This is a genomic window from Suipraeoptans intestinalis, from assembly GCF_034091795.1.
Taxonomy (GTDB): Bacteria; Bacillota; Clostridia; order Lachnospirales; family Lachnospiraceae; genus Suipraeoptans; species Suipraeoptans intestinalis.
This window is the reverse complement of record NZ_JAXFXH010000008.1, coordinates 57,672-115,342: the sequence shown is the minus strand read 5'-3', so window position 1 is coordinate 115,342 and position 57,671 is coordinate 57,672. Positions and strand designations below refer to the sequence as shown.

At 44.5% G+C, this 57,671-nt stretch carries 47 protein-coding genes and 1 other annotated feature (2 of these 48 cut by a window edge); of the genes, 4 read left to right on the top strand and 43 right to left on the bottom strand.

Features of this window, described 5'->3' with window-relative positions; all coding sequences use genetic code 11:
* The 5 genes from SOW26_RS02955 to SOW26_RS02935 all read right to left on the bottom strand — a co-directional run.
* Positions 1 to 1,183, bottom strand: the 5' portion of a protein-coding gene (locus tag SOW26_RS02955; protein WP_320651866.1) for a fructose-1,6-bisphosphatase. Its footprint begins 773 nt before the window's first position; 1,183 of the gene's 1,956 nt are visible here — the first part of the coding sequence; the start codon lies at positions 1,181 to 1,183; its stop codon lies off the left edge, out of view.
* Between the two features lie 41 nt (positions 1,184 to 1,224).
* Positions 1,225 to 1,983: a 4-hydroxy-tetrahydrodipicolinate reductase gene (gene dapB / locus SOW26_RS02950; protein ID WP_154478102.1), complete on the bottom strand. Its 759-nt coding sequence runs from the start codon at positions 1,981 to 1,983 to the stop codon at positions 1,225 to 1,227.
* Positions 1,984 to 1,998: 15 nt separating this feature from the next.
* Entirely contained in the window at positions 1,999 to 2,892 is an 894-nt protein-coding gene (gene dapA / locus SOW26_RS02945) for a 4-hydroxy-tetrahydrodipicolinate synthase (RefSeq protein WP_276960213.1), read from the bottom strand.
* A gap of 148 nt (positions 2,893 to 3,040) precedes the next feature.
* Positions 3,041 to 3,799, bottom strand: a complete 759-nt coding sequence (locus tag SOW26_RS02940; protein WP_276959030.1) for a TIGR03915 family putative DNA repair protein — start codon at positions 3,797 to 3,799, stop codon at positions 3,041 to 3,043.
* Positions 3,800 to 3,862: 63 nt separating this feature from the next.
* Entirely contained in the window at positions 3,863 to 5,443 is a 1,581-nt protein-coding gene (locus tag SOW26_RS02935) for a putative DNA modification/repair radical SAM protein (protein WP_320651865.1), read from the bottom strand.
* 220 nt (positions 5,444 to 5,663) lie between these two features.
* On the opposite strand from SOW26_RS02935, the gene SOW26_RS02930 reads away from it, so the two are divergent.
* Positions 5,664 to 6,881, top strand: a complete 1,218-nt coding sequence (locus SOW26_RS02930) for an iron-containing alcohol dehydrogenase (protein ID WP_320651864.1) — start codon at positions 5,664 to 5,666, stop codon at positions 6,879 to 6,881.
* Between the two features lie 707 nt (positions 6,882 to 7,588).
* A complete protein-coding gene (locus tag SOW26_RS02925) occupies positions 7,589 to 8,788 on the top strand; it encodes an ATP-binding protein (protein WP_320651863.1) in 1,200 nt (399 codons plus the stop codon).
* 355 nt (positions 8,789 to 9,143) lie between these two features.
* Here the strand turns inward: SOW26_RS02925 and rpsI are convergent, their stop codons facing one another.
* The 18 genes from rpsI to SOW26_RS02835 form a co-directional block, all read right to left on the bottom strand.
* Positions 9,144 to 9,536 carry a 30S ribosomal protein S9 gene (gene rpsI / locus SOW26_RS02920; protein WP_276959021.1) on the bottom strand — a complete coding sequence of 131 codons (393 nt, stop codon included), beginning with the start codon at positions 9,534 to 9,536 and terminating at the stop codon, positions 9,144 to 9,146.
* Between the two features lie 27 nt (positions 9,537 to 9,563).
* A complete protein-coding gene (gene rplM / locus SOW26_RS02915) occupies positions 9,564 to 9,992 on the bottom strand; it encodes a 50S ribosomal protein L13 (RefSeq protein ID WP_154478093.1) in 429 nt (142 codons plus the stop codon).
* Between the two features lie 277 nt (positions 9,993 to 10,269).
* Positions 10,270 to 10,731 carry a DUF1307 domain-containing protein gene (locus SOW26_RS02910; RefSeq protein ID WP_173017091.1) on the bottom strand — a complete coding sequence of 154 codons (462 nt, stop codon included), beginning with the start codon at positions 10,729 to 10,731 and terminating at the stop codon, positions 10,270 to 10,272.
* A gap of 137 nt (positions 10,732 to 10,868) precedes the next feature.
* Positions 10,869 to 12,092: a tyrosine--tRNA ligase gene (tyrS, locus tag SOW26_RS02905; protein WP_320651862.1), complete on the bottom strand. Its 1,224-nt coding sequence runs from the start codon at positions 12,090 to 12,092 to the stop codon at positions 10,869 to 10,871.
* A gap of 302 nt (positions 12,093 to 12,394) precedes the next feature.
* Positions 12,395 to 12,624, bottom strand: a binding site (T-box leader).
* Positions 12,599 to 13,513, bottom strand: coding sequence for a prolipoprotein diacylglyceryl transferase (gene lgt / locus SOW26_RS02900; RefSeq protein ID WP_320651861.1), 915 nt, complete (start codon positions 13,511 to 13,513; stop codon positions 12,599 to 12,601). Its footprint overlaps the feature before it by 26 nt.
* A 162-nt stretch (positions 13,514 to 13,675) precedes the next feature.
* Positions 13,676 to 14,776, bottom strand: a complete 1,101-nt coding sequence (ychF, locus tag SOW26_RS02895; RefSeq protein WP_276959906.1) for a redox-regulated ATPase YchF — start codon at positions 14,774 to 14,776, stop codon at positions 13,676 to 13,678.
* 108 nt (positions 14,777 to 14,884) lie between these two features.
* Positions 14,885 to 15,820, bottom strand: coding sequence for a tyrosine-type recombinase/integrase (locus SOW26_RS02890; protein WP_320651860.1), 936 nt, complete (start codon positions 15,818 to 15,820; stop codon positions 14,885 to 14,887).
* Between the two features lie 27 nt (positions 15,821 to 15,847).
* Positions 15,848 to 16,015 (bottom strand): hypothetical protein, encoded by a 168-nt coding sequence (locus SOW26_RS02885; protein ID WP_320651859.1) that lies wholly within the window; start codon positions 16,013 to 16,015, stop codon positions 15,848 to 15,850.
* Between the two features lie 205 nt (positions 16,016 to 16,220).
* A complete protein-coding gene (locus tag SOW26_RS02880; protein ID WP_320651858.1) occupies positions 16,221 to 16,562 on the bottom strand; it encodes a hypothetical protein in 342 nt (113 codons plus the stop codon).
* A gap of 195 nt (positions 16,563 to 16,757) precedes the next feature.
* A complete protein-coding gene (locus SOW26_RS02875) occupies positions 16,758 to 18,167 on the bottom strand; it encodes a hypothetical protein (RefSeq protein WP_320651857.1) in 1,410 nt (469 codons plus the stop codon).
* Positions 18,168 to 18,180: 13 nt separating this feature from the next.
* Positions 18,181 to 19,005 (bottom strand): MYG1 family protein, encoded by an 825-nt coding sequence (locus SOW26_RS02870; RefSeq protein ID WP_320651856.1) that lies wholly within the window; start codon positions 19,003 to 19,005, stop codon positions 18,181 to 18,183.
* A gap of 3 nt (positions 19,006 to 19,008) precedes the next feature.
* On the bottom strand, positions 19,009 to 22,722 hold the full coding sequence (locus SOW26_RS02865) for a DUF2357 domain-containing protein (RefSeq protein WP_320651855.1): 3,714 nt from the start codon (positions 22,720 to 22,722) through the stop codon (positions 19,009 to 19,011).
* Positions 22,723 to 22,728: 6 nt separating this feature from the next.
* Positions 22,729 to 25,293, bottom strand: coding sequence for a hypothetical protein (locus SOW26_RS02860; RefSeq protein ID WP_320651854.1), 2,565 nt, complete (start codon positions 25,291 to 25,293; stop codon positions 22,729 to 22,731).
* A gap of 61 nt (positions 25,294 to 25,354) precedes the next feature.
* Positions 25,355 to 27,583 carry a hypothetical protein gene (locus tag SOW26_RS02855; protein WP_320651853.1) on the bottom strand — a complete coding sequence of 743 codons (2,229 nt, stop codon included), beginning with the start codon at positions 27,581 to 27,583 and terminating at the stop codon, positions 25,355 to 25,357.
* Entirely contained in the window at positions 27,564 to 30,926 is a 3,363-nt protein-coding gene (locus SOW26_RS02850) for an AAA domain-containing protein (protein ID WP_320651852.1), read from the bottom strand. The genes SOW26_RS02855 and SOW26_RS02850 overlap by 20 nt, the downstream gene beginning before the upstream one ends.
* A 19-nt stretch (positions 30,927 to 30,945) precedes the next feature.
* The gene (locus SOW26_RS02845; protein ID WP_320651851.1) at positions 30,946 to 32,499 is read right to left on the bottom strand and encodes a serine/threonine-protein kinase; all 1,554 of its coding nucleotides are present in this window, start codon (positions 32,497 to 32,499) and stop codon (positions 30,946 to 30,948) included.
* A gap of 12 nt (positions 32,500 to 32,511) precedes the next feature.
* The gene (locus SOW26_RS02840; protein WP_320651850.1) at positions 32,512 to 33,222 is read right to left on the bottom strand and encodes a protein phosphatase 2C domain-containing protein; all 711 of its coding nucleotides are present in this window, start codon (positions 33,220 to 33,222) and stop codon (positions 32,512 to 32,514) included.
* Between the two features lie 3 nt (positions 33,223 to 33,225).
* Entirely contained in the window at positions 33,226 to 33,912 is a 687-nt protein-coding gene (locus tag SOW26_RS02835) for a vWA domain-containing protein (RefSeq protein ID WP_320651849.1), read from the bottom strand.
* 234 nt (positions 33,913 to 34,146) lie between these two features.
* Between SOW26_RS02835 and SOW26_RS02830 the strand changes: the two genes are divergently transcribed.
* Together SOW26_RS02830 and SOW26_RS02825 are read left to right on the top strand one after the other, a co-directional pair.
* Positions 34,147 to 35,637 carry a WYL domain-containing protein gene (locus tag SOW26_RS02830; RefSeq protein ID WP_320651848.1) on the top strand — a complete coding sequence of 497 codons (1,491 nt, stop codon included), beginning with the start codon at positions 34,147 to 34,149 and terminating at the stop codon, positions 35,635 to 35,637.
* Complete coding sequence (locus SOW26_RS02825) at positions 35,624 to 36,634, top strand: WYL domain-containing protein (RefSeq protein ID WP_320651847.1); 1,011 nt, start codon at positions 35,624 to 35,626, stop codon at positions 36,632 to 36,634. The genes SOW26_RS02830 and SOW26_RS02825 overlap by 14 nt, the downstream gene beginning before the upstream one ends.
* On the opposite strand, the gene SOW26_RS02820 is transcribed toward SOW26_RS02825, so the two are convergent.
* From SOW26_RS02820 to SOW26_RS02720, 20 genes are all read right to left on the bottom strand, one after another.
* The gene (locus tag SOW26_RS02820; RefSeq protein WP_320651846.1) at positions 36,635 to 36,910 is read right to left on the bottom strand and encodes a hypothetical protein; all 276 of its coding nucleotides are present in this window, start codon (positions 36,908 to 36,910) and stop codon (positions 36,635 to 36,637) included.
* A 1,232-nt stretch (positions 36,911 to 38,142) separates the two neighbouring features.
* Complete coding sequence (locus tag SOW26_RS02810) at positions 38,143 to 39,306, bottom strand: iron-containing alcohol dehydrogenase (protein ID WP_320651845.1); 1,164 nt, start codon at positions 39,304 to 39,306, stop codon at positions 38,143 to 38,145.
* A gap of 87 nt (positions 39,307 to 39,393) precedes the next feature.
* Positions 39,394 to 39,783 (bottom strand): MerR family transcriptional regulator, encoded by a 390-nt coding sequence (locus SOW26_RS02805; protein WP_276959401.1) that lies wholly within the window; start codon positions 39,781 to 39,783, stop codon positions 39,394 to 39,396.
* Between the two features lie 301 nt (positions 39,784 to 40,084).
* Positions 40,085 to 40,774, bottom strand: coding sequence for a thiamine diphosphokinase (locus tag SOW26_RS02800; RefSeq protein WP_276959399.1), 690 nt, complete (start codon positions 40,772 to 40,774; stop codon positions 40,085 to 40,087).
* 148 nt (positions 40,775 to 40,922) lie between these two features.
* Complete coding sequence (gene rpe, locus SOW26_RS02795) at positions 40,923 to 41,585, bottom strand: ribulose-phosphate 3-epimerase (protein WP_320651844.1); 663 nt, start codon at positions 41,583 to 41,585, stop codon at positions 40,923 to 40,925.
* Positions 41,586 to 41,587: 2 nt separating this feature from the next.
* A complete protein-coding gene (gene rsgA / locus SOW26_RS02790; RefSeq protein WP_276959395.1) occupies positions 41,588 to 42,466 on the bottom strand; it encodes a ribosome small subunit-dependent GTPase A in 879 nt (292 codons plus the stop codon).
* 31 nt (positions 42,467 to 42,497) lie between these two features.
* A complete protein-coding gene (pknB, locus tag SOW26_RS02785) occupies positions 42,498 to 44,519 on the bottom strand; it encodes a Stk1 family PASTA domain-containing Ser/Thr kinase (protein WP_154478071.1) in 2,022 nt (673 codons plus the stop codon).
* Entirely contained in the window at positions 44,513 to 45,256 is a 744-nt protein-coding gene (locus tag SOW26_RS02780) for a Stp1/IreP family PP2C-type Ser/Thr phosphatase (RefSeq protein ID WP_154478069.1), read from the bottom strand. The genes pknB and SOW26_RS02780 overlap by 7 nt, the downstream gene beginning before the upstream one ends.
* A gap of 10 nt (positions 45,257 to 45,266) precedes the next feature.
* Positions 45,267 to 46,307, bottom strand: a complete 1,041-nt coding sequence (gene rlmN / locus SOW26_RS02775) for a dual-specificity RNA methyltransferase RlmN (RefSeq protein WP_276959390.1) — start codon at positions 46,305 to 46,307, stop codon at positions 45,267 to 45,269.
* 213 nt (positions 46,308 to 46,520) lie between these two features.
* Entirely contained in the window at positions 46,521 to 47,819 is a 1,299-nt protein-coding gene (gene rsmB, locus SOW26_RS02770; protein ID WP_276959388.1) for a 16S rRNA (cytosine(967)-C(5))-methyltransferase RsmB, read from the bottom strand.
* Positions 47,820 to 47,871: 52 nt separating this feature from the next.
* Positions 47,872 to 48,573: a zinc metallopeptidase gene (locus SOW26_RS02765; protein ID WP_154478063.1), complete on the bottom strand. Its 702-nt coding sequence runs from the start codon at positions 48,571 to 48,573 to the stop codon at positions 47,872 to 47,874.
* A gap of 156 nt (positions 48,574 to 48,729) precedes the next feature.
* The gene (locus SOW26_RS02760) at positions 48,730 to 49,533 is read right to left on the bottom strand and encodes an ABC transporter permease (RefSeq protein ID WP_276959386.1); all 804 of its coding nucleotides are present in this window, start codon (positions 49,531 to 49,533) and stop codon (positions 48,730 to 48,732) included.
* Positions 49,533 to 50,537 (bottom strand): ABC transporter substrate-binding protein, encoded by a 1,005-nt coding sequence (locus tag SOW26_RS02755; protein ID WP_276959384.1) that lies wholly within the window; start codon positions 50,535 to 50,537, stop codon positions 49,533 to 49,535. The genes SOW26_RS02760 and SOW26_RS02755 overlap by 1 nt, the downstream gene beginning before the upstream one ends.
* Positions 50,534 to 51,580 (bottom strand): radical SAM family protein, encoded by a 1,047-nt coding sequence (locus SOW26_RS02750; protein WP_276959382.1) that lies wholly within the window; start codon positions 51,578 to 51,580, stop codon positions 50,534 to 50,536. Before SOW26_RS02750 ends, SOW26_RS02755 begins: the two co-directional genes overlap by 4 nt.
* A gap of 23 nt (positions 51,581 to 51,603) precedes the next feature.
* The gene (fmt, locus tag SOW26_RS02745) at positions 51,604 to 52,578 is read right to left on the bottom strand and encodes a methionyl-tRNA formyltransferase (RefSeq protein ID WP_276959380.1); all 975 of its coding nucleotides are present in this window, start codon (positions 52,576 to 52,578) and stop codon (positions 51,604 to 51,606) included.
* Positions 52,579 to 53,067 (bottom strand): peptide deformylase, encoded by a 489-nt coding sequence (gene def / locus SOW26_RS02740; RefSeq protein WP_154478053.1) that lies wholly within the window; start codon positions 53,065 to 53,067, stop codon positions 52,579 to 52,581.
* 25 nt (positions 53,068 to 53,092) lie between these two features.
* Positions 53,093 to 55,135: a replication restart helicase PriA gene (gene priA, locus SOW26_RS02735; protein WP_320651843.1), complete on the bottom strand. Its 2,043-nt coding sequence runs from the start codon at positions 55,133 to 55,135 to the stop codon at positions 53,093 to 53,095.
* Positions 55,125 to 56,621 (bottom strand): UDP-N-acetylmuramoyl-L-alanyl-D-glutamate--2,6-diaminopimelate ligase, encoded by a 1,497-nt coding sequence (locus SOW26_RS02730; protein WP_320651842.1) that lies wholly within the window; start codon positions 56,619 to 56,621, stop codon positions 55,125 to 55,127. Before SOW26_RS02730 ends, priA begins: the two co-directional genes overlap by 11 nt.
* 29 nt (positions 56,622 to 56,650) lie before the next feature.
* The gene (gene cuyB, locus SOW26_RS02725) at positions 56,651 to 57,352 is read right to left on the bottom strand and encodes a cysteate racemase (RefSeq protein ID WP_276958657.1); all 702 of its coding nucleotides are present in this window, start codon (positions 57,350 to 57,352) and stop codon (positions 56,651 to 56,653) included.
* Between the two features lie 10 nt (positions 57,353 to 57,362).
* Positions 57,363 to 57,671, bottom strand: the 3' end of a protein-coding gene (locus SOW26_RS02720) for a carboxylate--amine ligase (protein ID WP_276958658.1). The gene runs 903 nt beyond the window's last position; 309 of the gene's 1,212 nt are visible here — the last part of the coding sequence; the start codon falls outside the window, past its right edge; it ends in the stop codon at positions 57,363 to 57,365.

Below are 57,671 nucleotides of genomic sequence, written 5' to 3'. Positions count from 1 at the left end.
AACGCATATGCTCCTGTAGCTTTTCACAGTTTAAAAACGCCTTTTCCAAGCGTTCCATAATATCTTCTTCCTCTTTTGTCAGAGCGTAAGGCTGTCTGGGATCTATGGTAGGAAAGTGACTGTCCAAAAGGCTGTACACCTGCCCATCCAGGCAGATGGTTCCCTGTTCATAGTCAATACAATGCAGCAGCTTCCTCTTCTCCATGCCAAATTCCGGGTGGTTTTGAATAATCTCTCCTTCCACCTTAAACTGTATGATGGAAATCGCCTTATGCATCTTAAGGTCCATCAGCATTTCCTGCGGATTTTCACTGGAACTCCCTTTCAGCTGGAAGCAGTCACAGGGATCCTCTCCATAGGTGTGTAGTGCGAAAGTAGCAAGCGGAAGAAGATTGATCCCATAACCTTCTTCCAGAATGTCCAGATTTCCATATCTGGCACAGATGCGGATCACGTTGGCGATGCACCCTCTCTGCCCTGCCGCCGCTCCCATCCACAGCACATCATGATTGCCCCACTGAATGTCTACTGAATGATGCCGGATCAGCTTGTCCACGATCACATGGGGCCCCGGGCCTCTGTCATAGATATCCCCTACAATGTGCAGGTGGTCCACTGTCAGCCTCTGGATCAGCTCACACAGTGCAATGATAAACGGCTCTGCTCTGTTGATCCTGATAATGGTATCTACAATGGCATTGTAATAGGATTCCTTATCTCCCATTTCTGCCTTTTCCGTCATCAGTTCTTCGATCACATAGGCAAAGTCTGACGGCAGCGCCTTTCTGACCTTGGAGCGCGTATATTTCCCCGCCGCACACTTGCACACCTCGATCAACTGATAGAGGGTCTTCTTGTACCATCCCTCCATGTCGTCTTCCTCTTTTCGTATCCTGTCCATCTTTTCTTTCGGATAATAAATAAGAGTAGCAAAAGATTGTTTTTCCTTGCTACTCATCCTATTTCCGAAGACATCATCAATTTTTCGGCGCACTGCACCTGAGCCATTCTTCAACACGTGTGAGAATGCCTCGTATTCTCCATGAATATCGGTAAGAAAGTGCTCTGTCCCCTTTGGCAGGTTCAGAATCGCCTGGAGATTGATCATCTCCGTTGATGCCTTGGCGATGGTTGGATACAACTGAGAAAGTCTTTCTAAATACCTGAGTTCTAACTCTTTCATAACATCCTCCCATATGAATGATTTATGTATACGTTCTGCACTCAGAACTGTATCACATCCGACATATCATACCGTCCCGCCGGCTTTCCGGCAAGAAACTTGGCGGCCTCTACTGCTCCTTTTCCAAACACCGATTTGGAGTAGGCTGTATGAGAAAAGGTCAATACCTCATCACATCCCGCAAAGATCGCATCATGTTCCCCTACAATGGTGCCTCCGCGAACTGCCACGATCCCGATCTCTCCCTCTCCTCTTTCCTTTCTCACAGTGCTTCTGTCATACACATACGTATATTCTCCGGAAAGAGAGGCCTTCATCGAATCTGCCAGAGCGAGCGCCGTTCCGCTGGGCGCATCCAGTTTCTTTTTGTGATGCTTTTCCACGATCTCCATGTCAAATCCCGCCGGTGCCAGAACAGACGCCGCTTCCTTCAAAAGCTTTTGCAGCAGATTGATTCCCAAAGACATGTTTGCTGATCTGAGAACCGCAATCTCTTTTGCAGCCTGCTCCGCCCGCTCCAGCTGCTCCTGTGACAGTCCGGTCGTACAAAGGACTACCGGAAGTTTTCGTTCTCTACAGACTTCCAGCAACCCGTCAACAGCCTGCGCGTTGGAAAAATCGATCACCACGTCTCCTTCTATGTCACACTCTGCCATAGAAGCAAACACCGGAAAATCCGAAAGCATTTCCCCGGTTCTGTCCACTCCTGCTACCACCTGCATCATCGGTTCTTCCCGCACAAGAGCTTCCACAACACATCCCATTTTTCCATTGCTTCCGTGCAATATGACTTTGATCATATCTTCCTCCTATTTCTATTTCTGTATCTGTATTCCGAATTCCCGCATCGCTTTCGCCAGCTTCTCAGTCTGCTCCGGTGGCAGTTCGGTCAATGGCATACGAAGCGGCCCGCACTCCCAGCCCATAAGATTCATGGCTTTCTTTACCGGTATGGGGTTGACCTGACAGAACAGCTGATCGATCAGCGGCAGCGCCTTCAGTTGAAGGGCCGCGCTTTCCTTCACTTTTCCCTGAAAAAACAGTTCACAGATATCATGTGTCTCCTGCGGCGCCACATTCGCCAAAACGGAGATAACTCCTTTTCCACCCAGAGACAGAAGCGGAACGATCTGATCGTCATTGCCGGAATACAGGTCAATCTTCCCGTCTGTCAAAGACATGATCTTTGCCACCTGGGAAATATTGCCGGAAGCTTCCTTCACTCCCACAATGTTGTCCACATCCCTTACCAGATTGGCAATGGTAGTCGCTTCAATGTTGATCCCGGTTCTCCCGGCAACATTATAGAGGATAACAGGCGCTTTGGCTTCCCTGGCAACAGCGGTAAAATGCGCTTCCATCCCCTTCTGGGTCGCCTTGTTGTAATAGGGGCTGATTAGAAGCAGTCCGTCCACTCCATACTCCACGGCTTCTCTGGACATGTCGATCGCCGTTCTGGTGGCATTGGAACCTGTGCCGGCGATCACCGGGATCCTGCCCCGGACTCTCTCTACGGCAAACTTTACCACCTGCATATGCTCTTCTTCACTCAACGTGGGGGATTCTCCTGTTGTGCCGCAGATGATGATGCTGTCTGTCCCATTTTCGCAATGAAAATCGATCAGCTGATCCAGCTTTTCGTAATGAATGGTTTCATCCTCAAAAAACGGTGTTACGATCGCCACTCCGGACCCTTCAAAAATAGCCATATTCTTCCTCCTTCTCCTGTTGCCGTCTGCCAAATTTCTTAGGGAAATTCTAACACTATTCCCAGGTACTGTCAAACCTGACAAATGCATGTTATCGCACTTCGCACCTCTTACAAGGATCGCTGTCTACTATCAGTTATTCTGTCAGCTATTTACGAAATTCTGTTGCATGCTTCCGCATCCAAAGCGGTATGTGATTTCTCTGACACGCCTTATTTTCTCTTTGGGCGATAGTGATCGCTCCAAAAAACGTCTTCCAAAGCTCCTGATACACATCTTTTTGCTGTTCCGTTTTTTGCAGGGACACCCATTCCTCTTCCGACAGCGTCCGCAGGTAGTAACTTTGATTCCTGGGATGCACCAGGGCAAGTCGTCTGCGATCGTCTATGATCATCCAGTCTTCTGACGGCATCCGGTCTTTAAAATGACTTCCTAGAAGGGGGAGCACGTGATTTTTAGGTTCCAGGTGGCTGACCAGAACCCGGCCAATAGCGTCAAACCGGGTAAATTCCCGCCAGTAATGCGCTTCATTTCCTACTCTGCGCCGTACTTCCATCAGCTTCATCACACAAGGCTCTGTCAGCATAGAAGTGACCTTTTCTCCCACACCAAACCCCAACTGCAGAAACAAATAGATATCATCCAACACATCCTCTTCTGAAAGTGTTGCGTAATATACTGTAATATAAGCATTGTAAGATATTTTTCTCCGAATGGAGCGCGCCACCTTTTCCGCCTTCTTTCTGTCCGGCTCCACGTGTACATATTCATCAAATAAAGTCGTCTGACGGATCGGCTCTCGTTTCAACGCAACTTTTTCCTTTCCGTTTTGAAGACTCCACTCCCATGCATGGTAGATACCGGTCATCATTCCTTCAAACCCATTTTCACAGGTAAATATTTTCATATTTCCTCTCACTTCCTTCTCCTGCCGGCCAGACTTTTCCGGATTCTGTGGTTCTGATTTTTCTTATCTTAGATGGAAGTCATCAAACAAGGACAGTTGTTTTTCGGAGCCGGTGTAGGACAACTGCCAGTTTTCCTTTTCGTTCAGGCAGATCATCTGGTTCCGGATGAAGGACTCTTCCAGGGAGATTTTGTACATCATCCTGCCCTGGCAGGTAAGAAAATAGTGTGCCCGCTTCAAAACCACCCCCATTTTCTTCAGATCCTGGAAAGACAATTTCCCGTATCTTCTGCCCTGTATGATCCGTCTTGCAGACTTGGGCCCGATCCCCGGAATCCGAAGCAGGAGATGTAAGGGCGCCGTCTGCACCTCCACCGGAAACTCTCCCAGATTTCGGATCGCCCAGTCACATTTGGGGTCTATCTGCGGATGAAAATCCGGATGCTGCGGAGATAACAGTTCCTGCGCCTGAAACCCATAAAACCGCAGTAGCCAGTCAGCCTGATAGAGTCTGTGCTCCCGCAACAGCGGCGGCGGTGTACCCAGCGCCGGAAGCGCGGTATCCTCATTGACCGGAATATAGGCAGAATAAAATACCCGCTTCAGATCATAGGACTGGTACAGCCTCTGTGTTGTCAAAAGCAGATGATAGTCGCTTTCTCCCGACGCCCCTATGATCATCTGTGTGCTTTGTCCGGCAGGCGCAAATGTCCTGCTGCGTCCGGCACCTCCTTTTATCTTCGGAAGCAGCTTTTCACTTTCTTTCAACAAGTTCTCTGTCTTTTGCTTTTCTTCCCCCGCTGTCTTTCCTCTTTTGTTCTCCCATGTTTCCTGTCCTTTTACCCTTAGGCCGCTTTGGTTCTTATCCTTTTCTTCCTTCCCGTAATCTCCCGGTAAAGCCCCTATTCTTTGTCTCTCTTTTCCCTCGATCGTCACTTGCTCTCTCTGTCGGAAAATATTTTCCGGAAGCTGCGTATTCAGCCTGCTCCTCTCCAAAGAAGGATTTTGTCCCGCTTCCAGGCGATATGCCGCAATGGTATGGCTCAGCTTTGCCATCGGCCGCAAAATGGTCTGAAAACTTTTGTGAGGTGCCAGCTGATGTAAGCTCTCGGCAGTGGGCAGCTCCAGATTGACACTGACACGGTCTGCCAGACATCCCGCCTGTGCCAGCAGTTCATCTGAAGCTCCCGGAATCGCTTTCACGTGGACATACCCGTTAAAGCGATACTCTGTTCGGAGAAGGCGGAGAGCCTCGCACATCTGCTCCATGGTATGGTCGGGACTTTTCATAACTCCCGAACTTAAAAATAAGCCCTCTATGTAATTGCGCCGGTAAAATTCTATGGTCAGATCGCAGATCTCCCGCGGGGTGAATGCAGCACGGGGAACATCATTGGAGCAGCGGTTGACACAGTACTTGCAGTCAAACACACAGTGGTTTGTCAGCAAAATCTTTAACAGAGAAATACAGCGTCCATCTGCCGAAAAACTGTGGCAGATACCGCATGCCTCCGCATTTCCCAGGCTCCCTTCCTTTCCTTTGCGCTTTACACCGCTGGATGTGCAGGCCACATCATACTTTGCCGCATCCGCTAAAATATGCAATTTTTCCTGAATGGTGGATCCTCTCTCTATCTCTAACATGATTTTATTGTACAAACATTTGTTCGATTTGTAAAGTGTTGGCCCCATCTTTTTTCACAAAATCATATTTTTTTACAGCTTCTGTTTTCCCAGACTTGGTTTTTCAAAAGCTGCTGTTTTTTCTTTGAAATTGTCATTGATAAATCATTGACAATTTCTTGCAAAAGGCGTACACTGTCTGTAATTGATAATTTTTTAACTATTAAGAGGAGGGTTTACTATGACCAGATTTACCTTACCAAGAGATGTATACCATGGAAAAGACGCTTTGGAAGTGCTAAAGACCTTTGACGGAACCAAGGCAATGGTCTGTGTTGGCGGTGGCTCTATGAAAAAATTCGGCTTTCTTGACAAAGTATCCGATTATTTGAAAGAGGCGGGCATGGAAGTTCAGATTTTTGATGGGATTGAGCCGGATCCCTCTGTCGAAACGGTTATGAAAGGCGCCGCTGCCATGCTGGCGTTCCAGCCGGACTGGATCGTTGCTATCGGCGGAGGTTCTCCTATCGACGCGGCAAAGGCTATGTGGATCAAGTACGAATATCCGGACATCACCTTCGAGGATATGTGCAAGGTGTTCGGCATTCCAAAGCTCCGTAAAAAAGCGAGCTTCTGTGCTATTTCCTCCACTTCCGGCACCGCTACGGAAGTAACCGCCTTTTCTATCATCACAGATTATGAAAAAGGCATCAAGTATCCGATTGCAGACTACGAGATTACGCCGGATGTGGCCATCGTAGATCCGGAGCTGGCGCATACTATGCCGAAAAAGCTGATCGCACACACAGGTATGGACGCTATGACTCACGCTATTGAAGCCTATGTTTCCACAGCCAACTCGGATTACACGGATCCTCTTGCTCTTCATGCGATCTCCATGATCAAGGAGCATCTGATTCCGTCCTACAATGGTGATCTGGAAAGCCGCAACCGTATGCATAATGCACAGTGCCTGGCTGGGATGGCTTTCACCAATGCACTGCTTGGTATCGTGCATTCCATGGCTCATAAAACAGGAGCTGCCTTTGATGATTTTCATGCTCACATCATCCATGGCGCCGCCAATGCCATGTATCTCCCCAAAGTAATCGCATACAATGCAAAGGATCCTTCAGCTGCAAAGCGTTATGCCGCCATCGCAGACCATATCCACCTTGGCGGAGATTCTGTAGAAGAAAAAATACGGCTTTTGATCGACTTTCTCCGCAGCATGAATAAAGAGTTAAATATTCCGCTTTGTATCAAACAGTACGGAGCCGATTCCTATCCTTGTGAGGAAGGCTTTGTCCCGGAAAAGGTATTTTTGGAGAGACTGCCGGAAATCGCAGTCAATGCCATTGCAGATGCCTGCACCGGCTCCAATCCTCGTCAGCCTTCTCCGGAAGAAATGGAAAAGCTTCTGAAGTGCTGTTACTATGACACGGAAGTAGATTTTTAAGAAGACAACAAAACGTTTCATCGTTTAAACCTCCCAGAGGGAGTGCCGCAGGGTCCCTGCCTTGTCAGGATAGGGAGCGGTACTCCCTCTCGTTTTGTCTGCAATAACGCCGTCATAAAATCGCTACCAGTTTGCATAAGCTGGCAGCGATTTTATTTTTTTACAAAAAGATTGCATCAGCAAAGCATTTCATCTTTCCTTCAGTAACTTTCCCTCTATGCCACAGGTATTGATATACAATTTTTCGTACGAAGACGAAGCACAATACCTTTATACAATAAAATTCAGAACACAAGCAATTAGTGCTAACAGAGATCCAATAATGGTTATACTCTGTTTACTGTCAAGTAATCGTTGGCAAATCTCTCATTCAGATTAACTAATACTCACTGAAACCCACTGAAGTGAGCTCTGAGCGTCAGGACGCACTATATTTTCTGGTTGCTCTCGTCTTTTGCGGGTAGTTTCCACCCGTCCGTTCTGTATCAAAAACCTGCCATTGAAAGCAGCTTTCTTCGAGCTCCCCTTGTTTCCGTATCAAGTCCAACTACATGTCCTGTAACAAGATGGATGTATCCTGTTTTTGCACATCTAAATGTCCCAATACAAAAAAGTTTTGATATGCAATAAGTTTTTACGGATTGATAGTAAAAACCTTTGATATTTCTGGATTTTTTCTATATACTAAGGATAAGGAGGCGAGTGATATGATTATCCGATCAAACTATATGAATATGCTGAAAACCTATCGGGATGTTCCGCTTGTGAAGATATTAGCGGGAATCCGGCGCTGCGGCAAATCCACAATTTTAGATATGCTGCGGGAGGATCTGCTGGAAAGTGGGATTGCCGCAGACCATATTATCAGTATGCGATATACGTCGGAGGATTTTAATGATGGCATGACCGACAAAGATATGTATGACGGTATAAAGGGGCAAATGACCGGCGAAGGGCGTTACTACCTTTTGCTAGATGAGGTACAAGAAATCGACGATTGGGAAAAAGCGGTCAATAGTCTGTTGGAGAATGCAAACACCGATATTTATGTGACCGGCTCCAATTCCAAGCTGATGTCCAGCGAAATATCAACCTACTTGACGGGGCGATACATTTCCATTCCGGTATATACGTTATCTTTTACTGAGTATTTGGAATTCAAAAAATCAGATTCCCGTTCTCCAAAGGAATTGTTAAACGAATATCTTCGGTTGGGCGGTTTTCCCATTGTGGCACTGAGCAACTTTGACGAACGCTCTGTCTATCAGATCGTGGAGGGTATTTATAACTCTGTTATTACGAACGATATTACAAAACGGCACAACATTACGAATTTTGATTTATTTAACCGTGTTGTAAAGTATATCGTGGAAAATGTGGGCAAAACCTTTTCAGCCAATGCCATTGCGAAGTTTCTCAAGAGCGAGGGGCGTTCCCTGTCGGTGGAGGCGGTTTATAACTATCTGACCTGGCTGGAAAAAGCGTTTGTGATCTATCGTTGCCAACGGTATGATTTGCAGGGAAAATCTGTACTGAAAACCCAGGAAAAATTCTATCTGGCAGATGCGTCCTTAAAATACTGCATCATGGGATTTAATCCAAAGTCCATCGCGGCTATGCTAGAGAACATCGTATATTTTGAGCTGCGGCGTCGAGGTTATGAAGTCTATATTGGAAAGAACGAAACGAAGGAAATTGATTTTGTGGCGGTGCAGCGAGATGAACGCATCTATGTACAGGTATGCCGCAGGCTGCCGGAGGAATCTGACCGGGAAATCGCTAATCTCCTTGAAATCAAAGATCACTACCCTAAATATGTTGTGACATTGGACGAATTGGCCACAGGGAATGTCAACGGGGTAAAAATCGTACACTTGGCGGATTTTTTGCTTAGTGCTGAATGTTGAAACAATACGAGGCAGTGTTTTTTAGGATGACAAAAAATGCAAGCAAAAAAGGAAACAGACGCTGATGTTCTTATGGATGAAAAAACTGGACAGGATGCTGGACAAGAGGGAAGAAAGAACCTTAACTGTCCATAATATTTGGCAGTTATTAAAAGAAATGTTTTCTGTATAACAGGTGGCTTATTTTTGTCTGTGACGCAACCAAAAATCGACCCTCATAAATTTCCCACTTGTTGACACCGATTTTAATTGCAAATAGCAACAGATGATGACACATGACAGCAGAACTTTTGGGCAAGAAAAAACCCTGGAAACTGTTGATTTTCCAGGGTTTTTTAAGTCTTCCAAGTCTCGATTAACGCTTGCTGAACTGTGGAGCACGTCTCGCTGCCTTGAGACCGTATTTCTTACGTTCTTTCATTCTCGGATCACGTGTCAGATAGCCTGCTTTTTTCAGTACAGGTCTGTAATCTCCGTCTGCCTGAAGCAAAGCTCTTGCGATACCGTGACGGATCGCACCTGCCTGTCCTGTGTATCCGCCGCCCTTTACATTGACGATCACATCAAACTTGCCTTCTGTCTCTGTTGCTGTCAACGGCTGACGAACTACAACCTTCAATGTTTCTAATCCAAGATATTCATCAATGCTTCTCTTGTTAATTGTAATATTTCCAGTTCCCGGTACTAAATATACTCTTGCAACTGATTTTTTTCTTCTTCCTGTTCCGTAAAATCTTGCGTTAGCCACTGTAATATCCTCCCTTCAACCTTTTCCTTAAAATTTCAACTCTTCTGGTTTCTGCGCCTGCTGTGCATGCTCTGCTCCCGCATATACATGAAGCTTCTTTATCATCGCTCTTCCCAAAGGTCCTTTTGGAAGCATACCCTTCACTGCCAATTCAATTACCTTTTCCGGCTTCTTTGCCATCATCTCTGCCAATGTAGTCTCTTTCATTCCTCCCACATAGTCTGAGTGATGATAGTAGATCTTCTGGTTCAGTTTCTTTCCTGTTACCTGGATCTTTTCAGCATTTACTACGATCACGTAATCACCTGTGTCTACGTGCGGGGTAAATTCCGGTTTGTTTTTTCCTCTAAGCACTTTTGCTACTTCCGATGCCAAGCGTCCTAATGTATGTCCCGTAGCGTCCACTACATACCATTTTCTTTCAATCTTATCTGGATTTGCCATATAAGTTTTCATTGGTGTACCTCCTGTGAATCATTCATGTTTTCTAATCCATACTTATTGAAATCAGCAAGACTCCGGGGCTTTGGCTTCGTGCTGTTTCCTATTTCGTCATACCGATTCAGTATATTATAGGATTTGTTCATTGTCAAGATTTTTGCAGATTTTCTTTATACATTTTCCGTAGATTTCTTTGCATATCCCCTCACTTTACAGAGATTTTTTCTGCCTCGTCTCTCCGGTACACGCAAAAAGGGAGCCCTGCTCAAAAGCCTGACTCCCTGATGTCCTCTTATTTTTCAACTTTCCATCCGGCCGCTTCCAGCGCCTTTTTCGTTTCTTTTACAGACAATTTCTCTGCTTTGCTGTCTGTCACTGGCAGAAGCCCCGCCTTGATAACTGCCTGCAACGTGTCCTTATCTGTCGGAATCACGATCTTCTCTACGATCTCGCCGTCCTTCTGCTCCAGAGAATATTCAATTCCCTTAATCTCTGCATAGCTGCTCTTTGCCTGTTCGGAAGCTGTCAGTACCATCTGGATCTGTTCTTCCGTCAGGTTTGCTGTTGAAATCACAGAATCCTGTGTGATCCTTGTTACCGTATCCCCTTTTGCATCCAGAGTCATGGTTGTTTTCAGGGCTTCCTGTTCCATGGTCAGAACGGCTACTCCCTTTTCTTCTTTTACTTTTGCTCCACACGCAGCCAGGCCCAATGCAAGGCAAACCACTGCTACAATACTTACGATTTTTTTCATATTTTTCCTCCTACCTGTTTGGGTATCCCCCCAACTTTCTATATCTTTTATATCATACAGGAAATCTAATGATTCTTCAAGAAAAAATTTACTTTCGTACCTTCCGCCCATATCTTGCGATTTTCTTTGCGAAATCGTTATGCCAAAACGATTCTTCGGAAGTTCTTCTTGCCTCTTTTCAGGACAAATCCTTCTCCCTTCAGTTCTTCCGCCGAAAAGGTCCGGTAGATATCTTCCACCTTTTCTCCGTCAACAGATACTCCACCTTGCTGCACAGCTCTTCTGGCTTCTGACTTTGACGGTACCAGTCCGCTTTTTACAAGGATTGTCAGAATATCTACTTTCCCCTCTGACAGATCTTCTGCTGTAAGTTCTGTTTTGGGCATGTCGGCGGCCGCCCCCTGGCTAAACAGGGCTTTTGCTGCCTCCTGTGCTTTTTTTGCCTCTTCTTCCCCATGCACCAGCTTTGTCAGTTCAAAGGCAAGGATTTCTTTTGCCTCGTTCAGTCTTGCTCCTTCCCAGGTCTCCATCTGACGGATCTCTTCCAGAGGAAGGAAGGTCAGCATCCGGATACATTTCAATACATCTGCATCCGCCACATTCCTCCAGTACTGATAAAACTCAAAGGGAGAAGTCTTATTGGGATCCAGCCATACGGCGCCGCTCTGGGTCTTGCCCATTTTCTTTCCTTCTGAATTCAGTAAAAGCGTGATGGTCATAGCTGCCGCATTCTTTCCCAGCTTCCGGCGGATCAGTTCCGTTCCCCCCAGCATATTGCTCCACTGGTCGTCTCCTCCAAATTGGAGATTACATCCGTAATCACAAAACAGTCTGTAAAAATCATAGCTCTGCATGATCATGTAGTTAAACTCCAGGAAGCTTAAACCTTTTTCCATTCTCTGCTTGTAACATTCTGCCGTCAGCATCCGGTTAACAGAAAAATGAGGACCCACCTCTCTCAGCATTTCCACATAATTCAGATCCAAAAGCCAGTCGGCATTGTTGACCATGAGTGCTTTTCCCTCTGAAAAATCAATGAATTTACTCATCTGCTCTTTAAAACAGTTGCAGTTGTGTTCGATGATCTCCGGCGTCATCATGCTTCTCATATCGGTACGTCCCGACGGATCTCCGATATAGCCGGTTCCGCCTCCGATCAGGGCAATCGGCTTATTCCCTGCCTCTTGCAGCCGTTTCATCAAGCAAAGCGCCATAAAATGCCCTACGTGAAGGCTGTCTGCCGTCGGGTCAAACCCAATATAAAAAGTAGCTTTCCCTGCATTGACCAGCTCTCTGATTTCTTCTTCATCCGTTACCTGTGCGATCAATCCTCGTTCCTGTAATTCTTCATAAATACCCATGTTTTTCCTCCTCTATCTTTTTCCCTTTTTGTTTCTTCGTTTTCCTGTTTCTCTTTTTCGGCTCTTCCTGCGTTCTCCCTGGGCATAAATTTTTTCAGGCTTTCTGCCCTTCCATCTGTTCTGTCGCCAAACCAACTTCCGACAGTTTCTTTTTTCACCAAAAATCCCACCTCGCAGAACGCTCCCCTTGCGGCAGGTCGCTTTTGTGCATGTCTTCATGCCGGCGCAGCGGGCTCCTGCCGGAGCATCTTTTATTTCACAGGACGCAACTTTCTGTGAAATAAAAAACGCCCCTATCCGAAGATAAGGACGAGAAACTCCCGTGGTACCACCTTTATTCACCGGCAAAGCCGGCCTCATGGACGCATAACATCAGTCCCACATGATAACGCATGTCTGCGCTGCAGCCTACTGTACTTCGGTGCAGGGCTCCAAGATGTATTCACAAAACCGTCTTTCCTGCGCCTCTCACCGGCCGGCAGCTCTCTGTTGGGGTGTCAGCTTTGCTACTTGTTCTCTTCTTCGCCTGTGCCTTTTACTGTTTTAGAAATGGTAGCTGATTTGTTCCCTTTTGTCAAGCGATTTCGTTTGATACAGATCCATCCCGCAGCCAGAAGGATCATGATGATTGCCAGCACCTGAGACACTGCAATGTCTGTACCCGGCCATCTCAGCTGATCCGTCCGCAGTCCCTCGATCCAGGCCCTTCCGGCGCCGTATCCCATCAGATAGAAAAGGAAGACTTCCCCGTCAAATCTTTTTTTTCTGTCATACCAGAGCAAACACAAAAGAAGCAGCAGACACCAGCAGGATTCATAAAAAAATGTGGGGTGCACCTGAATAAAGGAAATCCCGTCCGCCTCCGTAAGGTGTCGGCGCATCATCTCTGTCACATCACCGCTCCTTACCGCTGCAAGGGGAAGCCGCATGGCAAACAGGTTGTCCGTGTATTCTCCAAATGCTTCTCTGTTAAAAAAATTTCCCCAGCGCCCGATCATCTGCCCTGCGGCAAGTCCCGGAGCCACCAGATCCAAAAGAATGAAAGGGGACAATTTTTTGATCCGGCTATATACAAAAATAGTCAGAACCGCTCCTAGGATCCCCCCATAGATGGCCAGCCCCCCCTGGCGGATATTCAGGATGCTCAAAAGATCTCCCTTATAGTCCTCCCAGGAAAACGCCACATAATATATCCTCGCTCCCACAATGGAACAGATCACTCCGTAGATAGCCAGATCGTAGATCATCTCCGGATCCTGCCCGGATCGCTTTGCTTCTCTTACGGCAATCAGGATTCCTGCAAAAATCCCGATCCCGATCAGGATTCCGTAATAAGCGATCTCAAATCCTTTGATGGAAATGTGGCTGCCCACCGATTTCAGCAAAATCCCCAGATTGGGAAATGCAATACTGTTTTCCATATATTCCAACCTCTGTCTTTCTTCTTTCTATACCGTAACTACAGACGGGATCTCCGGTCCCTTCCTCTGCCTCGTCTGCAGATAGGATGGAAGCTTCAGCGCCTTCCTCTGTCGGGGTTACGATACAGACCGGACACTTCGGGTTTCCCTCTGCCGGCTTTTCTACACATTAAAGCGGAACAGCATAATGTCTCCGTCTTTCACAACGTACTCTTTCCCCTCCAGGCGGACCAGCCCTTTCTCCTTGGCTGCCGCATAGGTTCCCGATGCCATCAGATCTTCGTAAGAAACCACCTCTGCACGGATGAATCCTCTCTCAAAATCCGAATGGATCTTTCCGGCCGCCTGAGGAGCCTTCATCCCCTTCGTGATCGTCCATGCCCGTACTTCCGGCTCTCCTGCCGTCAGGTAGCTGATCAATCCCAAAAGGCGGTAGCTTGCCTGGATCAGCTTTTCCAGCCCGGAAGCCTCCAGTCCCAGATCCTCCAGGAACATCTTTTTCTCTTCTTCGTCCAGCTCGGCAATCTCCTGCTCGATCTGTGCGCATACTACAAACACCTCGCTGTGCTCTGTCTTTGCATATTCCCGCACTGCCTGGACTTTCTCGTTGCCATTTCCATCATCCGCCAGTTCTTCCTCGGAGACGTTGGCTGCGTAGATCACCGGCTTTCCTGTCAACAGGTTATAGCTGGAAAACCAGGCTTCTTCCTCCTCATCCTCAAAACCGGAAAACGTCTTGGCCATCTGGTTTTCCTCCAGATGTGCTTTTATCTTCTCCAAAAGTGCCAACTCTTTGGCTGCCCCCTTGTCGTTTCTTGCCGACTTGGCAGTCTTTGCGATCCTTCGCTCCAGAATCTCCAGATCCGAAAAAAGTAGCTCTAGATTAATGGTCTCAATATCCCGGAGCGGCTGAACGCTTCCGTCTACATGGACAATATTGTCATCCTCAAAACAGCGGACCACATGTACGATGGCGTCCACCTCCCGGATGTTTGCCAGAAACTGGTTCCCCAGTCCTTCTCCTTTGGACGCTCCCTTCACCAGCCCTGCAATATCCACAAATTCAATTGCGGCAGGAACAATCTTTTTGGTGTGATACATCTCCCCCAAGACCTCCAGACGTTCATCCGGAACGGTTACTACCCCTACATTCGGGTCTATGGTACAAAAAGGATAGTTGGCAGATTCCGCACCCGCCTTCGTCAGAGAATTAAACAACGTGCTTTTTCCCACATTTGGCAGTCCTACGATTCCTAATTTCATAATATATTCATCTCCTTCATTTTTCCTTTATTTTACTGGCTTTCCGCGATTCGTGTTTTTAACCGAGTACCACATCGAGTACCACGGAGATGAATTTCGCATCAAGTTTTATACCACTTTTAACGCGTCAGCCACTAAGTCAATTTCTCTATGTTTTTCATCCTCTGTAATATGAACATACAGATTCATGGTAATACCAATGTTGGAATGACCTAAAATCTTCTGCAGAGTCTTGGGCTTCATTCCACCTTCAATGCATCTTGTCGCAAAAGTATGTCTGAGTACATGCATCGAAAATCTCGGAATACCTACACGGTCACAATACTTAAAAAGTCCTGTATCATAAGTACTGTTCTTGACCGGCGTTCCCTTTCTGCAAAGAAAGACAATATCTTTCCATTCCATCGGTACGAGCTTTAAGCTCTTATTCTTTGATCTCTGGTTTTCAAGAATACGAATTGCTTCGTCTGTAAGAGGAATTGTACGGTAGCCGGATTTGCTCTTAGGTGGACCAACTCTCCACTCACCTACCTTGTAGCGATATTCCATCGTCCTTTCGATCTTCATAGTACGATTTTCGAAGTCGATGTCGCTCCACTTAAGTCCTATAAGCTCACCTGTACGAAGTCCGGTCTGCAACACGAAGCGGTACTGATTCTCATAGCTGTAGCCAACCACAGCTTCTAAGAACTTTTTCCGAACGTCTATCGTAAGAGCTTCTTTTTTATCTGAAGGCTTTCCCATATCGCTCTTTAACGACTTCTTGCATGGATTCGCAATAAGTACATCATTCTCTCTGGCGAACTCAAACATGTTATAAAGAGCAATCCGCGTCTGATATATGTTAGTCGTCTTATAGCCCTCATCAGCCATATCCGAAAAAATCTTCTGACAATGAATAGGCTTTACATCCGTTAAGAGTTTATTGCCTATAACACCCTTGATATTACGCTCATACCGTTCCGAATAGTTTCTGACCGTATTAGGTCTCACTGTCTGCTTTTTTATCCCTATCCAATAATCGAACCAGGCATCAACGAGCATATCCGTTGCCTGGTCGAGGTCACTGTGTTAGTCTATGTATGTAGCATCAGCAAGCCACTGTTTTACCTCTTGAAGTTTCTTGGATCTTTTCGTTCTGCGCTTCCCAAATTTATCAACAAATCTAGCGAAGTAAGTCCCGTTAGGTTGCTGAACGATTCCTGCTCCGATCTCCTTTCCTTTGAGATCTTTTCCCATTTAAGGCTCCTTTCTAAGCTATAAGAGCCCCAAATTAGCACGTTATATTATACACCAACCAGGGCTCAAATACAATGTTATTTCATTTTTTTGATAGCCGAGGAAAATGTCAAGTGTTAATGCTCACTTTCTCCATTTATTCTTTATGATGATTTTTAGAGCGGCCGGAGGAGAATACTTCTTCTCCAGCCGCTTGGGGATTCCTTCATGCGAACTTATCAACAACATCATAGAGATTACTCTTCAGCTTGGATGAAACAGGGTACTTGCTTACCTTAGCCTTAATGCTTTCCTTTGATTCTCCCCTGCAATACAGTTCACGGATAACCCCCTTAGCAATTGCATCAAATCCGTATTCAGCAATACCGTCGGCGATCAAACCAAGAACACACAAGGTCATTACGCCTCCAACAATTCCCCCCGGTCCCAGTGCTGCGAGTGCTGCCGTAAGAGCAGCTGCTCCAGCTAATCCAGTAAGTTCAATTGCTACTAAAAATACCAGTCCCGGTACACCTAAACCTGCTACCTTCTTAATAATCTGATCCATCGCGAATCCTCCTTGATTATGATTAGTGATTTAAACTATGGTTTCTGATACCAGCTCCGGCTCCTTTCAATCCGTACTGTTATTGTTGATGATGTAAATATACCCCTATCTGCTCTGACGCTTTTCTAAAAAACCTACAAAAAAAGAAGACTGGCATTTTTAATTTGCCAGCCTTCTAATTCTGTATTTCCTTCTTCAAAGCATCAGATTGTCTATCAGAGAAGCCATATTCATTCCCGCACGATTATCGCTGCTTGTTTTTGCCATTGTGGCAGAATACCTGTGATCTCCAAAGTAAGTCCATTTGTAATGTTTTCCGTCATCTGTAATGACAAATCCCAAGCTTTCCAAAATACTACGAAGAGATCCTCCCAAAGATTTGTATCCTTTTAAAGCAGTCTTAATCTGTTCTCGCCGCTTTGCCGGAATATGTTCATATGTATTATTCTCAAGTAAGTCCGTTACAATATGTTCTCTTCGTGTATCTTTTTTTACATTTCGAAGATAATCCTCAAGTATTTCAAGTATTATCTCTCTAATCTCACCTTCATAAAAATTTACTTCCTCCCCCATGAAAATCAAAGGTTGTTGATCTTTAGAGGCTAGTCGCATCCTTAAAGCCTGATTTTCAACGGTCAATCTTTGTATTTCTTTATTTAAGTCTTGGTTTGCAGCCTCAGTTCTGCTTAACTGCTCTTCAAAAACTTCATATAGTTCTGCATTTTCTTCTTCGAGTATCTTACGACCAGATAATAATGTCCCGTTCTGAAAATGCAGTTTTTCATTCTGAATACCTTCCCAAGTGTCAATATCTATACGCATAACTTGATTCGAGTATTCATAAACCGAATTGATAATCCTAGTCATTATCTGTTCAGGATTCTCATTACTTGCCCCGGACAAATTAATCACTCTTCTCTTCATATTCTTGTTGGGATATAGAATAATAGCTGTACCTTTACTTCCGTCGCAATCCAGTTGTTTTGAATATGTGCCCAAAACAGCATCGTCACCTTCAAATATCACATGAGCAACCCCCTGAAGCTTAAAGGCAAGATCAGACACATCAACAGGTAACTCACCATCTTCTTTTTTAGAAATAAGCACTATCGGAAGAGCACAGACAGCTTCTCCATTTACTATACCATCAATACAATATTTATATTCATCCAACACACAAGCATCTTTTCCCACAGGAACATCGGCATCTATACCAGAATACTCCCAATAAATTATCTGTTTCACAAAAAACGGAGGATAATAAGTGGGATAAAAATCGGTCGTAAACTCCGTAGTCTCCAATGCCACTCTCACAGTAATATACTTTTGAACATAGTTTAAGATAAAATCGGTTTTCCAAAGACCATACTCATCTTCCTTTTGCAATCTGGAAGCAACCACACCTTTATGAGCCAATTCATCAATAACTAATATTTTACCAGTCTCTTCCCACTGAACTGAATAAGACTCTCCATCCCACTCAATATTGTCAAATTTGTCATACTTGCTCCCCTGATTCCATTTAATGACAAACTCAACAAATGTTTTTTTATCAAAGCTTTCCTTCACAGGAAACTGCGTAGAGTATGTAATCATCTCATCCACCCCCGACTCATTATTATTTGTTCCATCCTATTGATTTTTGGCATGCATCAATTGCGGCTTTCTCACTCTTTGCCCCTAACAGATATCCATGTATATGGCAGAAGGTCAAATCCCCGACTCCGGCAACCGTCGATAATTCTTCCTTTTTCCCTCTCCACTCTATAGGAAAAGGTCTCTTACACTCCTGCGAATCTATGGAGCAAGGAACGGCTTGTGCATTATATCCGCCTCTCGGGGAAGGATATACCGCATATAATGCTTCTGACGGAATCAATAATGCCTTCCACGGCATACCTTTAGGCAAAACAACAATCCCGTTCTGTTGATGTTTTAAACACCTAAGTACAGTTTCTTCTGCATGTTCTGTGCTATGCATACTCTTGATCTCATTTTCAAGAATAAACTGGGCAAAATCAACTGCTTTGAAAAAGCAAGCATCAGCATCCTCTTCTTCATCCCATTTAGGATTAGCCTGTGTAATTGCTCTGCACAGCATATTCGTCCCACCATTATTATCCTGTTGATCCAATGGTTGAACAAAAGTCTCATCAAAAATCCGAGCTTCTTTTTCACTTACAAGCGTACTTCCATACTGTTTCCACAGAAGCCCAAACGAAGCATATTGAATGCCATTTTCCCTGTATTGCCTTCTATCCCCGTGATGATCATATTCACCCTCTCCTAGATCAAAGACTAACCCAGTATACCCTTGGGGAACAGCAGATCTTCTTACAATTTTAATCTTAGGATTCATTATCCTCAACAACGCTGCCGAAAAGACATCATCAGTATGAAATCTTCCATTATGCGTCATTGCTTCATCTGGTACCATTTTCATTCATCAATCATCCTCATCAACTCCTACAACCTCAATAGAGGCCGCTCTCTTATCACCATTTAAATATAGATCAAGCGCATATGACAAATCGCTCATTTTCGAAAGTGCCTCTGGCTTATTAAGCTTGAACCTTATCGTCGGACTTATCGGCCGTTCTCTGCTCATATAGTCATCCAGCTCACGTATTTCACGTGCAAGCTTTTTCGAATCGTCGCTACCAACAGATAATAGAGTAAAACCATCCGTTCTTCCAGGATCTCTGAGACGTAGGAAGCTAAGTAACGCAACCATATATGATATATACATTTTCACGGCTTTTCTGTCCGGCATGTATGCATCACCTTTTTTCTCACATCTTGTCAGCATTCTTCTTATACCGGAAATAATGTAGTTCATCATCTCATACATGAATGATTGATCAACATCATAAAAGTCATATATCAATTCCGAATCAAAGCAGCACATCCTTCCAAGTTCTCTCACTAAAGAATACATCCTAACACTGTAGGTGTCCTGGTCTTTCGAATCTCGAATCTCATCAATTATCACTCCGATAGCAGCGTGATTATTTCCATTTCGTAGCAACATATCAATCATTGCTTTCATACGTGATTTGTCATCGAAGTCAAAATAGCGTTTCACAAAACTATCCTGAATAACTTTTGGAGTATAACTGCCAATCGAAAACATTACCTGAAGACAGTCTCCCATAAAGTAACTCATCTGAGAACCAGCGTTATCTTCGAAAAAGCTGTCCGGAATATCCTGGTGTTTGAAAATGCCCGATATCTGGCCGATATATTTATACAGCGAGGTACCGACAAACCATTCCATAAAATCCTTGGCTTCAGGCAAGTCGCTTAGAACAATGTTTCTAAGCTTGAATATATTTCTATTCAGGAATTGATCTGTCTGTTTAATCGGGTATGACTTGTCATTGTGGCCATAATAATTCACCATATGTTTCTCGATGCTGAATTGTATCTTACTAAAGCTGTCTCTCGCCTCATCTATAGCCATAAGAACAATATTATCTTCAAGTCTATTCGTCGCAGGCGGCCATATATTCAGAACATCTGCTTTTCTGTCAGTATTAGCCCATTCAACAATTATCTCTTTAAATGCTGTCTCTCTGCTATTATCTGGCCTCAGTGTCAGTTCATAACTGTTATCAAACCCATATCGATATTTTACAAAAAGTCTTACAACGACATCGTGATCCAGCGGAAAGCTCTTATCTGATATATATGCATCGATCATAGTTGATCTTCGGCTAATATCTTGTTTGACCAACGGAAAACTGAACTCTTTTTCGTTTGCCTTAAGCACAAGCTTCTCCTCTACCACATGTTCGTTGTCATCACCCATAACATCAAACGAAACATCATCACCTATCAGCTCCAGTTCGGCATAATCTCCATCCTTTATAACCTCCAAACTAAGATGAGGTAAATACTCCGTCCATGTAGGAAGATGTCTATTAAGTCTTTCCTTATATGCCAATGCCCCTTTTAATATCAAATCACTTGAGCTCTGGTATAAGTATAGATTTTCCTGTTCATCTTCATCAAAAACCGAATAAAGATCATTCTCTCTTTCCAACTGATAAAGCAGATTTATCAATATATCAGACAGAAACAATACATGATTTGGTTTTCTATCAAATCTCTGGTGCATTATTCTCCAGAACTTTCTTATTCCAACCAACCACGAATCCATGCATTCGCTTATCAAATCCTTATCATAAGTAATCTGATAGACAGAAGTACGACCCGAAATTTCCACAAACTGATTGGCATAGCTATCTTTAAGCATAAGAGCTTTAATACTTCCTGAACGTATCAAATTATCCTTAACATCTTCAGGCACATCAAATCCATATTTATCAGCATAAGAAGTTACATATTGTCTGCAAAAAGCATCTTCTGTGATATCATCTCCTTCTTCTACTTGTGGAAATGGCGGAAAGTGATTGCAAACTTGAGCCTTTAGAACCTTCTCTGAATGTATTGTTAACATTCCAGCAGTGGCGGTATCTCCCACCAGATCTATATATGCAAAAACGCTATCGTCTTCAAACTTATAATCCGGGCTCTCAAGCCAATATGTTAACGCTGCCACACTGCGCCATATAGGAAAGGTTCTGCTAAACCAGGACCTAACACATTGCTTAAGGTTTTTCTGCAATATTTCTTCCAGCGAATCAGGAACCAGATAAAAGAAATAATCATCTCGATCAAGAATTATCCTGTTATGTATCTCATTCAGTGCAGCTTTAAGCCCTTCGTTATTCTGTTCATTAACGGCATCACTAACAATAACAATATCATCGGAATTATAATGAACAGCACTATTACCTCCAGGATAGAAAGTCTTTACACCTTGTTCATTCGTATAGGCTACTGCATATCTTGATCCCCATACTGGTATTGTTGGATTCTCATCATCTTCAATTCCGAGTTGATCACCACCTGCAATAATATCGTATGCAGCAGAGCCCATAATATGTTCTATTGAAACATCTCTCTTTTCAGTTTCGATCTGAGCAAACGAGAATATTCTACTTGTTAAGAAACTATTGATTTCTCTAATTCCGGATAAGTCAGCATAAAGTGTGATTTGAACTTTGTTTCCGTCGTCTATAGTCCAGTTAAGCGGAGTTCCCCGCCTCCCCTCATAGTTTTCTGCTTTTCCAATTTCCTTTGCAGTAAGCTTAATATGCATTTCAGACTCGCAATTCTCTGTACCATCCAAAGGAGCATCATATACATCCAGAGATATGCTTTTCTCACAGTAGGATACATCAACGACATAAGGAATGCGCCACTGATAACCAACAATATACGAGGTGTGTAAATTTTTAATACCTTCAAAATTATTCCGGCTTTCAACAACACACACATCTTTATATGAAAGAAGCTCTGCATTTATAGACAAAAAAACTGCCTTAACATATAATTCCAATGCTTTCTTCCAATTATTTTCCAAATGCGTGTCGTATTTGGCCATATTAAGATAGGCCCTCCAAATAATTGAATAATTCTTATCTGACAAGAGCACATTATTTGCCTGACTATGGTTCTGTGGTTCAACATCTGAAATCGGAGAATTCCTTAATAGCTTTTTTATCCGTTGTAACTGATGAATCTGCTCATTTTCAAAAGAATCATATCCATTAGCTTTTATCCCAAAGTTAATCCTATCCGAAACTCTTCTCATCATCTGTCGGAAGAGCATCATCGCAACTTGGTTTTCACGAATATCATAGCTATATTCATTAACCTGAGTAAGCATTTTATTCTTACCGGCAAGTTTTTCTTTTATTGTTTTTCCGGGCTGTCTTCCAAGCCAGTTCATTGTTTTAGATCCTGTATTTTTTACCCTATATGGCATAAGCATCGTGTCTACTTTTACAATGTTATGTCTCGGATCCTCCACTACGCTTTGCAACTGATCACCGCAAAATGTAACCATTTGCATTAAATCATCGTAAGGAAGTGGTCTTGTTGATTCAGAATCTAAAACAGGCTCTACTCCAGCCATAGCATCTGTCCAAAACTCCGGAAGGTAAGCATTATTAACCGGATCTCTTAGACTTGCACAATTGCAGATGCTTTCAGCTGTTTGGAGCATAATCCACCAAGCCCCTTCTTTCGAAGGAGCTTCGTTGGCGGCAAGTTGTTCTATTTGTCTTATATCACCAAGCTCTGGTGCCATAAGTTATCACTCCTTTATCTCAAGATACTTAGCGCTGCTCCAGATAAATGTCTCATATGCATTTGTTTTAGCATGGTTGAAATCTGCCAAAAGTCCCAGAGCAAGTCCATCCTTGCCATTTGAACCAAATAAAACTGTCTCGATTTTATCAATGCACTGAATCTTTGTTTCTCCATCAGTTTCAATACCGCGAAGTTTAGGCATAACCTTGTGAACGAGTGCTTCTTCAAATGCTTTTTGCATTGCAATATCACATACAGCCCCATCAAAGTCCTCAGCTCGCACAGCCATAATAACCTTTGGATGATTCGCCATATAGTTTTCTACAGATTGCCATACACGATGTCCAAGTGCTCTTCCTGCAAACTCCATTGCTTCGTTTATAGCCTCAAGCCCCTTCTTATATTTGTCGATTCTCTCAAAAAATTGCGTTTCCTCTATAACATTATTGCTAAGCCATTCTTGCCACTTAGATTTTTTAAGCATTGCTGCAGCTTCTACGCTATTTGCCTTTGCTCTTCTGATAAACTCTTTTGGCCTCGGAAAGCTGAGCAAATTACCACGATCTAACACCTTGTCAGAAAGAGCCTTGGTCGTTTCATCCTCATTCATTGTGCCAACCCACAGAATATTATCGTTTAACTCAAGAGGATACTTAGGCATTCCTGCACCGAGATCAATTTCAACATCAATCTCATCATTACTGTTCCTTCTTCTCTCCAGCTTGCTCAACATATCACTAAAATACAATTCAACATGAGCAAGGTTCATTTCATCTAACAAAACAATAAACATAGAGTCAGAAAGATTGGATTCTTTACCGACTTGATTAGCAGCACTACTAAACTGTACCATCGCCCTAATCAAAGTAGTGGCATTAAATCTATTGTCGACGGAATTGAAGTATCCAAAAAGTGACTGCGGGCTATCCCAATCAGGCTGAACAGCCATCGACATGAAGTATATTCCGCCGAATCTACAATAATATTCAGGCAAGAGGGATTTACCGGTACCGCTGACTCCAGCAAGTACGGTAATCGGAGACCAATCTGCAGTCTTCAGAGCTGTATGGAACGAATACAGCAGCCTTTTATTGAATTTAATTCCTGCTTCTTCGCAGTTAGAGCAAATTTTATCAAGCCATTCTGTCTCAGTAATACCAATTACCGCCGGCTCTCTTCTTGTAAAATACGGTGTCTCAATTGATTCCAAACGTCCTGCCAATTCCTTGGGTTGCTCATATAAGCTTCTGAATCTATTAACTTCCTGTTCATACTTCTCAATAGAAGCCTGAAGGGCCTCACGTCTCTTTTCAGCAATTAAACACTTTTCTCTTTCGGTCTCCAGCTGGCTGGTCGTAAGCATCCACTGTGCTTGCTGTCTTTCAAGGTCCTTGTGATCCTCTAACAGCCTTATATACTTTGTGTCCAGCTCATCGTACTTCTCCGCTTTTATCTTATATTCAGCGTGGAGTACTTCATCTGGTCTAGAGCTCAACTCCTTATTAAGCCGGTCTATTTCCTGCTTATAAAACGCTATTTTATCAAGAAGCTCTGCCATAGTCATGCCATCAGCTTCTCTCTCCTGATCCTGGTATTCTCCTAGTTTTCTTTCACATTCTTCAAGGCGCTTTTTCAGATGATCTTTATCCTTCTTCACTTGATTGAGTTCAATTTGCAATGCTCCAGCCTTTTTTTCAACTCCAATCTGAATCTGCGTCGGAATATCATCCTGCTCTGCTTTTAATTCCTCTTCTCCGAACTGCAAGTTCATTTCTCTTGTGGTAAGCTGCTCTTCTCTGGAATCCTGTTCATTTTTCTGTTTATCAAGGGCTTCCGCTCTCTTTTTTAAGGCTTCCAATTCATCTGAGATACTCTTGTGCTGAGAATCTACTACTGCTTTAGCTGTCGCCACTATTTGGTCTGCTTCAGCCTGCGCTGCCGCCCTGCGTTCTTTTTCTATTCTTTCAATTTCGGAATCAAGCGTTTCCAGCTTCTTTTTACGTAAATCTTCTATAAACTGTTCTAGTTCATCTTCCTTATCTATTTTTTTCTTCTCTAAAGCCAGAATTTCCGCATCAAGCTCCTCTTTGCGCTTTCTCAGAGCCTCCAAAGCTTTTCTGTTCTGGATTGCAAATTCATTTTCTGCATTCGTCTCACGTTCAATGATCGATCTTTCACGCTTCATAAGATCCATATCTTTCTTATCAGCGTCTTTCTCGCGCTTGCTTACAGAGCTCTCTCTGGTCTGTACAGAACTTTCCCTGCTATCTAAATCTTCCTGCAAATTATTTTGCTCACCATCACGCCTATCAAGTTCGGCCTCGATTGCGCCGAAAGTATCCTGAATCTCCTTTATTGCCTTCTCACGCTCGGAAAACTCAGCTTCTTTAGTTGCTACATCCAGTTTTTCAATGAATAGCTTAGCTTCTTCTTCCGACATCCTTGCAAGGAGTTCTTTCCACTGTTCTTCTGCACTTTTTACTTTCGCCGCTTTTACTTTTTCCATCAGCTTGTCAACGTTCTCCTTTTTGGCGTTTACTGTGGGGTTGTTCCTTCTACCTTTTCCCATCTATCTCTCCTCCTTGTAGAAATATGATATCATTCAAAATGAATACGCCATATCTAAAAACCTACAAAATTCCCTTCTCAAACATTACATCCAGCAAACTGTTAATTGCAGAATCTATATGTTTTTTCGTATAATCAAGCTTTCTGTCCTTAAAATCCATTTTTCCACTATGTCCGCGATTATTATGAATCTCATCCATCAACTTAATAAACTCCGGGCAGAGGGATGCAAGTCTTTGAAGCATGCTATCGGCAATTTTACATTCAGAATAATACCATGCATAAAAAAGCGTCAGCAAAGTCCCTTTAGAGTAATCTCTGAATGTAGTAAGAACTCTATCTTTATAATAGTATGGTGTATCATCAACCACATATCCATAGCTTCTCATTTCAGTGAGTAGCTCTTCTCGCATTTCCTGCTTTGATGAATCTCTAACTTCTGCCATCGCATCCAATGAACATCTTGTGGACAAAATATGTCTAAACATAGCTTCAAAGACCTCTGAAGCGCGGCTTGGATAGTTATCTCCCTTTATAATAATCTCTAATTGCAGATTCCTGAGCTGGTTCGCAATATTGGTATTCTTTAGATAATGATTCTCATAAATGCTTTCACATGAAATCTCTGCATCCCTCATAACTTTAACCAATTTTTCTTTATCCTTGGAATCCATTTCGTCCGTATCATCACCGCTATCGTCAAATGCCAAGCCTTCCAATAGCAAGTATGCAATATACATATTCTTTTTTCTGTAGGATGACACCAATTCAAAATCATGATAAATCTCATTTGGATGAGCGCTATCATTCCTAAGATCTCTCAAAGCTGAAAGATAATTAATAAGCCCTGGTATCGCATTTGAAAGCTTGTAAAACGGATGCCCCGGAAAATGTTCTGCAATAATCAGATTATGCGCAAACAATGCATTCAATTGATGCTGACTGGCGTTAATCGCATCCTTTATTGCTCTTGTTTTGATTTTAAAGAATCTCTCAAATGTTTTACCATCGTCATCTAAAAAGCCAAGTTTTTTAGCCAACGTGCTTAATACAATTGAATTCTGCACAACATGATTTGTTAATTCAGCATCCGTAAAATAATCATATTCTCTGGCCGTATATATAAGTATACTTGCGAGTAACTCATAGTTATGTACTATGTAATCATCCAAGTTCTTTTTTATGATTTCCCGATTACTTCCCTTGTTTGCCTCAATAAGTTCTTTAACAAGCAGATAAGAAGACTCTACTATCAGCAAAGAATCCCTTACCGCAGGATATTCATCGATTTTCGTAGACAATACCGCTTTAATTTTTTTCTCAGATTCAGAATGTCCTTTCCGAACTGCCTCGATATCAGCATCAGTCATTCCAAAAACATCATTCTTTAATCCAAGTATCTCATTCTTTATTGTGGCATTATTAGAAACTCGCGATAGTTTATCAATGCACTCCAACAAGCTCGATGATGTTCCCTCGCCAAATGGATAGCACACTTGAAGCTTGCTTCGATTTATTACATCATCTGCGGCCATAAACATATACGTTACAACATAGACATCTCTCTGAGTACCAAGCATTTTCACACTTTGTATTTCCCATGGCAAATCAAGAGAATCTGATTTTTTAGCTTTTTCTTCCGCTTCTGCCATAGAAGTAATATCTTCGGTTTCCTCATCCATAAATCCAAGGTTACGTGTCCGACGATTATGCTTCTTGCATATAGCCAACACTTCGTATGGATTAGGCGTAATTGTTGCAGAAGTATCTGCATCAAGAATCAATCCTTTTTGCCAATCCCGCTTTGATACAGTTCCTAAGTCAAAACTAATTACTTCATTGTTTCTTTTCCCAGTCTCTACTTCATTATGTTTATCATCCGGAACAAAAGCATCCATAAATGTCTTGGTGACATAATTATAATAAACATACCCTGTCTTTATGTCATATGAACTAGAACCGCCTTTAACTAACGCTGAGCCTTTTTCTGTCAGTCTCCGACGTTCGTCAATCAAATTGTATCTCTTTAATTCATCTATTATAAATCCCACCAATTCAGTATTTAAGCATAAAACAGAAGCTATATGATCATCATCTTTGCTCCCGCTTACCAATAATTTCAAAATAGTCATTTGAAACAGGTTAAGTGCCTCTTCTTTCGGATACGGAACTGATACTTTATACTCGCACATAGGCACCAGAATCCAACGCCTCTTTACCATCTTATAGTTCTTCGGATGCTGCGGATTCTGATATATGATACTTGTTCTATTATTGAATGACCTTTCCATACTCATCCTCCATACACAATTTATAGTATTCTACAAGCGGTGCTACAGCCTTTACCGCCTGAGCACCTTTCAGCATCTGACTATCGCCAACACAAATCAAAACTTTCTTCTGACGGCTCATTGCTACACAAAGACGATTCTCGTACATAAGAAATCCATATTTTTTCTGTAATAAACTTGATGTATTCGGGGTATCTATGCTTACATCTATTTCAGCATCATTAGAACGAACCATTGATAGATAAACAACATCAAATTCCATACCCTGGAAAGCATCCACCGTCCCCACTTTTACAATCTCTGTAACGTCCCTGTTATTTTTCTTATATTCCGGATTCAAGACATAATGATCCGAATCATCTTTAACTAGAATCTGAATAGCCGGATCCGCAAGTGCTTTATTAATCTCATTAACCTGCTCACGATAAAATGTGATTATGCCATAGGTAAATTCTCTACCTCCATCCGAATTTAGCATCTTCTTGATATGCCTTGCTATAGTTTCGGCCTCTTTGCGCCTATATTTACTCTTTGCTTTCTCCCCCTTATTCTCTCCATCATAGGGCAAGTCAAACCATACACACGCCTTATTCTCTATTCCAGGAAGATTGTGTGAAAAGAACGCCGGGTCTTCAAGTCCATTACCTACATGTTCACTTTCGTTATACTTTCTATAGAAATTGTCATCAATATAAGTTCCCAGTGTAGGATGCATTCTGAACTGTTTATCAAGCGTAATGGTTCTCTTTATTCCATCTTGAGCTTCAAGCATTTTAAGTTTTGTAAAGAGCTGAGCAAACATACTCTCTCTGATCTTCTTTTCAATATCAGCTTTTAAGTCACCTTCCATGCTGTCTTCAAGTTTTCCAACTATCTGATCATCAATAATGTGAGGGAGCTGCCTGTGGTCACCCACAAGAATGATTCTATCTTTAGCTATGGACAACGGAATAAAAAGATCCAACGGGTTGCTTCTTGCCGCTTCATCAACAAGAACATTATCGTAAACAATTTCTCCGTCCTTCAGATCGCTGATTTCTTTTCTCATTACTTGTTGGTTTGTTGCTCCGTTTACAGCAGAATAATTAAGGATTGCTTGCTTAACAGCCAGTGGATCTTCTTCCATGCTCTGAATATATTGCATGATTACCAGATCTTCTCCGTCTTTTCCTCCTTCAATCTGTGCTATGAGAAAATCAGATATTCTTCCCAAAAGTCGAATGATATCATCTTTCTTATTAGGCGTAGTAAATATATCTTGCTTAGGTAAAACCTTAACCAAGAGATGTTTCCTAATTGATTTAAGCTTTTCAAAATCATATGAAGAGCCAGATTGCATTTTTTGCAGAGTATCTAACTCCTCAGTAAACTCTGTACTTTTTTGCTTCTGAAGATGATAAATTGCCTTCTGAATTTCTAACCTTCCATTATCCTCAAAGGCAACTTCGGACATAGGAATTCTCCTCACTGCCCTAACAAGAGCGTTTGTCGAATGTCCTATAGTACCACCTGTCATAAGCTGGAGACTAGAGATAATCTCTGATAGTTCATCCAAAAGTTCAGATGACAAATGAATATCGACCAAATCCCGTGCCTTTTCAAGCAATTCCAATGTTTGTTCGACGGAATTTCCTGAGTACAAATAGTCCACATATATCTTATTGAACTCAACTAAATATTTCTTTCCCTCAAGATTGCTATGGCGTGAGTACAATTCAGATAGACGATCATTTATCCAGCCCTGGATCGTAGCATTAACGTCCACAATATCGTCTTCAGCTTCATTGTATTTATGACCGAATTTTATTGCAGGAAGACCCAATATTTCTATTCGATCGATTGCATTCTGAACAGCATCGTGCTGAAACGCAGTAACTAAATTACGCCCAAATATACCCCCTGTAGGATCAGTAATCTCATTCAATCTTTTAAGTATGGCAGTAATAACTGTAGTCTTTCCCGTTCCGGGCGGTCCCTGTATAAGCGCAATATCCGGCGTATTGAGAGCCATCGCTATAGCCATTTCCTGCTTTTGTGTCGGCGGCTGATACTTGCCTTTTTTTGTGAAAATTTCTTTTTTAACAGTATCACTTAATGCAGGGTATTTTCGTTTGGTATTCAGCGAAGAACTAACAGACTTTCCTTCTAAAACAGCAGACAAATGAGGCATCGGACATTGTCTGCTTTCTATCTGGGTTCTTGCATGTTCACGTCTGTCTAAACGCTTCTTGTCTCCCATGATTGAGACAAACAAATAGCCCTGCTGATCTACTGTGATTTTCCTAGCTTCTTGATCGTCAATGGTAAGTATTATGTATCCGTACTCTGGAATAATCGGATCAGTCAGTCTAACATTGGCAATATAATTCTTATGTTTAGATAGATATTCATCAAATTCCTGATCATCTCGAGTCACTTCAAAAGGATTTAAAATACTGGCTACAAGAATATCCCCTTTTTCAAATTTTCTAGCAAATGCTTCGAGCCTTTCAGGATTATCAGTTTTAATATCGAATCTATAATCTCTTCCTATCTGCTCAAAAGAGGAGTACCTTAACGCTCCTAGTTCACGAGCCTCATGCATAATGGTCTGGCGTTCAATTTCACCATATGTATCCCATATTTTGATATAAGTATCATCTGACAGACTTTCCATCACTGCCTTTGTTTCCAAGGCAACTTTTTCTTTATCTGTCGTGTATTTCAGTTGTCCTTTTGCCAGAAAGAAACAGTAATCATCTGCGGGTATTTTCTTAAGAATCTTTTCGGCAACATAGTATTCATTGCCAAGTTCTTCTATCTTTGCAACCTGAATATAATAACCTCTACCGGCGATCAAAAACTGTCTAAATCTTTGATTTTCATCTGCACGAATATGAATACCTACTACTGCATAGGTATATCCACCAGCCATATACAGAGTTCCTTCTTCCACATCAGGCTTGGGATTGTTTACATTTCTAAGATCAACGCTTTTCCTCAGGGAAGAAAAGAAGTCTTCTGAAACACTTATGGCATAACTCAAACTCTTCTCTTCTGAATACTGCTTAAAAGATACCTGAAGTAGTTTCTTTGCGTGATTATTAACGGCAGCAAGATATACGCGACCTCTGCCAAGGATACCCTCTATGATGCTCGTGTAATGAGCATTGATTGGCTTAACTCTTACCGTCTTTGCCCCATTATCATTGAGTGTAGATATTGCATACTCGCTACCTACATTTATGAGCTTTACAGGTTCTCCATCCTTAAAATGGATCCTCTTCTCACCGCTAAGATTATCTATCACTTCAAACTCAACAATATCTTCTTTTGTACTATGTCTAAGATCAAAATGATCCATTTGCCATCACCCCTCAAGCTTATAGCAACACGAATTGTATCGTTCTCTGCCTTAAATGCATAATATCATCCGTCGTGAATTCCTCGTCGCAAAGGTAATCCTCCATATCGCCCCTAAGAACAGACATAGAAAGAATAATATTATTGATATCATTTACTCTTTTACTGCTATTAGGCTGAATCTCACCATAATCTGAATTTGGAGAGCCTATTCTGACTACTCTGTTCATTAGATTTCTGATGGTATATTCACCTTTTTCTATTTCTATCTCTATCGCCACTTCATTTTTCTCAGAAAACGATGTATCACTAGTATGATAATTGTATAAATAATAAGAACCATCCATATCATCTATAATCTTCAATCCAACAACATCTTTTCTCTTTAACAGATCCATAGAAATGGGTTCTACTTCATATCCGCCTTCTTCATTGAACTGTTCAATTTCCTCATTTACAACGTTTACTATACTATCTACATTGAAATGATCCGTGATTACAGCCGCGATTACTTTTGCACGCTCTTTTTCACGACCAGATTTGCAAAACGGACACTTGCAATTCTTAAGATCATCAAGCTGCATCAAGAATGTACTCGCGCAATACTTACATTTGGCAGTGAGATCTACTGCCTGCCGAAGTGTAACAAACCAATCTCTCATTTTAGGTCTGCTTAGCGGATTATGACGACCTTCTTCGTTAAAATTAGCCGCAAAAAGGCGTTGGATATTTTTTGTAAATGCATACTTAGGTCCAATTCCAGTCTTACAACGATTAGAATCGTCATTTTCATCATAAATCCACGCCACTTCACCCTTTGCAGCCAAATCAGCATAATCCACATCGTCATCATCCCAACCGCCACCATTGCCCTCTGTGAGCAACTCTCCATTAAACGGTGAGTTCATGGTCAAAATCTCATGTGCAAGAATAGCAAAAGAATATTCATCAGCCTGAAGAGAATTCATCTCGCCTTTCATTATTTCAGGTGCACCATATCCCGGAGTTTGTATTTGGCGATTAACATCAAACTTGTATCTCATGTTATCTGCATCAATGAGCCACACCTCGCTTGATTCAAGAGTGCCTGAAGCAAAAACATTTTCAGGAGAAAGATCTGCATATACCGCCGAATATGCATACAATTTTGTGAATATTTCAGCTGTATTCATCAGCAGCTTATATCTATGACGCATACCCCCTGTATTGAAGAAAAAATGTCCCGGACTGACCGCTCCATCAAAAGGACGTATCCAATACTTAATAGACTTCATATCCCTAAGTAATCTCATCGTGTAACCGCAATATGGTTTTTGCAACAAACTGACAGGTCTGGCGATATGAATATCATCCGGAAGGTTGAGTATTCTAACTTCATCCAGCTCCTCTTTAAACTTCTCATATTCTTTTTCGCCGACAATAGGTTCTCCTGTACTGGGATTAACCTTCATCTTCACAATTATATTAGGATCCTTTGTCTGCCATGTAATACCCTGACCGCCTCGCCCTATCTCAGACTCCAGGAAATGCTTATAACCGTTCTCATCTACTACGAATTGGAGATTCTCTTCCATAATTCACACCGCCTATCTTTTCTCATAACTGACTATTGTCCTGTCATCCCCAGAATTTATCGGGTTCCATTCACTCAAGAGTTTGTATACCATATTATTTCGTTCAACGATATTTGTCTTCTCAAACATCCTCTTCCAAATCAGTCCGACAAAATCCTTTCGTCTATCTTCAATCAACGTTTCAGATACGCCGTCTGTCATCAAGCATATTTTAACTGATTGATTAGACAGCACAAATGACTTGAGCGTCCATTCCTCAAACGAACGCAAGTTACCCATTCCCGTTGTAAGATTTGCAAAATCATCATCCTTATCTTTAAGTACACTGATTCCATCGCCTATGTCGTAAAAAATACTTCCATCTCCCAATTGTCCGAGAAAAACCTGTCCCTTTACACTTACAAAGGCAAAAAGGCATGTCGCTCCGCATTCATTCTTTGAGTAGGGATAAATGTCCATCCCCCAGATAGAATGTAAGACCGGTATAAGTAACCGAATATCATCACAACCGTATTCCCACCATAGTTGGAAAGCTTTTGAAACACTTCTACAGACCGACCTGGATCCCACATCTGCATGCGCATGTGATCCCATCCCATCGGATACCACCATCAGTGTTCCGAATTTGTATTTTTTTACAAGATACGAATCCTGATTAGGGTGCCTGTTGCTTTTATGCAAGGCTCCCATAACCGAAGCGTACCCAACAATCTCATCTCTCATAGACTATCTCAGATTATCAAAATTAATATTCAAAATATCAGCAGTAAACAGATCCTGAGCCACCTCATTAGGATTCTTGCTCTGGCTTCGCTGAATCGTGCAAGATGAGATGAAACGGAAAAACTTGTGAATATCTGCAGCATCTTCCACATAGCACACTTCCTTCTCAGGATGATCCAAAAACTTCTTAAGCATTCCCGTGTCTGCATCAGCGCCGATGGCCAGACTCCAACGATCACACTTAGAGCTGCGACCAGTAGAGGTAAACCTGTTAAGCTTATCCTCCCAATGATCGTCATTTGGTGCTCCATCAGAAACGAGTACCACTACCGGGCGATAGGCGTTTTTGGGGATCTTGGTCTTATCCTCTATCATATCGTATGCAACATCAAGTGCGCGCCCCATATAGGTCATACCTCCAGCAACCATATCTTCATACTGGATATCTCTCACAGGAGTAAGTTCCGTATGAACCTTTACTTCCGACCCGAAAGTGACAATAGATACGCAGATATCGGCCTGCACAATCTGTTCCTTCTGAAAGCTGTCCAGCATTTCTCTCACAGAGCTATTGAGCTCGTCCATCTTGGCGTCGTAAGACATAGATCCACTTACATCAAGAAGAAGAATGACCGGAAGCATTCTGGCCTGCGGCATCACAAAACCTTCAAATTCGTTATTATCCATCATTTCACCCTCCAAATATATCATTATTTTTTGGCAACTTCGTACAAATGTGCACTTGACATTTTATCATTTTCTTGATAAAATGTCAATTTTTGATAGATTTTTCATCCATCTTGTTGTATACTGAAATCCATATCGTTTTATCACCTCCTTGGACGGATTTCAGCTGTTGAATGTATCCTACCATAGTAAGATCAGACGGTATGATGAAAAACCTACAAAAAAGGAGTGATCCTTATGGCAAAGACAAAAAACACCCATGTTTTTCAAAGCGACATTAAGCATTATGATAAGATTCGAGACATACTGAGATACCTTTATATGTTTGGAAGTTCCTCAAAAGAAGAACTTGTGAAAAAAAAGCTCTCGAAAAGTATAAGCTCCTTTTATGACACAAAGCAGCGCATTGAAAACTATATAGATGGCGAATATCTTCAAGAACACAAATCCAATGAAAAGGGATCCGGAAAAAAATATCGGTTCATGTACGATCCTTTTGTATGTCCGGTAAACTATCTTGCCGAAACATACCAGAATTGTTCATATGTCATAGATGATTTCATATTCTACTTTTGCCTTATGCAGTCTTTTACTGATCCTGAGTTTCATCAGTTACCTTATGAATACGCACCTGATGATTACTCTGATATTGACGATTGCATGTCGTTCGATCAAGAATTCACAATCACAGAGCTGATTACCACTCTACAAATAGTTTTTGACACTAACCAGGAACTATTAGAATACCTGAACGATATCTCTGGAAATGCTGAACATAGCGAGCTTCTTTTTACTTTGCCAAAGGTCAGGGCACGGATTTCTGAATTAAAAGATATCGGTATTCTTGTAAATGCTAAAGAAGACAAATATCGTCTAGCAGATGATATTTTCAAAAATTTGGACGCAAACGAGCTTACAGACCTCAAGCTTATGAGCCAATTCTTTTATAATTGCTCATTTCTAACAATCCCCGGATATTACCTATCATCCACTATAAATGAGTATGCTCAGGCCAATTTTGTTTCTGAAATTGACAGTTTCTATAACAAACAAGATAATCCTGTTTTTTTCTATAAAAATACACGCTTACAAAATGTGATTGATGATGATGTGGCATGGAGCATTCTATCTGCAATCCATAGTACAGATGCTATAAAATACAAATACAGAACAAAAAGCGGCACATTAAAAGATTGCACCGCACTCCCCATGAAACTTGTCATAGATTATCAGTATGGCCGGCAGTATTTTTTCTGCTATGATTATGACTTCAAAGGCTTTATTATGCAGCGATTATCCTCTGTATCAGAAGTCACTGTCGCAAAGAACATGAAACCAAGTCAACGTTTTGAATTTATTGAAGGTTATACAAAGGATACAGATATTCATAAAGTATATTTGGATACATATTCTCAACGCATCGAAAAAGTATGGAACATAGCAATGGGCGAATCCTTAACGGACGTACTCATCCATTTTCACTTTGCTCCCGAATCATACTCCAAGCAATTAAGTCGGCTAAAAGCAACCCGTCATCATGGAATCATTGTGGAACTTGGAGATGGAAACATTGATTATACCGTGTCCGTTCAAAATGAATTAGAACTGGTTCCTTGGATTCGAAGCTATGGCGCATCAGCAATTGTTGACAAAACCAGCAATCCATATCTCGCAGAACGCTTAAAAAATGATTGGAAGGAGGCGCTTACGCAATATGGAGCTTTTTAACAAATATAAAAACAAAAACTTTGCTTTTATGACCAACTATATAAACAGTTGTGTAAATGACGATTCCCTTTCTTTGACAGAGGATGAACTTCGAAAGCAATTATCTGGCGCTTCTCAGAGCTCATTTGAAGAATTTTTGTTATCGTTGATAAATTCATACGATGTAGACGAATTATATAACGCCAGTTTACTCTATAGTGAAAACGGAACCATGCACCCATTGCGGGAGATTCCTATCCCTATACGCGCATCTATAGCCGAGAAAGCCTGGTTATACTATGTTCTTCAAAACAGTAAAGCAGATCTGTTCTTGGAAAATGAAACAAAAGAAAAACTCATAACAGCACTTGAATCCGATATTGATTCAGCCCGCTTTCCTATCAGATCAGAGTACATCGACATCCGCATGTTCTCTCCAGACATTCATTTGGATTTATCTGATAATTTTTTTAAATGCTTTAAAACCATAGTCACGGCCATAAAAAATCAAAAATCACTTTATGTCACGAATAATAGTTTTACTGGGAGGGTTTACGAAAATCAGCTTGTTTTTCCGTACAAGCTTGAGTATTCACCCCAGTTTGATTCGTTTTCTTTGTCATGCTACCCGATTGACATCAAACGCCCTATTAAGATGAATCTCATAAACATCTCTAATGTGGTATTAGGCGAAAAGATTAATGATTATGATACTTTTCTCAAACAGTTTGAAAAAGAATTGTCAGAGACAAAAGAAAAAAAGCCGATAACAATCGAAATCAAAAATCAAGCTGATGCCTATGATCGGTGTACATACCTCTTTTCATCTTTTGATACATATTGCTATGACAAAGGAGATGATACGCTAATAATGAACATATACTATTATCGTTTTCAAAGAGAAGAAATCATCCGCAATATCCTTTTTTTAGGACATTATGTAAAAATAGTATCCCCAAAAGATATTACGGATGAAGTGGTCGCATCCATCAAGAATGCTTATGAGCAATATCTGTAATCACGCTGTCACCAAATCATAATAATCTACAAAGTACGGCATCATGAAGTTTAAATACTTTGACAAATTCATGAATGCCGTATTGTTCTTTCTCCCAAAAAGAACAGAATTGATAGGTGCTCCTGACTTGCACATCTCGTAGCAAGTCGTCGAGTATTCTCTCGTAAAGAGGTACAGTTCCTCGCCTGTCGATGTCCGAAGATAGTAATCCAACTTGTTGTTTGCCTTCCTTGCCATAATAGTGTTGCTGTTCTTTACCGAATACTTCTTTGCCATGCTTGTTACCTCCGTCATGAGTTGATTAAACAATTTGTAGTTCATGATTGCAGTTTATCCTATAAACAGAATGTATGATTTCGAAAAACCTACAAAATAAAAAAAGCCCGCAGCCATCCGACAATCCGTCAGACAACCACGGGCTCATAATTACATATATTATGCTCTTTCAACATATCTTATTAAGATACACCCCCTGTCTTTAATCGGGACATCAATTTGCAAGAAAAGATACATAAACAAAAAAAGATACAGCACCGGATATTTGACTATCCGATGCTGTTAATCTATCTGCTAACCTGGGTCTCAATATAGCTTGTTACAAATGAAATAATGTTGATATTTTTTCTTGGTCTCCCCAAATTCGAGTACCATACCGAGTACCACGGGAGTACCATTTTTCTATAAATTATAATAATCTATAACAAGTTACATACGAGATCAAATTTCCACAAACCCAGTATTCATGCGGTTTTATAGAGATTTATGACTCTTTATGGAGATACATGAAATAGGAGTTCATATAACGATTCCTAATTTCATTTTTGTATTTACCTGTCCGGAAACCCTTGATTTATCTAGGGTTTCGCCTTTCTTCAAATTTCGTTTACGCCTTTTTTACACCCTTTTTGTAACTGATGGCGTAATCTGCTGAAATTGGCGTACTGCATTTTCCAGTGATTCATGGGTAAGCATATGCATATCTGTCGGACCTTTTCGTCTTTTAGAAAAAGTCCAATACGACAACGTATTATAACATAGCGACTCTGTTTTTACAATCTATCTGGAGTGTTCCGGTTCATACAAAAATAGCACCTGCCATATTTCAGGCAGATGCCACTGATTTTAAAATTCCAAATTATCGGCATTTCGGAGAAACTACTTCATCCCCATGATCACATATCCATCCTACTATTTCTCCAAGGCTTTTCTGTTCCGGCAACAATAATTATCTTTTTGAATGAATCCAAAATATGCCTCAAAGAATTATTCCTGCCAAACATTTTTTGTGTAAGAGCGACTATGGGGCTGTTGTTCCTTTACTTTAATGTCCTGTCATCCCTAAAGGCATTCCCCACCTTTGAACCGATTCCAAAGTAAGCATTTCCAAAGGGATCAAAACTGATCGGCCTCACTTTTGTAATGTCTACGGCGCCATCAGTAGCTACGCTCTCATCCGCAGAAACATTTATAATCTCCCCAATAAGAATACCATCCTCAAAGCTTTTTATTTACAAGGAAGCTCTGAAAATATCTGCAATATCTTTCTCAAGAAGCGGAACCCACGCATTTTCAAGGCCTTCGTTTTCTGCTACATGATGAGCCATCTCATCTATACGGCTTTCATCAATTCCTACTTCCCTTAAATGCATAGGAATATTGATAGATGCAAAGAACTGATATGTTGCGTCAATCGCCTGCTCTGCAATAGCAAACTTGTCCTGATTTGAATCGATTCCAAATACGTTAACACCGTATTTTACAAAGCGTCCTACCGTCTTTTCACTTAGGATATGCTGCATCCATCTCGGTGTGATGATTGCAAGTCCCTCCCCATGCGTGATGTCATAGTAAGCTGAAAGAGCATGCTCCATTCCATGGCAGGGCCATCCTGACTGACTGTTGCCAAGAGAATAGATTCTGTTGCATCCATATGTGCAGCAAAGCATCATCTCTGCTCTCGCAGTATAATCCTCAGGATTTTCCAGACACTTCTTCGTATTTGCCATAAGGCTTTTTAAAGCGGCTTCCATAAATCCATCATTAAGAAATGTCGAATCCTCACAGAAGTACTGCTCCATGATATGATTCATGGCATCAGCACAGCCTGCAGCCGTCTGCTTCTTTGATACTGTAAATGTATATGTAGGGTCAAGGAAAGAAACTGCCGGATAAAGAAGCGGATCTATATATCCAATCTTGTCGTTGGTTTCGGTTCTTGAAATGACTCCGCCCGGGTCATATTCACTTCCTGTGGCTGCAAGTGTAATAATATCAACGATCGGAAGCGCCGCCTGAGCCTTTGCCTTATAGGAAATCAAATCCCACGGATCGCCATCATACTTTGCTCCGGCCGCTATAGCCTTGGAGCAGTCCAGCACACTTCCTCCGCCAACGGAAAGGATGACATCCACGTCATTTTCCTTGCAAAGCTTAACCCCCTCAAGTACACTTGGGTCATACTTAGGATTCGGCTGAATCCCTGAAAGCTCAACCATCTCAAAATCCTTGAGAAGTTCCTTTACCTTATCATAAAGTCCCAGCTTCTTGATGCTTCCACCACCATAAGTAAAAAGAATCTTTTTCCCATACTGGCTCATAACTTCAGGAAGTTTTTCTACAACTCCCTGCCCAAAAATCAATCTGGTTGGCGTACAATAATCAAAATTTTGCATGTGTGTTCCTCCTTCAACTCTAATATGATTTGCTCTGTTTATGATGTTTCAAACTCTGGTTGCCATGCTGCAAATTGAATCAGTTGCTCATTGAATTTCCTCGGCGTCCCAAATAAGAATACCTGTTTTCACTGCTTCTTCATACCGGGATATCTTATAATTGATCCTGTCCATCGTAGCCTGATATTTATCCAGCTGTTTCTGCACTTCTATCCGAACTTCCATCAAAAGATCGCGTCTTGCTGTAATGGTTGAATCCCCTTCTTGAAAAAGCTTCACATACTCAATCAGCATTTCTACCGGAACCCCGGCGCTCCTCATGCAGACAGCATTCTCAATCCATTTTATGTCCTGCTCAGAATAATCACGAATGCCGCCTTTTGTACGATTTACCGCCGGGATGACACCAACTCGCTCGTAGTAGCGTAGTGTATCCGGAGTAAGATCAAATTTCTCACTCACTTCCTTAATGGTCATGACATTCCTCCTTCCAATCGACTTGTTTCTGGTACTTCCTGTCTGTACTATACTCCTTTGAGTTAACTCCAAGTCAATAATTTTCCCGAAAAAAATCCAAAAAATTTTACAACACAAAAACGACCAGCAAAAACTGTCTTTCGACAGGATCTGCCGCTCGTTTGTTTGAAAGCTTTATCACATATATAAATAGGGAATAAGTTATTTCTTTCTCCGAGCTCATGGCTTCTATCCACTGTTTACTAAGAGAATGCTCCATAAGGTGCATCCGAAAGATTGCTTTCCCTTTATTTTGCGATTTTTATTGCGCGCCCCTTTCGTTCCCGTCCTTCTTTCCATCTCTGGTCTGCATCAGTACCGCCGTACCTCCGTAGCTTCGGATCGCAACCGTATCCTCTTCAAAGGTATTGCTGACGCACAGGCTGTTATAGGCGGAAAGCCTGTGCCCGGTCAACGGGTATTTCGCCCCTTTCACATCTACCGTCACCGGCTCTTCCCCCAGCGGGAACAGGGAAAAATAGGGGCCGTAGGCTTCCTGCCTTTTCAGGCAGACCTCTCCCTTTCCCAGCAGGGAAATGTGATTCTGACTGTCCAGGATCACGCCCTTGACTCCCGCCTGCAGCAGGATTGCAAGGCTTTGTACATTTCCCCAGAAATGATCCAGTCTTCCTCCCGTCGCTCCCAGAATATATACCGTATCACATTTCAGCTCTATACAGAGGCGGATCGCGATCTCTGTGTCGGTGGCATCCTTGACCGGATGGAAACGGCGAAGGATCACTCCCTCGGCATGCTGATAATAGTCGGCGATCTCTCTGTCCATGCTGTCAAGATCTCCCACTACATAGTCGGGCATCACCTGTCTGTGAAACAAAAACTCTGCCCCCCGGTCTATCCCTACCAGAACTTTCTCTCTCTCTTTTTCCAGCCACTCTTTTGCAAACTGCTCTTCCAGGATACCTCCGCTTACCAACACTGCCGTTTTCCCCATATGTCCTGCTTCCTCTCTCCTGCTGCCTTGTCCCTGCTCTTGCTTTCCTGCCTGCACTCCCATCGGCATGCCTGCAGTTCTTTTTTTGTTTCGCACTTCTTTCGAGATCCTCCATAGCTCCGTCCGCTGATACCGGTGCGTTTGGGCTTTACGAATATTCCCGCAGGATCTCCATAAATCTGCGGGTGTTTTCTCCTGCGTCTCCCCGGAACACAGCAGAGCCTGCCACGATGATATTGGCTCCCGCATCCAATACTTCTTTGACGTTGTGCAGATAAATCCCTCCGTCTACCTGAATGTCTATCTCTCTGCCCGTCTTGCTGATCTCTGCCCGTAATTCGCGGATCTTATCCAGCGATACCGGGATAAAGGACTGTCCTCCAAATCCCGGGTGAACGCTCATGATCAGCACCATGTCTACCATTTCCAGATAAGGAAGCAGCTTGGAAACCTCCGTATCCGGACAGATGGAAAGTCCTACCTTCATAGTCAGCTCCCGGATCTTTTGCAGGGTTTCTTCTACCTCTTTACAGGCCTCCAGATGTACTGTCACCTGATCGGCTCCTGCCTTTTGAAAAGCCTCCACATAACGGATCGGCTCCTCTACCATCAGATGGGCATCCATAAACTGATCGGTGCCGTTGCGAATAGATGCCAAAACAGGCATTCCAAAAGAAATGCTGGGTACAAACATGCCGTCCATAACATCAAAATGCAAATATTCTGCACCATTTTCTTCCGTGCGTGCAATTTCCTTTCCCAGCTCCTTAAAATCGGCTGCCAAAATAGACGGCGCAAGTATATACTTCATTGCTAATACCTCCTCTTTCCTCTCAATTCTTCGTAGATTTCCTGATAACTTTTATATCGGACAGGAGAAATCGCTCCTTCCTCCACTTTTTCCTTCACCTTACAGCCGGGCTCGTGAATATGGTCACATCCATGAAACCGGCAGGCTTCTTCCCAGCGCGCAAATTCGGGAAAATATGCCTTCAATTCCTCCTTCTCAAAATCCAATACGGAAAGAGAACTGAATCCCGGCGTATCCATCAGATAGGAATCCTGTCCCAGCAAAAACAGCTGGGAATGTCTGGTGGTGTGCTTTCCTCTTTCGATCTTTCGGCTGATCTCCCCTGTCTCCATATCCGCTTCCGGGACCAGACGATTAACAAGGGATGACTTTCCTACGCCGGAAGGCCCTGCCAGCACCGTAGTCTTTCCCCGCAGTGCCTTTTTCAGTATTTCTATGTTGGTTTCTTCCTTTGCACTGGTAAAAATAAGAGGATACCCGGCCGCTCCATAAATATCCTCCAGCGCCTTTACATCCTCCTCTGTCACAATATCCTCTTTATTAAAACAAAGAATGACAGGGATCTTTTCCCGCTCCATCCTGACCAAAAAGCGATCCAGGAGGTTAAAGTGCGGTTTGGGTCTGGCTGCCGCAAATACCACCAGCGCCTGATCCACATTGGCTGCTGCCGGTCGAATCAGTTGGTTTTTCCTGGGAAGGATCTCCGTCATGCTTCCCACCTTCCTGTCTTCATCCAGAACACAGATCTCTACGTTGTCTCCCACCAGCGGTTTCTTACCGTCCCGGCGAAATCCGCCCTTTGCCTTACACTCATAAACACCGGATCCTACTACATCCACGTAGTAGAATCCGGCAATTCCTTTTACAATCTTTCCCTGCATAATTTCCTCATCGAAATTTCCAAGAACCTTTTTAATTTGAATTTTGCGTTCCGGAAGAAGCAGGTCCCTTGCTTACCTCCAGATTGATGCTGGTACCTTCATCCACCACCGCACCCTCTCCCGGTGAACAGCTGATCACATATCCGGCCGGATAGTCGCTATTGGAATAAGTCACCGTGCCGGTCTTCAATCCATTCGCACTCAACAGCTGCTTCGCATTTTCCAGGGATGTGTTTGTGATGGGCGGGATCGTTACCTGCTCTGCCGGTTCCTCCCCATCGCTGACCACCAGATCTACACTGGTTCCGGACGCTACCTTTTTCCCGCTCTTCACAGACTGGGAGATCACCATCCCCTTCGCTACCTTGCTGCTGTATTCATAGGTGATGGTTCCTACCGTCAGACCTGCGTTAAACAGTGTCTCCTGCGCTGTCGCCACCTGTGTTCCTTCTACATTGGGGACAGACTTCTTCTCGCCTCCCTTACTGATCTTCAGCACGATCGTCGTATCCTTGGTGGCTTTGGATCCCACTGCCGGAGTCGTTTCGATCACTTCTCCCTCTGCAGCCGAATCACTGTATACATACTCGGAGGATACCTTCTGGAATCCGGCATTTTGCAGAGCCTTCTGTGCTTCTTCCTCGCTCATGCCGCTGACATCCGGAACAGTGATCTCTTCTCCTACCAGTCCGGAGCTGACCGTCACCTCTATGGTCGTATTCCTTTTCACCTGTTTGCCGGCTTCCGTCTTTTGTTTGGAAACCACGCCGGCCTCATACTTGGTGGATTCCTTGCGTTCCACCACCTTAATCCCAAGACCCTTTTTATTCAGAGCGGTCTTGGCGTCTTCTTCCGTCATCCCTACGACATTGGGTACTTTTACCTTGCTTTCCGTTTCCGAGCTGTCAATGGCAGGAAACGACTTGAAGATCCCTGCCGCCTTTCCAATGACGAAAATAAGGATCAAAGCGATCAGGATCGCCGCCACTATGGTCATGACCTTGATCACCTTGTTCATGCGGGGATTGACTTCATCTGCCGATCGCTCCTTTTTTCTGGCATATTCCTTGTCGTAATCCTCGTCATCGTAGTCTTCTATAATGCCGGTGTCATAGTCTTCCTCGTCGTCTTCATCCCCATCGATGTAGGATTTTTTGATGTCATCCAGCTCTTCGTCGCTGATCATGATCGTCTGCGCCGATTCTAGCGGCGGAATGTACACAAAGTTCCCCTCCGGATCTACCAGCGAATGCTTCAGATCCTGGATCAGTTCTTCTGTGCTCTTATATCTTCGTTCTGCATTCTTCTGGGTACATTTCAAAATGATCCGTTCCAGGCTGTAAGGAACTCCGGAAACCAGATCACTTGGCACCGGTATCTCATCCTGGATATGCTGCATTGCCACGGAAACCGTGGAATCCCCGTCAAACGGCAGGCTGCCTGTTACCATTTCAAACAGCGTGATCCCGATGGAGTAAATGTCACTTTTCTGGTCACTGTATCCTCCCCTGACCTGCTCCGGGGAACTGTAATGTACGGATCCCATCGCATTAAAAGTAACGGTATTGGATGTAATGGCTTTTGCAATGCCAAAATCGGTCACCTTTACCTTCCCGTCTCTGGAAATGATGATATTGTGCGGCTTGATATCTCTATGGATGATCCCTGCGGCATGTGCCGCCTTGATGCCGGAGCAGACCTGGATGGCGATACTTACCGCCTCCCGATGAGAAAGCCGCCCCTTCTTTTCCACATATTCCTTTAAGGTAATGCCCTCTACCAGCTCCATTACCATATAGTACAGACCTCTGTCTTCTCCCGCATCGTATACATTGACAATATTGGGATCCAAAAGTCCTGCCGCCGCCTGTGCTTCCGACCGGAACTTCTGGACAAAGCTGTCGTCTGCCCTGTATGCCTTTTTCAGGACCTTAATGGCCACATAGCGGTTCAGCATGATGTCCCTGCCTTTATAGACATCTGCCATCCCGCCGGCGCCGATCTTACTTAGCACCTCATATCTCTTCCCTAGAAATATTCCATCTTTTACCATATACTCACCTCATCTGCAAGCGGCTGTGCCAAAATCACCCCTATATTATCACGACCTCCGTTGCTGTTGGCCTTTTCCACCAGCATCTGCACCGCTTCCACTATATCCCTTGCTCCCTTTACGATATCAAACATATCCTCGTCCTCTACCATATTGCTGAGGCCGTCGGTACACATCAAAATGATATCTCCCTTTTTTAGACGGTACTCATAAATATCCGCCTCCACAGACGCCTTGACTCCCATGGCTCTGGTAATGATATTTTTGTCCGGATGGTTCTTCGCCTCCTCCGCTTTGATCCCTCCCAGACGGACCATCTCCTCCACCAGAGAGTGATCCTTGGACAGCTGACGGATCTTGTCATTGATCAGGTAAAGACGGCTGTCTCCCACATTTGCAAAATACAGGGTGTTCCCCACCACGGTGGAAACCACCAGCGTCGTTCCCATCCCTTCCAACTTTACGTCCTTGGACGCTTCTTTGATCAATTTCTCGTTGGCAACGCTGACGATATTGCGCAGGATCTCTTCCGGCTTGTCCAGAGGTGTATGCTCCAGCTCTTCCTTCAGCACACCCACGGTATATTTGGAAGCAAAATCCCCTGCCTTGTGTCCTCCCATCCCGTCTGCCACCACTAAAAGGTTGGGAAAGGGTCCCACAGGTTCATCCGTCACATAGACGTAGTCCTGATTCATTTCACGCTTTCTTCCTACATCTGTCATCGCATAAATCTTCATGTATATCTCCTTATTCAGACGTTATGTGCCGCCTCCGCAACTGACCGCAGGCTCCATCTATGTCTGAGCCTCTTTCTTTTCTTATAGTAACATTAATTCCGTTTTTTTCAAGTTTATTTTTGAACTGCATAGCTTTTTCCCGTCCCGGTTTTTTGAATTCCCGTTCACGGATGGGATTTACCGGAATCACATTCACATGGCAGTTTCTGCCCTTTAAAAGTTCTGTCAGTTCCCGGATATCCTCTTCTGTATCGTTGACGTCTGCCACCAGGCTGTACTCAAAGCTGACCCTCCTGCCGGTTTCTTTCAAATACACGTCGCAGGCTTCCATGACCTGATCCAGCGGATAGGAAGACGCCACCGGCATCAGTCTTTTTCTTTTTTCCTGGCTGGATCCGTGAAGAGAAAGCGCCAGGGTGATCTGAAACTTTTCTTTTGCCAGCCGCAGGATCCCCGGAACGATCCCGCAGGTGGAAGCCGTGATATTTCTCTGGCTGATGTTCAATCCATGCCCGTCGCTGATCATCCGCAGAAAGGCTACAAAATTTTCGTAGTTGTCCAAGGGCTCTCCCGTTCCCATGACCACCACATGAGAGACTCTCTCCTTTGTCCTGCGCTGGATTTCGTAGACCTGCCCCAGCATTTCTCCGACGGAAAGGTTCCGTCTTAATCCTCCGATCCCCGATGCACAAAACCGACAGCCCATCCGGCAGCCTGCCTGGGAGGAGATACAGACAGAGTTGCCGTAGGCATGGCGCATCAGAACGCTTTCGATCATATTTCCGTCTTCCAGGGAAAACAGATATTTTTCTGTTTTGTCCACCTGGGACACCTGTCTTTCTTCCAGATGCAGCGTGTGGAGACTGGTCTGCTCTTTCAGCTTTTCCCGCAGGCTTTTGGGCAGATTGGTCATCTCATCAAAGTCTTCGGCCAGCTTCTGATGGATCCACTGGTAAACCTGCTCGCCCCGAAACCTTTTTTCTCCCATCTCCTCCATCATCTCTGTTAGCTCCTGTCTGGTACAGGATCTGATCTCTCGTTTTTCCGCCATCGTCTCTTTCCAACTTCCGTTTCATTTTCTCTTTCTGCTCCCAGAAAGTCCTTTTTTCTATCTGTTACTCTTTCCAGACTTCAGGGAGCTGCCGCCTGTCTGTTTTTTAGTCCCGGAAAGAATTTTCGGTATTCCCGGCTTTCTTGTCCCAATTCCTGTTCGCAGGCGTTCTTTCCGCATATTCCTGCTCCTTCCGGCGCTTCTTTGCTTCGTCTAAGCTTCTCTACGCTTTCGGAAAACCGCAAGGTAGAACCCGTCTCCTTTGTGGATGCCCGGCAGTCTTTGTTCCTGTTTTCTCAGCTCAAACTCCGGAAAACGCTCTAAAAACCACTGCGTATTTTCTTCATTTTCTTCCCGGTTGATGGTGCAGGTGCTGTACACAAGCTTTCCTCCTGGCTTTACATACTGCCGTACCACCTCCAGGATCTCCTTTTGCAGAGCGCACAGACTCTTTGTCATATCTCTCGTCATCTTGTATTTCAGATCCGGCTTTCTGCCCAGTACCCCCAGTCCGGAACAGGGCAGGTCTGCCAGAACGATGTCCTTCTGTCCTACCGCCGCTTCATCCAGGATGCGGGCGTCCCATTTCTTCACTGTCATATTAGACAATCCGTTTCGTATCCGGTTCTCTTCCAGCTGCTCTATCTTGTAGTCTGTCAGGTCCCTTGCTTCTACCTGCCCGGTGCCATGTAGCTGCTGTGCCATATGGACAGCCTTTCCTCCCGGTGCAGCGCACACATCCAGCACCTGATCTCCTTCCTTTGGTTCTGCCAGCCGCACCACCTCCATGGAACTGATGTCCTGCACCTGAAAATACCCCTTTTGAAACCCTGATAATTTTCCCAGATAATCATACTCTGACAGATATAGCACATCTGCGTAGGTATCATCCTGTCGGACACAGACTCCTTCCTGCTCCAGCAGGGCGATCAGCGCCTGCCTGTCTATCCGGTCTGTGTGGATGTGAACGGTCAGAGGCTGTTCCTTCAAAAACTCCTGTCCCATCTGTTCTGTCACCTCTGCCCCATATTCCTTCACCCATTGATCCACCAGCCATTCAGGAAGAGAATAGCGAACCGATATATATTTTTTTATTTCTTTTTTGTCCGGATAAGAAATTTCTTCCTTGTGGCGTGCGATATTTCTTAACACTCCATTTACAAATCCCGCCAAAGGCGCAAATCCTTTTCTTTTGGCCAGCTTTACCGCTTCATTACAAACGGCGGAGTCCGGAATGCTGTCCATATAGAACAGCTGATAGACTCCGCTTCTTAAAATCAACAGGATCTCCGGCTTCATCCTGTCTGTGGAAGTTTTGGAAAAGCAATTGATCACATGATCCAGCTCTATCATCCGTTCCAGTGTTCCTTCCACCACTTTTGTCAAAAATGCCCGTTTTCGTTTTTCCAGATATTGATACTGGGCCAATACCTGTCTCAATGCAATATGGCTGAATTCTCCCTCTTTTACGATTTGAAGGAGAACCTCCAGCGCCAGTTCTCTCTCATTCATACCCTGTTCGTTCCTGCCTGCTTTCTTGTTTACTGTTGGTTTTCGTTTTTTCTCAGTCTCTTCTGGAATTTGCAAGAAGGATGATACGCAGAAGCTGCAGCATTGACGCCGCCGCTCCCGCCACATAGGTCAGGGCTGCCGCAGACAGAACCTTCTTCGTATGTCCTACCTCTTCTTCGTAAAGGATCCCGCTGGTCCCCAGCGCCTGAACGGCTCTTTTGGATGCATCAAACTCTACCGGCAGCGTCACAAGCTGGAACAGCACGGCTGCCAGAAATGCAAGGATCCCCAGATTCAGAAACAACTGGGAAGATGTGCTGCGGAAGAAAAGTCCCAAAAGGATCAGCGGCCAGGCGATCATACTGCCGAAATTTGCTACAGGCGCCAATGTGGAACGAAGAGCAAGGGGTGCATACCCTTTCGCATGCTGGATGGCGTGTCCGCACTCATGCGCCGCCACTCCCACTGCCGCAACCGAGCTGGACTGATAGGTGGCGTCGGACAGACGCAGCACCTTGTTTCTTGGGTCATAATGATCCGTCAGATTTCCCGCCACATGTTCCACCTGCACATCATAGATTCCTTCTCTTCGAAGGAGGTTTTCTGCCACTTCTCTTCCGGTGATCCCGGAGTGGCTCCTTACTTTCGCATATTTTTGGAAGGTTGCGTTCATTCTTGCCGAAGCGATCAGACACACCACCATTCCCACAAGGACCAAAATATATGTTGGATCAAAATACATGGAATAATACATAGTTTCTACCTCCTGTATGATATGCTTCCCATTATATACGAAAAACAGGCTGGTTGCCTGTTTTTCATACAAATTTAACAATTCTTCATGTTTTTTAAATGCTCCTGCTCAGGAACGCCGGACTGCAGCACCTGTTTTTGCCGTTACTGTCCGCTTTTACTCTCCTTCATAAGGGTCCGTTTCTTTCTTTACCCGCCGATACAGGAACAACAGCAGCAGATCACCGATCCTGCCCCAAACGGCGATCACGATCATGCAAACGATGATCATATCCACATTGCCCAGCATTCTGGCATCCATCATAACCGCACCCAGCCCCTCATTCACTCCGGTCAGTTCTCCCAGAACCAGATACGCCCAGCAAATTCCCATCCCCAATCTCAGGCCTGTAAAAATCCCCGGGAGGGAAAGCGGAAGGATCACCATTTTGAACAGCTGCCATTTGCCTGCTCCCATGACCCGCCCCACGTCCAGAAGCATGGGAGGCACGTCCCGTACTGCTCTGAGCGTGTTCACATACACCGGAAAAAACGCTGCCAGAGCGATGAGAAAAACGGTCGTCCGATTCCCTACGCCAAACCAGACCATGGCAAGAGGAAACCAGCCGATTCCCGGAACCATGCGGATCATGTGAATGAAGGGATCCAGCAGCCTCCTTCCCATCTGAAAATATCCGGTCAGCATCCCGGCCACTGTTCCCAAAAAGGAAGCGATCAGAAATCCTGCCAGAACCCTGTGCCAGCTTGCTACGGAATGTTTCCAAAACGTTCCCGCATAAGGACTCATCCGAAAGGTTCCAAAAACAAAATCAACCAGTCCCATCCCTGTCTTTTTCAGAGAGGGGATAAGGTATTCCGGCGTATGCAAAATAGCCGGCAACAGTACCCAGGCTGCCAGAAATCCTACTGGCACAATAAAATTAACAAAATCTATTTTGTAACTATTTCGTTTCTTTTTCATTATCTGTATTCCGATTTTTCCAGGAAGCTTATGTCAAATAAAGCATCTATGTCCGGAACATTCTCGATCATTCCCAGTTCTTTCATCCGCTCTGCCAGTTTTTTTACTTTTTCCCTGGTCTGGGCATCTATGTCCCAGGACAACTGGATATTCTCCGTGGATTTGGTCAGGTATTTTTCTTCTGTGCCAAATTCTGCGGCTTTTTGAATCCATTCCTCCTGATGTTCCATATAATATTTGCTTGCCTGAATATGCATGTCCACCAGCGCCTGAATCTTTTCCGGATTTTCCTTGATCTCTTTTTCCGTGGTGATCATTGCAGCGTTGATATAACCTACACTTTCATCGTAATACGGATATTCCAACACCTTCCCGTATCCATCCGTTTCTGCAATGGAGGGATATGGCTCTCCGCTTAAGAAAGCGTCAATAGATCCGGACGCCAGCGCCTGTCCCATATCAAAAAAATCGATCTTCTGCAGCGTTACTTCTGTATTTGGATCGATCCCGGCCTTTGTAAGCGTTTCCAGAAGCAGAATATGATGCATGGTCCCCGGTACATACGCGATCGTCTTTCCTTTCAGGTCAGCCACCGTTTCTATCCCGCTGTCTTTTCCGACTACCAGGGCAGAGCATTTTTCCGTCATGGAGGCCACTACCTTTACCGGCTCTCCCTTGGAAGCCGCCATGATCGCCGTCACCCAGGTGGTTCCGCAAAAATCAATATTTTCTGACAGCAGCGCCGTCTTCATGTCTCCCGGATTGGTAAATGGCTTAACCTCTACCTTTCCTCCGTCTTTTACAAACGTTTCATACAGGAAAGGCTGGATGGTCTGGGCCGTTTTCCAGGTTCCCACTTCGTACAACTGCTCTTTTGCCTCTGTTGTCTGCTGTGCGTCCTTCTTTGTTTCTGCTTTCTCTTCCGCCTTCTTTCCGCAGCCTCCAAGCAGCCCCACCATCAACATCACGCCAAGAAACACCATTGTCACTTTCTTCCTTTTCATCTTCCTCTGCTCCTCTCATTTCTTTCATTTCCTGCGTCGTCTACTTCGTATCCGCTTTCTTTCAGAAATTGCTTTGCCTGTAACATATCCTGATTTTTCCAGCTTGTTCGGGTCATTCCCTGGCTCCTGGGAATCGCTCCCACATCCACCACCAGAGCATTTGCCCCGCACTCTACTGCCGGGCGATGGTATGGGTGTATGACAATATCCCTGATGCTTGCCCTGGAGGCGATCCGAAGCACTGCGGTTATTTGGGCGATCCGTTGCGGCAGCATCGTTCCGAGAGCGTACTTGGGTGTTCCGAAAACAGGAACTCTCTCCATGATACCCGCCACATCGGTTCCCTGCCGGATCAGCTCTGTCATCCTCCCGGCCAGCTCTCTGTCCGTATGCTCCGGTCCGACAGGCTCCAGATACTGCGACAGCTTCAGTCCGCTTTGAGAAATCATTTCTATGGTCTCTCTGCGGGCGTTGCAATCGAATCTGGTGTCCGTTCCTTCTCTCAGGCGAAATGCCTGATAGATCATATCCACTCCTGCCGCCTTTAATTCCTCTACCTTCCGGGAGTTTGCATCTCCGGTATTGACAACCAGAACGCAGTCGTTCTTTATCCTTTGTCTGACTGCCTTTATCCTTTGGAGCAGCCGGTCAAACTCATAGAATTCCGTTGTGCGCAGAACCAGCCAGTCCGCTCCCTGACGCGCGTAGTAATCCGCGATTTCTACTACTTCCTTCTCCTGAAGCTCTTCCTTTTTTTCATAGGAATTCCAGGCAGATCCCATGGAACAAAAGCTGCAGTTCATCGGGCAATTGACATAATCCAGTCCGATAGATGCCCAGATCTTTCCCTGATTTCCTGCTTCTTTTGCGGCAATCTCTCTGGCCTTCCCCCTAAGAGCCCTCTGCTTTTCTTCTTCCAGCCCGGCATATAACAGGCATTCTATATCATATTCCAGAAGGATTTCGTCCGTCAACGCTTTTTGAAAGGATTTCTCAATATCTATCTCTTTCTTACTCTCCGCTTCCGGGAATATCTTTTCCATGTTTCGATTTTCCTTTTATTTCTTTATCGTTCTGCTTCCTTCTCTCCCAGAATCTCCCCTTCCTGCAAGGTTACTCCCCGCAGGAATTCTTCTGTTGCCATTCGTCTTTTTCCTGCAAGCTGCAGTTCCCGGATCAGAATCCGGCCTTCTCCCGTCTGCACCACCAGACCATCCTTTCCGGCGGTCACCACCTCTCCCGGCAGGTGCGCAGAAGGATCTTCTTCTCTCAAAAGATCTTTGGAAGACAGCACCTCGCCCTCCCAGATCTTCAAAAGCTTTCCCTTCCACATGGTCCAGGCTGCGGGCCATGGATTCAGCCCTCTGATTTTTTGTTCTATCGCCCGGGCCGTCTGGCTCCAGTCCACCTCGCCCATGGCTTTGTCCAGCATTCTGGCGTAATCGGTAGGACTTTCTTTTGGCTGTTTTTCCCCTTCAATCTGCCCCGTCTCCAGTGCCTCCAGCGTTCTGACACACAGGTCTGCCCCTATCTGTGCCAGCTTGTCGTGAAGACTGCCTCCCGTTTCTTTTTTATCCAGAACCACTTCCTCTTTCAGCAGCATATCTCCGGTGTCCAGTCCTTCATCCATCTGCATGGTAGTCACTCCGGACACCTTTCTTCCATCCAGGATCGCCCACTGAATGGGAGCTGCTCCCCGGTAGTCCGGAAGCAGGGAGGCATGCACATTGATGCAGCCATAGGGCGTCATCTCCAGCACTTCCCCGGGCAGGATCTGTCCGAATGCAATTACCACCATGACATCCGCCTGATACTTTCTTAATTCTTCCACCGCCTCCGGCTTTCGGATCCTTTCCGGCTGGAACACAGGGATCCCATGGCGTTTTGCCGCCTCCTTGACCGGAGATTCCTGTACCTTTCCTCCCCGTCCCTTTGCCCTGTCCGGTTGTGTCACTGCCAGTACCACCTGATGTCCGGCCCGGATCAAAGCCTCCAGGGTTCCTACGGAAAATTCCGGCGTTCCCATAAAAATCACCTTCAATTACAGTTCCTCCTCTTCTTCCTCTTCCTGATATTCCACGTTCCGCAGCTCCCCTTCTACCAGATCCACATAGATCCGCCCTTCCAGATGATCGATCTCATGGCAGAAAGCTCTTGCCAGCAGTCCCTCTCCTTCCAGCTCGATCTCTTCCAGTTCTTCATTCTGTCCCCGGACTTTCACATACATGGGCCGGGTGACCGTTCCCGTTTTTCCCGGAACACTCAGACAGCCTTCCTCTCCGCACTGTTCTCCTTCTGTCTCTATGATCTGTGGATTCAGAAGCACAATGGGCCCCTCTCCTATATCAATCACCAAAATGCGCTTCAACACGCCCACCTGTGGCGCCGCCAGCCCTACTCCACCGGCTTCGTACATGGTGTCCAGCATGTCATGGATCAGTTCTCTGGTCCGATCTGTCATCTTTGTAACCGGCTTGCATGCCTTTGTCAAAACGCTGTCCCCTATCTCTCTGATCGTTCGAATTGCCATCTGTTTTTCTCCCTTCTCTTCATCACTACAGGAAATTCATAGGATGAAAATCAAATTGTACCTTCACCTCTGAAAATCCTCTGTTTATCTCAATATATGCTTCCGTAAGATCCTTGATCCTTGCCATGTACTTCCGGTCTTTCCCTTTCAGATAGATCACCTTGCGGTAGATATCACTGACTTTTTCCACAGCCGGAACTGCCGGACCGATCACCCGCATCTCTTGTTTCCTGTCTGCCTTTTCCATAAATTTTTTCAGATATACTGCGGCCGTCTGCAGCCGTTCCTTGTCTTTGCCGGAAAGTATCACCGCCGCCAGATGGCTGATGGGAGGATACTCCATCATTTCTCTGTAATACAGTTCTTTTTGGTAAAAGGCTTCATATTGTTGGGTTGCTGCCAACTGGATGCTGTAATGCTCCGGATTGTAGGTCTGTATGATCACCTCTCCTTTTTTTTCGCCCCGGCCGGCTCTGCCCGCCGCCTGTACCAACAGCTGGAACGTCCGCTCCGCCGCCAGATAATCGTCTGCATATAGAGAAAGGTCCGCCGCCAATACCCCTACCAGTGTGACCCCGGAGTAGTCATGTCCCTTTACGATCATCTGCGTTCCCAGTAAAATATCTGCCTCCCCTGCTCCAAACGTTTCCAGGATCCGCCGATGCCCCTCTTTTCCTTTCGTGGAATCCATATCCATCCGCAGCACTCTTGCCTCCGGAAATTCCTTGTGGAGCAGCTCTTCCACCTTCTGTGTCCCTGCCTTAAACCCTCCGATATAAGGAGATCCGCATTTGGGGCAGATGTTTGTTCTGTTCTCCTCGTATCCGCAGTAATGACACACCAGCTTTTTCCCCCGATGTTCGGAAAGAGCCACGTCGCAGTGTCTGCACATGGCCACATATCCGCAGGATCTACAGGACACAAATCCCGCATATCCCCTTCTATTCAAAAACAACATCACCTGTTCTTTTTTTTCAAGCCTTGTTCGGATTCCTTCCAGCAAAAGCCGGCTGAAAATCCCCGTGTGCCCCTCCCTCAGCTCTTCCCGCATATCTACCGTCCGGACAGAGGGCAGTCTTCCTTCCGCCCTGTTTTGCAGGGTCAGTTTTCGGATGGTTCCTTCCTCGCATTGAAAAAAGGTTTCCACAGACGGAGTGGCGGATCCCAGAACAATGCTGGCTCCCTCCAGTTCTCCCCGTTTTCGGGCCACTTCCCGGGCGTGATACCGGGGAACCTGTTCGCTTTTGTAAGTCCCTTCATGCTCCTCGTCCATCACGATCAGTCCCAGATCGGAAAAGGGAGTAAACAGAGCAGACCGGGGGCCTATCATCACCTGTATCTCCCCCTGTTTGACCCTTTCCATCTGATGATACCGCTCTCCGGGAGACATTCTGGAATGCAGGATCGCCACCCGGTCTCCAAATCTTTCGCAGAACCGCAGAGCCGTCTGGTAGGTCAGAGCAATCTCAGGGATCATAACGATCACCTGTTTCCCCTGGGACACTACCGTTTCCATCATGGACAGATACACTTCTGTTTTTCCGCTTCCGGTCACTCCATAAAGCAGGTAGGTGTCTCTTACCCCTTTACAGAATTCTTCCCGGAACAGATCTGCGGCTTCCTGCTGCTCTTTGTTTAGGACCGGTCTCCCTCCCTGCCTCTCGTATTCCTGTTTCTGTCTGGCCGCCTCCTTCTGCTCCAGAAAAAACTGCTCCAGGCTACTGGTTCGGGACCGGGTCTCTTTTTTTACCGGAAGCACCGTTTTCAGCGCCTGGATCATGGTTCCTCCGTACTCCTCTTTGATCCATGCCGCCAGACTGATCAGCCGTGCTTCAATGGACATCCTGCCGGGAGCCGCCTTCTGGATCGCCTTCAACTTTGTACGGTCGTAAGACGGTTCTCTGGAAAACCCGATAATATATCCGTTTTTCGGATGGTTGCCTCTTCCGAAAGGCACTACTACTTCCATCCCAATCTCAAGCATCCCCTCCAGATGAGAGGGGATGCTGTATTGGAAGATCCTGTCTAGTTTTTCATGGGTAATATCTATGATAATATCAGCGTACATACTTCTCCACGATCTCCAGGTCAGACGGATAATCCACATAGACTCCTTTAATCTTCATGGATCCCTCGTGACCCTTTCCTGCAACGATCACCAGTGTCTTGGGATCCGCCTCACAGATCGCCTGACGGATCGCTTCCTGTCTGTCCTCCACGATACGGTAAGGACAGCCCTCTCCCTTCACAAATCCCGCAACCTCTTCCGCGATTTCCCTGGGATCTTCAAAATCCGGTTCATCCGAAGTGAGGATGCACAGATCGGCGTACCGTCCTGCTACCGTTCCCAGTTCCTTCCTTCTTTGCAGCGCTTTTCCTCCGGTACATCCAAACACTGCCGTAATGCTGTGATCCGGAAACTCCTTTTTCATGGAAGAAAACAGGGTTTCAAAGCTCAGCTTGTTGTGCGCGTAATCTACGATCGCCACCAGCTGCCTTTCCCGGTTCCTGAAAATCTCCATCCTGCCCTTTACCTTCGCCGTCTCCAGTCCCTTTCGGATATACTGTGGCGGAATCTGCAGTTCCCGGCATACGGCAACTGCTGCCAGCGCATTGTCCACATTAAACAGTCCCGGCATGGAAAGCGTCAGGACATCCCGGTAGCCTCCCGGTCCCTCCACCGTGAAGCGGCTGCCTGTTTCGGTCTTTTCCACATGGCTTGCTCTGTAGTCCGCTTCCCTTTGAGAGCTGATGGTCACAAGCTTCTCCGCCTGTCTGGCCGCCTCCAGCACCTGCGGCAGATGATCGGTTTCCAGATGGACCACTGCTGTCCTGGTCTGGGCAAACATCTTCCTCTTAGAGGAAAAATAGTCTTCAAAATCTTTGTGTTCGATGGGGCTGATGTGATCCTCCGAAATATTCAGGAACACGCCTACATCAAAGGTCAGCGTGTCCACTCTGTGATACTTCAATGCCTGGGAAGAAACTTCCATGACCAGATATTCCATCCCCGCTTCCCGTCCTTTTTGCAGATACTGTTGCAGTTCTACCGCTTCCGGCGTCGTATTGTGGGCCACCTTCGTTTCTCTTCCATCAAAGTTAAAGATGGAGGACAAAATGCCGCAGGGCGTTTTGCCTTTGTCCCGGCAGTAGGCATCCAGGATCGCTTTCACATAAAAGGATGTTGTGGTTTTTCCCTTGGTTCCGCCGATCCCCAAAAGCCGCATATCCTGTGCCGGATGTCCGAAGTACATATCGGCGATCACCGGCATGACTTTGCGGATGTCCCTTACCAGAATGTAGGGCACCTCCCGTTCCATGGGATAGACCTTTTCGGAAATATAGGCGACCGCTCCTTTTTGGATCGCTTCTTCCAGATATTCCTTCCGAAATTTCTCTCCCTTGCAGATAAACAGCGTTCCTTCCCGGACCTCCCTGGAATTATAGGTCAGATGCCGGATAAGCTCCCCACCTTTTCCCTGCAGGGATTCCTCTGTCTTTTCTCCCAGCCTTTCCACCTTATCTTTGTATTGTGCCAGCGTATAGTTTCTCACTTTTTTCACCCTCTTATCTTCGCTTTGCTCTATCGGTACTCTGCTCCCGATGCCAGGATCGCCTCTCTTACCAGCACGTCCATGGCATCCAGACAGACCGGGGAGGTTCCTTCCTTTTTTTGGAACACGGACAATTCGGTACAGGCAAGGATCACTTTTTCGCATCCTTTCTCCCGGAGATAAGAAAGCGCATTCTCCAGCTTTCTGCCGTCTGGCGTCCTGCCGCCCTTTACGTCCTCATAGATCAGGCTGGTAATCCCCGCCTGCAGATCCTCCGGTACCGTTACAGGTTCTATCCCTGCCATCCGGCATTCTCTGTGGTAGATTCCCGACTGTATGGTCCCTTCCGTTCCCAGGATACCCACCTTGCCTCCCGGCGTCATCTCTTTTGCCGCATATTCTGCACTTTTTCTCACCATATGGAGAATCGGGATCCCTACCTCCCTCTGCACCTGATCCAGAAAATAATGGGAGGTATTGCAGGGAACCGCTATGTGTGCAGCGCCCATATACTCCAGATCCCTGGCGTCTTTGATCAGCGCTTCCAGAATCTCTTTATGATCCCCCGACAGGATGGCTTTTGTCCTGTCCGGCATGGAAGAATGGTTTAGGATCACCATATCCAGGTGATCCTGGTCCCTTTCCGCCACCGTATGCGCTATGATCTCCTGATAAAAGAAGCTGGTAGCTTCCGGTCCCATGCCTCCTATGATTCCTAGCTTTTTCCTCATATTTACCTCATTAGCTGTAATATTTTTTGTATTTTACAAAATGGCTCATATGCGTCCGGAACAGCCGGTACAGTCTTGACAGCTTTCCGTCTCCTTTCATAAATACCGGGTTGACCACCTTCTTTTCCCGGATCAGCCGACGCATGGCCTCTTTGTTTTTTTCTTCTTTTACATAACGAAACGCCACTTTTCGCGGAATCACCATCCACAGATGAGGATCTTTCGACAGCTTCAGCGGCTGCTCCTTTTGATAAACATAATCCTCCACCACATATCTGGCTACATTGAACCCTGATCCAGTCACATAATAGTTGCTTCT

Excerpts from the sequence above, each read along its gene's own strand:
- dapB (WP_154478102.1), bottom strand. The coding sequence starts at position 1,983 with ATGATCAAAGTCATATTGCACGGAAGCAATGGAAAAATGGGATGTGTT.
- SOW26_RS02885 (WP_320651859.1), bottom strand. The coding sequence starts at position 16,015 with ATGGGAAAAGATCTCAAAGGAAAGGAGATCGGAGCAGGAATCGTTCAG.
- def (WP_154478053.1), bottom strand. The coding sequence starts at position 53,067 with ATGGCAATTCGAACGATCAGAGAGATAGGGGACAGCGTTTTGACAAAG.
- SOW26_RS02890 (WP_320651860.1), bottom strand. The coding sequence starts at position 15,820 with ATGCTCGTTGATGCCTGGTTCGATTATTGGATAGGGATAAAAAAGCAG.
- tyrS (WP_320651862.1), bottom strand. The coding sequence starts at position 12,092 with ATGGGTATTTATGAAGAATTACAGGAACGAGGATTGATCGCACAGGTA.
- SOW26_RS02825 (WP_320651847.1), top strand. The coding sequence starts at position 35,624 with ATGGAGCTTTTTAACAAATATAAAAACAAAAACTTTGCTTTTATGACC.
- SOW26_RS02910 (WP_173017091.1), bottom strand. The coding sequence starts at position 10,731 with ATGAAAAAAATCGTAAGTATTGTAGCAGTGGTTTGCCTTGCATTGGGC.
- SOW26_RS02855 (WP_320651853.1), bottom strand. The coding sequence starts at position 27,583 with ATGGAAAGGTCATTCAATAATAGAACAAGTATCATATATCAGAATCCG.
- rsgA (WP_276959395.1), bottom strand. The coding sequence starts at position 42,466 with ATGCAGGGAAAGATTGTAAAAGGAATTGCCGGATTCTACTACGTGGAT.
- SOW26_RS02830 (WP_320651848.1), top strand. The coding sequence starts at position 34,147 with ATGGCAAAGACAAAAAACACCCATGTTTTTCAAAGCGACATTAAGCAT.
- SOW26_RS02860 (WP_320651854.1), bottom strand. The coding sequence starts at position 25,293 with ATGGGAAAAGGTAGAAGGAACAACCCCACAGTAAACGCCAAAAAGGAG.
- SOW26_RS02805 (WP_276959401.1), bottom strand. The coding sequence starts at position 39,783 with ATGACCATTAAGGAAGTGAGTGAGAAATTTGATCTTACTCCGGATACA.
- rplM (WP_154478093.1), bottom strand. The coding sequence starts at position 9,992 with ATGAAAACTTATATGGCAAATCCAGATAAGATTGAAAGAAAATGGTAT.
- SOW26_RS02760 (WP_276959386.1), bottom strand. The coding sequence starts at position 49,533 with ATGAAAAAGAAACGAAATAGTTACAAAATAGATTTTGTTAATTTTATT.
- SOW26_RS02880 (WP_320651858.1), bottom strand. The coding sequence starts at position 16,562 with ATGGATCAGATTATTAAGAAGGTAGCAGGTTTAGGTGTACCGGGACTG.
- ychF (WP_276959906.1), bottom strand. The coding sequence starts at position 14,776 with ATGAAATTAGGAATCGTAGGACTGCCAAATGTGGGAAAAAGCACGTTG.
- SOW26_RS02940 (WP_276959030.1), bottom strand. The coding sequence starts at position 3,799 with ATGAAAATATTTACCTGTGAAAATGGGTTTGAAGGAATGATGACCGGT.
- priA (WP_320651843.1), bottom strand. The coding sequence starts at position 55,135 with ATGTACGCTGATATTATCATAGATATTACCCATGAAAAACTAGACAGG.
- pknB (WP_154478071.1), bottom strand. The coding sequence starts at position 44,519 with ATGGTAAAAGATGGAATATTTCTAGGGAAGAGATATGAGGTGCTAAGT.
- SOW26_RS02765 (WP_154478063.1), bottom strand. The coding sequence starts at position 48,573 with ATGTATTATTCCATGTATTTTGATCCAACATATATTTTGGTCCTTGTG.
- rsmB (WP_276959388.1), bottom strand. The coding sequence starts at position 47,819 with ATGAATGAGAGAGAACTGGCGCTGGAGGTTCTCCTTCAAATCGTAAAA.
- rpe (WP_320651844.1), bottom strand. The coding sequence starts at position 41,585 with ATGAAGTATATACTTGCGCCGTCTATTTTGGCAGCCGATTTTAAGGAG.
- SOW26_RS02845 (WP_320651851.1), bottom strand. The coding sequence starts at position 32,499 with ATGGAAGAGAATCTCCAATTCGTAGTAGATGAGAACGGTTATAAGCAT.
- SOW26_RS02820 (WP_320651846.1), bottom strand. The coding sequence starts at position 36,910 with ATGGCAAAGAAGTATTCGGTAAAGAACAGCAACACTATTATGGCAAGG.
- SOW26_RS02750 (WP_276959382.1), bottom strand. The coding sequence starts at position 51,580 with ATGGAAAAGATATTCCCGGAAGCGGAGAGTAAGAAAGAGATAGATATT.
- SOW26_RS02850 (WP_320651852.1), bottom strand. The coding sequence starts at position 30,926 with ATGGATCATTTTGATCTTAGACATAGTACAAAAGAAGATATTGTTGAG.
- SOW26_RS02780 (WP_154478069.1), bottom strand. The coding sequence starts at position 45,256 with ATGAAGATTTATGCGATGACAGATGTAGGAAGAAAGCGTGAAATGAAT.
- SOW26_RS02840 (WP_320651850.1), bottom strand. The coding sequence starts at position 33,222 with ATGAGAGATGAGATTGTTGGGTACGCTTCGGTTATGGGAGCCTTGCAT.
- SOW26_RS02835 (WP_320651849.1), bottom strand. The coding sequence starts at position 33,912 with ATGATGGATAATAACGAATTTGAAGGTTTTGTGATGCCGCAGGCCAGA.
- SOW26_RS02925 (WP_320651863.1), top strand. The coding sequence starts at position 7,589 with ATGATTATCCGATCAAACTATATGAATATGCTGAAAACCTATCGGGAT.
- SOW26_RS02865 (WP_320651855.1), bottom strand. The coding sequence starts at position 22,722 with ATGGCACCAGAGCTTGGTGATATAAGACAAATAGAACAACTTGCCGCC.
- lgt (WP_320651861.1), bottom strand. The coding sequence starts at position 13,513 with ATGGAAAACAGTATTGCATTTCCCAATCTGGGGATTTTGCTGAAATCG.
- SOW26_RS02935 (WP_320651865.1), bottom strand. The coding sequence starts at position 5,443 with ATGTTAGAGATAGAGAGAGGATCCACCATTCAGGAAAAATTGCATATT.
- SOW26_RS02870 (WP_320651856.1), bottom strand. The coding sequence starts at position 19,005 with ATGAAAATGGTACCAGATGAAGCAATGACGCATAATGGAAGATTTCAT.
- rlmN (WP_276959390.1), bottom strand. The coding sequence starts at position 46,307 with ATGGCGGAAAAACGAGAGATCAGATCCTGTACCAGACAGGAGCTAACA.
- SOW26_RS02810 (WP_320651845.1), bottom strand. The coding sequence starts at position 39,306 with ATGCAAAATTTTGATTATTGTACGCCAACCAGATTGATTTTTGGGCAG.
- SOW26_RS02800 (WP_276959399.1), bottom strand. The coding sequence starts at position 40,774 with ATGGGGAAAACGGCAGTGTTGGTAAGCGGAGGTATCCTGGAAGAGCAG.
- cuyB (WP_276958657.1), bottom strand. The coding sequence starts at position 57,352 with ATGAGGAAAAAGCTAGGAATCATAGGAGGCATGGGACCGGAAGCTACC.
- SOW26_RS02930 (WP_320651864.1), top strand. The coding sequence starts at position 5,664 with ATGACCAGATTTACCTTACCAAGAGATGTATACCATGGAAAAGACGCT.
- SOW26_RS02755 (WP_276959384.1), bottom strand. The coding sequence starts at position 50,537 with ATGAAAAGGAAGAAAGTGACAATGGTGTTTCTTGGCGTGATGTTGATG.
- dapA (WP_276960213.1), bottom strand. The coding sequence starts at position 2,892 with ATGGCTATTTTTGAAGGGTCCGGAGTGGCGATCGTAACACCGTTTTTT.